At 67.3% G+C, this 57671-nt stretch carries 53 protein-coding genes; 18 read left to right on the top strand and 35 right to left on the bottom strand.

Going from position 1 to position 57671, the window contains the following annotated elements:
* The first annotated feature begins 43 nt into the window (after window positions 1-43).
* The 3 genes from KTR9_RS25835 (at window position 44) to KTR9_RS25825 (ending at window position 3624) form a co-directional block, all read left to right on the top strand.
* The gene (locus tag KTR9_RS25835; protein WP_014928909.1) at window positions 44-1813 is read left to right on the top strand and encodes a DNA cytosine methyltransferase; all 1770 of its coding nucleotides are present in this window, start codon (window positions 44-46) and stop codon (window positions 1811-1813) included.
* 114 nt (window positions 1814-1927) lie between these two features.
* Complete coding sequence (locus KTR9_RS25830; protein ID WP_044508726.1) at window positions 1928-2596, top strand: type IV toxin-antitoxin system AbiEi family antitoxin domain-containing protein; 669 nt, start codon at window positions 1928-1930, stop codon at window positions 2594-2596.
* Complete coding sequence (locus KTR9_RS25825; RefSeq protein ID WP_014928907.1) at window positions 2596-3624, top strand: nucleotidyl transferase AbiEii/AbiGii toxin family protein; 1029 nt, start codon at window positions 2596-2598, stop codon at window positions 3622-3624. The genes KTR9_RS25830 and KTR9_RS25825 overlap by 1 nt, the downstream gene beginning before the upstream one ends.
* A 106-nt stretch (window positions 3625-3730) precedes the next feature.
* Here KTR9_RS25825 and KTR9_RS27505 read toward each other — a convergent pair whose 3' ends face one another.
* Genes KTR9_RS27505 through KTR9_RS25810 form a run of 3 tightly spaced genes read right to left on the bottom strand, consistent with a single transcriptional unit; the run spans window position 3731 to window position 5519 of the window.
* Window positions 3731-4681 carry a nuclease-related domain-containing protein gene (locus KTR9_RS27505; RefSeq protein ID WP_148281341.1) on the bottom strand — a complete coding sequence of 317 codons (951 nt, stop codon included), beginning with the start codon at window positions 4679-4681 and terminating at the stop codon, window positions 3731-3733.
* 54 nt (window positions 4682-4735) lie between these two features.
* The gene (locus KTR9_RS25815; protein WP_014928905.1) at window positions 4736-5233 is read right to left on the bottom strand and encodes a hypothetical protein; all 498 of its coding nucleotides are present in this window, start codon (window positions 5231-5233) and stop codon (window positions 4736-4738) included.
* A 31-nt stretch (window positions 5234-5264) separates the two neighbouring features.
* Window positions 5265-5519: a hypothetical protein gene (locus KTR9_RS25810; protein ID WP_014928904.1), complete on the bottom strand. Its 255-nt coding sequence runs from the start codon at window positions 5517-5519 to the stop codon at window positions 5265-5267.
* A gap of 117 nt (window positions 5520-5636) precedes the next feature.
* Between KTR9_RS25810 and KTR9_RS25805 the strand changes: the two genes are divergently transcribed.
* From KTR9_RS25805 to KTR9_RS25770, 8 genes are all read left to right on the top strand, one after another.
* Complete coding sequence (locus KTR9_RS25805) at window positions 5637-6311, top strand: DUF6349 family protein (protein ID WP_148281340.1); 675 nt, start codon at window positions 5637-5639, stop codon at window positions 6309-6311.
* Entirely contained in the window at window positions 6308-6682 is a 375-nt protein-coding gene (locus tag KTR9_RS25800; protein ID WP_014928902.1) for a helix-turn-helix domain-containing protein, read from the top strand. The genes KTR9_RS25805 and KTR9_RS25800 overlap by 4 nt, the downstream gene beginning before the upstream one ends.
* A 300-nt stretch (window positions 6683-6982) precedes the next feature.
* On the top strand, window positions 6983-7219 hold the full coding sequence (gene nrdH / locus KTR9_RS25795) for a glutaredoxin-like protein NrdH (protein ID WP_014928901.1): 237 nt from the start codon (window positions 6983-6985) through the stop codon (window positions 7217-7219).
* Window positions 7220-7301: 82 nt separating this feature from the next.
* A complete protein-coding gene (locus tag KTR9_RS25790; protein ID WP_014928900.1) occupies window positions 7302-7715 on the top strand; it encodes a hypothetical protein in 414 nt (137 codons plus the stop codon).
* The gene (locus KTR9_RS25785) at window positions 7712-8134 is read left to right on the top strand and encodes a hypothetical protein (RefSeq protein ID WP_014928899.1); all 423 of its coding nucleotides are present in this window, start codon (window positions 7712-7714) and stop codon (window positions 8132-8134) included. The genes KTR9_RS25790 and KTR9_RS25785 overlap by 4 nt, the downstream gene beginning before the upstream one ends.
* A 3-nt stretch (window positions 8135-8137) precedes the next feature.
* Entirely contained in the window at window positions 8138-8704 is a 567-nt protein-coding gene (locus KTR9_RS25780) for a DnaB-like helicase N-terminal domain-containing protein (protein ID WP_014928898.1), read from the top strand.
* 21 nt (window positions 8705-8725) lie between these two features.
* A complete protein-coding gene (locus KTR9_RS25775) occupies window positions 8726-8935 on the top strand; it encodes a hypothetical protein (protein ID WP_014928897.1) in 210 nt (69 codons plus the stop codon).
* A 37-nt stretch (window positions 8936-8972) separates the two neighbouring features.
* Window positions 8973-9566: a thermonuclease family protein gene (locus KTR9_RS25770; RefSeq protein ID WP_144066083.1), complete on the top strand. Its 594-nt coding sequence runs from the start codon at window positions 8973-8975 to the stop codon at window positions 9564-9566.
* 7 nt (window positions 9567-9573) lie between these two features.
* On the opposite strand, the gene KTR9_RS25765 is transcribed toward KTR9_RS25770, so the two are convergent.
* The 3 genes from KTR9_RS25765 to KTR9_RS25755 all read right to left on the bottom strand — a co-directional run bounded on the left by KTR9_RS25765 (window position 9574) and on the right by KTR9_RS25755 (window position 11488).
* Complete coding sequence (locus tag KTR9_RS25765; protein WP_014928895.1) at window positions 9574-10458, bottom strand: hypothetical protein; 885 nt, start codon at window positions 10456-10458, stop codon at window positions 9574-9576.
* Window positions 10459-10556: 98 nt separating this feature from the next.
* Window positions 10557-11132, bottom strand: coding sequence for a hypothetical protein (locus tag KTR9_RS25760; protein ID WP_014928894.1), 576 nt, complete (start codon window positions 11130-11132; stop codon window positions 10557-10559).
* A gap of 17 nt (window positions 11133-11149) precedes the next feature.
* On the bottom strand, window positions 11150-11488 hold the full coding sequence (locus KTR9_RS25755; RefSeq protein ID WP_148281339.1) for a hypothetical protein: 339 nt from the start codon (window positions 11486-11488) through the stop codon (window positions 11150-11152).
* 397 nt (window positions 11489-11885) lie between these two features.
* Here KTR9_RS25755 and KTR9_RS25750 point away from each other — a divergent pair, with 397 nt between their 5' ends.
* From KTR9_RS25750 to KTR9_RS25725, 6 genes are all read left to right on the top strand, one after another.
* A complete protein-coding gene (locus KTR9_RS25750) occupies window positions 11886-12227 on the top strand; it encodes a hypothetical protein (RefSeq protein ID WP_044508718.1) in 342 nt (113 codons plus the stop codon).
* Between the two features lie 7 nt (window positions 12228-12234).
* On the top strand, window positions 12235-18435 hold the full coding sequence (gene mobF / locus KTR9_RS25745; protein ID WP_144066081.1) for a MobF family relaxase: 6201 nt from the start codon (window positions 12235-12237) through the stop codon (window positions 18433-18435).
* A 466-nt stretch (window positions 18436-18901) separates the two neighbouring features.
* Window positions 18902-19471, top strand: coding sequence for a hypothetical protein (locus KTR9_RS25740; RefSeq protein ID WP_148281338.1), 570 nt, complete (start codon window positions 18902-18904; stop codon window positions 19469-19471).
* Window positions 19472-19558: 87 nt separating this feature from the next.
* Window positions 19559-20194 carry a hypothetical protein gene (locus KTR9_RS25735; protein WP_044508715.1) on the top strand — a complete coding sequence of 212 codons (636 nt, stop codon included), beginning with the start codon at window positions 19559-19561 and terminating at the stop codon, window positions 20192-20194.
* Between the two features lie 56 nt (window positions 20195-20250).
* Window positions 20251-20457, top strand: coding sequence for a hypothetical protein (locus KTR9_RS25730; RefSeq protein ID WP_044508713.1), 207 nt, complete (start codon window positions 20251-20253; stop codon window positions 20455-20457).
* Window positions 20454-20738 carry a recombinase family protein gene (locus KTR9_RS25725; protein ID WP_044508711.1) on the top strand — a complete coding sequence of 95 codons (285 nt, stop codon included), beginning with the start codon at window positions 20454-20456 and terminating at the stop codon, window positions 20736-20738. Before KTR9_RS25730 ends, KTR9_RS25725 begins: the two co-directional genes overlap by 4 nt.
* Here KTR9_RS25725 and KTR9_RS25720 read toward each other — a convergent pair.
* Window positions 20685-21779, bottom strand: a complete 1095-nt coding sequence (locus KTR9_RS25720; RefSeq protein WP_014928889.1) for an Abi family protein — start codon at window positions 21777-21779, stop codon at window positions 20685-20687. The two genes, KTR9_RS25725 and KTR9_RS25720, sit on opposite strands and share 54 nt — an antisense overlap.
* A 197-nt stretch (window positions 21780-21976) precedes the next feature.
* On the opposite strand from KTR9_RS25720, the gene KTR9_RS25715 reads away from it, so the two are divergent.
* The gene (locus tag KTR9_RS25715) at window positions 21977-23233 is read left to right on the top strand and encodes a DDE-type integrase/transposase/recombinase (RefSeq protein WP_193363309.1); all 1257 of its coding nucleotides are present in this window, start codon (window positions 21977-21979) and stop codon (window positions 23231-23233) included.
* 118 nt (window positions 23234-23351) lie between these two features.
* On the opposite strand, the gene KTR9_RS28080 is transcribed toward KTR9_RS25715, so the two are convergent.
* From KTR9_RS28080 to KTR9_RS25570, 28 genes are all read right to left on the bottom strand, one after another.
* On the bottom strand, window positions 23352-23870 hold the full coding sequence (locus KTR9_RS28080) for a hypothetical protein (protein ID WP_014928887.1): 519 nt from the start codon (window positions 23868-23870) through the stop codon (window positions 23352-23354).
* 99 nt (window positions 23871-23969) lie between these two features.
* A complete protein-coding gene (locus KTR9_RS25705; RefSeq protein ID WP_044508709.1) occupies window positions 23970-25784 on the bottom strand; it encodes a DUF6924 domain-containing protein in 1815 nt (604 codons plus the stop codon).
* 48 nt (window positions 25785-25832) lie between these two features.
* Window positions 25833-26219: a PLD nuclease N-terminal domain-containing protein gene (locus KTR9_RS25700; RefSeq protein WP_044508815.1), complete on the bottom strand. Its 387-nt coding sequence runs from the start codon at window positions 26217-26219 to the stop codon at window positions 25833-25835.
* 25 nt (window positions 26220-26244) lie between these two features.
* The gene (locus KTR9_RS25695) at window positions 26245-26676 is read right to left on the bottom strand and encodes a hypothetical protein (RefSeq protein WP_144066079.1); all 432 of its coding nucleotides are present in this window, start codon (window positions 26674-26676) and stop codon (window positions 26245-26247) included.
* 194 nt (window positions 26677-26870) lie between these two features.
* Window positions 26871-27287 carry a hypothetical protein gene (locus KTR9_RS25690; RefSeq protein WP_044508706.1) on the bottom strand — a complete coding sequence of 139 codons (417 nt, stop codon included), beginning with the start codon at window positions 27285-27287 and terminating at the stop codon, window positions 26871-26873.
* A 332-nt stretch (window positions 27288-27619) separates the two neighbouring features.
* Window positions 27620-33292, bottom strand: a complete 5673-nt coding sequence (locus KTR9_RS25685; protein WP_014928882.1) for a helicase-related protein — start codon at window positions 33290-33292, stop codon at window positions 27620-27622.
* A gap of 110 nt (window positions 33293-33402) precedes the next feature.
* Window positions 33403-33984 (bottom strand): hypothetical protein, encoded by a 582-nt coding sequence (locus KTR9_RS25680; RefSeq protein WP_014928881.1) that lies wholly within the window; start codon window positions 33982-33984, stop codon window positions 33403-33405.
* 646 nt (window positions 33985-34630) lie between these two features.
* Window positions 34631-35038 (bottom strand): DUF4913 domain-containing protein, encoded by a 408-nt coding sequence (locus KTR9_RS26650; RefSeq protein ID WP_014928880.1) that lies wholly within the window; start codon window positions 35036-35038, stop codon window positions 34631-34633.
* Window positions 35035-36966, bottom strand: a complete 1932-nt coding sequence (locus KTR9_RS25670) for a type IV secretory system conjugative DNA transfer family protein (RefSeq protein ID WP_014928879.1) — start codon at window positions 36964-36966, stop codon at window positions 35035-35037. The genes KTR9_RS26650 and KTR9_RS25670 overlap by 4 nt, the downstream gene beginning before the upstream one ends.
* Entirely contained in the window at window positions 36963-37664 is a 702-nt protein-coding gene (locus KTR9_RS25665; RefSeq protein WP_014928878.1) for a hypothetical protein, read from the bottom strand. The genes KTR9_RS25670 and KTR9_RS25665 overlap by 4 nt, the downstream gene beginning before the upstream one ends.
* A 42-nt stretch (window positions 37665-37706) precedes the next feature.
* The gene (locus KTR9_RS26645; RefSeq protein WP_014928877.1) at window positions 37707-38255 is read right to left on the bottom strand and encodes a hypothetical protein; all 549 of its coding nucleotides are present in this window, start codon (window positions 38253-38255) and stop codon (window positions 37707-37709) included.
* On the bottom strand, window positions 38252-40276 hold the full coding sequence (locus KTR9_RS28195) for a transglycosylase family protein (RefSeq protein WP_014928876.1): 2025 nt from the start codon (window positions 40274-40276) through the stop codon (window positions 38252-38254). Before KTR9_RS28195 ends, KTR9_RS26645 begins: the two co-directional genes overlap by 4 nt.
* Window positions 40269-40667: a hypothetical protein gene (locus KTR9_RS25650; protein WP_014928875.1), complete on the bottom strand. Its 399-nt coding sequence runs from the start codon at window positions 40665-40667 to the stop codon at window positions 40269-40271. The genes KTR9_RS28195 and KTR9_RS25650 overlap by 8 nt, the downstream gene beginning before the upstream one ends.
* Window positions 40664-42625 carry a hypothetical protein gene (locus tag KTR9_RS25645; RefSeq protein ID WP_014928874.1) on the bottom strand — a complete coding sequence of 654 codons (1962 nt, stop codon included), beginning with the start codon at window positions 42623-42625 and terminating at the stop codon, window positions 40664-40666. Before KTR9_RS25645 ends, KTR9_RS25650 begins: the two co-directional genes overlap by 4 nt.
* Before the next feature lie 21 nt (window positions 42626-42646).
* Window positions 42647-43726: a hypothetical protein gene (locus KTR9_RS25640; RefSeq protein ID WP_014928873.1), complete on the bottom strand. Its 1080-nt coding sequence runs from the start codon at window positions 43724-43726 to the stop codon at window positions 42647-42649.
* Between the two features lie 25 nt (window positions 43727-43751).
* Window positions 43752-45248, bottom strand: a complete 1497-nt coding sequence (locus KTR9_RS25635; protein WP_014928872.1) for an SCO6880 family protein — start codon at window positions 45246-45248, stop codon at window positions 43752-43754.
* Window positions 45249-45287: 39 nt separating this feature from the next.
* Complete coding sequence (locus tag KTR9_RS25630; protein ID WP_014928871.1) at window positions 45288-46796, bottom strand: hypothetical protein; 1509 nt, start codon at window positions 46794-46796, stop codon at window positions 45288-45290.
* Window positions 46790-47686, bottom strand: coding sequence for a hypothetical protein (locus KTR9_RS25625; protein ID WP_014928870.1), 897 nt, complete (start codon window positions 47684-47686; stop codon window positions 46790-46792). The genes KTR9_RS25630 and KTR9_RS25625 overlap by 7 nt, the downstream gene beginning before the upstream one ends.
* Window positions 47687-47691: 5 nt before the next feature.
* Complete coding sequence (locus KTR9_RS25620; protein WP_144066078.1) at window positions 47692-48366, bottom strand: hypothetical protein; 675 nt, start codon at window positions 48364-48366, stop codon at window positions 47692-47694.
* On the bottom strand, window positions 48312-48581 hold the full coding sequence (locus KTR9_RS25615) for a hypothetical protein (RefSeq protein ID WP_044508700.1): 270 nt from the start codon (window positions 48579-48581) through the stop codon (window positions 48312-48314). The genes KTR9_RS25620 and KTR9_RS25615 overlap by 55 nt, the downstream gene beginning before the upstream one ends.
* Window positions 48582-48606: 25 nt before the next feature.
* Window positions 48607-48900 (bottom strand): hypothetical protein, encoded by a 294-nt coding sequence (locus KTR9_RS25610; protein WP_044508698.1) that lies wholly within the window; start codon window positions 48898-48900, stop codon window positions 48607-48609.
* A gap of 44 nt (window positions 48901-48944) precedes the next feature.
* Complete coding sequence (locus KTR9_RS25605; protein ID WP_049942638.1) at window positions 48945-49574, bottom strand: hypothetical protein; 630 nt, start codon at window positions 49572-49574, stop codon at window positions 48945-48947.
* A 5-nt stretch (window positions 49575-49579) separates the two neighbouring features.
* Window positions 49580-50950, bottom strand: a complete 1371-nt coding sequence (locus KTR9_RS25600; RefSeq protein WP_014928868.1) for a hypothetical protein — start codon at window positions 50948-50950, stop codon at window positions 49580-49582.
* 17 nt (window positions 50951-50967) lie between these two features.
* Window positions 50968-51816 (bottom strand): hypothetical protein, encoded by an 849-nt coding sequence (locus KTR9_RS25595; RefSeq protein ID WP_014928867.1) that lies wholly within the window; start codon window positions 51814-51816, stop codon window positions 50968-50970.
* Window positions 51813-52337 (bottom strand): hypothetical protein, encoded by a 525-nt coding sequence (locus KTR9_RS25590; protein ID WP_014928866.1) that lies wholly within the window; start codon window positions 52335-52337, stop codon window positions 51813-51815. Before KTR9_RS25590 ends, KTR9_RS25595 begins: the two co-directional genes overlap by 4 nt.
* Window positions 52338-52482: 145 nt before the next feature.
* Entirely contained in the window at window positions 52483-54129 is a 1647-nt protein-coding gene (locus KTR9_RS25585; RefSeq protein WP_044508694.1) for a cutinase family protein, read from the bottom strand.
* A gap of 1921 nt (window positions 54130-56050) precedes the next feature.
* Window positions 56051-56401, bottom strand: coding sequence for a hypothetical protein (locus KTR9_RS25575; RefSeq protein WP_144066077.1), 351 nt, complete (start codon window positions 56399-56401; stop codon window positions 56051-56053).
* Window positions 56402-56628: 227 nt separating this feature from the next.
* Window positions 56629-57600 carry a ParA family protein gene (locus KTR9_RS25570; protein ID WP_044508797.1) on the bottom strand — a complete coding sequence of 324 codons (972 nt, stop codon included), beginning with the start codon at window positions 57598-57600 and terminating at the stop codon, window positions 56629-56631.
* Between the last annotated feature and the right edge of the window lie 71 nt (window positions 57601-57671).

The following is a 57671-nucleotide window of genomic DNA, read 5'->3' as shown; positions in this document are numbered from 1 at the left end:
TATAGGCAACCACTTAGGGAGTGTTGAGGAAAGGGCCAGGACCATGGGTCACATCATCTCGAAGACAGCCGAACATCGACCGGCGCTGCGTCGCAGACGGTTTCGCCACGACAACCCGACTGCGCTGGACTTGTTCTCGGGATTCGGCGGATTCACCCAGGGCATCGAGGCCGCAGGCTTCGACACGATCGTCGGGGCCAACCACAACCGCTACAAGGTCGAGGTGCACGAGGCCAACCACCCGCACGTCGAGCACTGGATCGCTGATCTGATCAACACCGACTCCGACACCTACCACTCGGTGCGCGAACTCCCGGCGGCCGATCTGCTGGTCGCCGGGGTGACCTGCACCAACCATTCCCAGGCCAACACCCAACGCGCCTACGCGCAGGGCCTGACGTTGTTCGACCTCGACGACCCCGAGTTCGAGGAACGCGCCACACGTTCCGAGCGGGACCGCGCAACGGCCAACTGCGTGCTGCACTACGCCGACCAGCACCACCCCCTGCTCATCCTGGTCGAATGCACCACCGAGTTGCAGTCCTGGGGTCCAGCGGTCCCCGGCCGACGCAAGGTCGGCGACGGCTCGACGTATCGGTGGTGGCTGCGCGAGATCACCAAGCTCGGCTACGAGCACAAGGTGCTCTACCTCAACTCGATGTTCTTCGGCGTCCCCCAGAGCCGGGACCGGCTCTACATCGTGTTCTGGGACCGCACACTGCCCGCCCCCGACCTCGACCACCGCCCGCAGGCGTGGTGCGGCCCCTGCGATGAGGCCGTCGAGGCGATGTGGGCGTGGAAGACCGGCGTGCCCGCCAGCGGATCGGTGCGCTACGGCAAGCAGTACAACTACCGGTGCCCGCGCTGCTTCGGCGAGGTCTCCCCCACCACCACGCCATCGCTGACCGCCCTGGACCTGACCCACCTGGGAACTCGTATCGGCGATCGGGCCAAACCGCTGGCCCCGGCGACCATGGCCCGCGCCGAACGCTGCCGCCAGAAGTTCGCCGAGTTCCCCGCCGTGCTGATGCCGGCCAAGGCCCAACGCGGAGTGGAACGCCACCCGCTGCAACCGATGTCGACGCAAACCTCGCAACAAGAGACCGCGCTGCTCAGTACCGGCGCGATCATGGTCGCCGCCGGAAACACCTTCGAGCGTCCCGGGTCCTCGTGCCGGGCCAGGACCCTCGGTCAGCCGCTGTGGACCCAGCCCGCCACCAACACCACCGGCCTGATCACTCCCCCGATCGCGATGGCCATCAACAACTTCCAAGGCGCACCACGCGGCATCAACGAGGCCCTGCCCACCCAGGGCGGATCGGAAACCCTGAGCATCCTGTCCTCAGGTGTGGTGCCCTTCCGCAAACACACCACCCCGGCCAGCCACGCCCAGGCCATGCCGACCGTCACCGCCGAGCAGACCCCCGGCCTGCTCACCGCCGCCGGTGACCCCGCCCTACTCGCAGGCTGGTTCAAACAGAACGGCAGCACCGGAACCGAGACCGCCCCGCACCCGCTCACCGATCCCCTGGGCACCATGACCAGCCGCGACACCACCGCCCTACTCGCCGCCCACTGGCGCGACGCCCTCGCCGAGATCTCCCTCGAAGAGTGCTTCTTCCGCATGATGACCCCCCACGAGGTCGGCCGCGGATGCGGATTCGACCCCGACTTCGGCGACCACAAAGGCACCTTCACCGTCTGGGGAAAAGGCCGTGACCAGATCGACGGCTACGGCAACGCCGTCACCCCACCAGTCCCCCTGTGGATCGGCACCCGACTCCGCGAGGTCCTGCACCCCCGAGGCGCGTAACCATCACCGGCCCCGGCGACACCAGCCACGCCGGGCCGGACAGACCCACACCCCAGCAGAAGAGGAGCGGTTCTCGTGCCGGTCACCCACCACACCGATTGCTATTATTGCTGCATGATCGACGCTGGCCGGTGGGGCGCGATCCGCGACCTGGCGGATCGCCAGTTCGGCCTGTTCACCACCGCCCAAGCCCGCCACCTCGGCGTCGCCCCCTACGTACTCGCCCGGCTCGCCGAGCGCGAGGAAATCGTCCGGGTGCATCACGGCGTCTACGAACTCCCCGAATCCTCGGCCTGGACCACGGTCGGCGACTGGGCGGCACAGTGGCTGGCGCTGCACCCCGCCGCCGACGTCGAGGACCGCCGCGCCCACCCCGACAGCGTGGTGAGCCATGCCGCTGCCGCCCAAGTGCTTCGGCTGGGCACGGTCACCGCATCCGGGCTCGAGCTGAGCAGCCCGCACCGGATCAACGTTCGCGATCCCTCGGTGCGCACCTGGCGCCGGCCGATCGGTGACCGCGGCCGCGACTGGGACCTCGTCGACGGACTGCCGGTGACCACACCCGCCCGTACCGTGGCCGACCTGCTGGTCACCCACGGCGACGGCGGGCACATCGGGACCGCGCTGCACACCTGCCTGAGCGAGTCGCTGGTCGACGCCGACGAACTGATCGCAGTGTGTGACCGGGCCGCGCCGCGCTGGAACTACGCCTCGGGCGCCGAGCTGTTCGCCTCGCTGCTCGATCAGGCCCAGATGCCGGCCGAACCGGTGCTGGTCGGCTGATGCCGTATGCGTCCGAAGAGGCCTTCCGCGCCGGACTGAGAGCCCGCCTGTCCGCTGAGGCTCGCACGAACAGGTTCAGCCGCGACGAGCTCGCCCAAACCGTCACCCTCCAGTTGTTCCTTGCCCGGCTGTTCCGCTCCCCCGACGCCGACCAGTGGATTCTCACCGGCGGCACCGCCCTGCACTTCCGGGCACCGACCCAAGCCCGCCCGACCGCCGACGCCGACCTGGCCACCCGCCTCGACGCCGAACACATGCAGCGATCGCTGCGCCAGGCCGCCCAACCCGGCCCCGGCGATTTCGGCGAGTTCGACGTCAGGATCACCGCGACCCGTAGCCCAGGCTTGTTCGCCGGACGTATCCACTACAACATTGCCGGGCAACGGTTCTCCAACGCCAAACTCGACATCGCCACCCACCGGGAGATGCTGCTACCGCCCGAGATGTTGAGCCCTCACCCCGTGCTCGCGCTCGACGAACTCGACCCCATGCCCGTGATCCGGATGCAAGCCGCCGCCGAAGCGGTCGCCGACAAGGTCGCCGCCCTCTACGAGCTGCACGGCCCCCACGGCGACACCCCCTCCACGCGCGCCCACGATCTGGTCGACCTCGTCATCCTCGCCCGCACCCAGTCATTCGACGCTGAGCTCCACACCGCGATCCGCCACCAAGAACACCGCCGCGGTCTGACGATCCCGGTGCCGTTGGTCCTGCCCAACCCGACCTGGGAACGTGACTACCCCCAGCACGCCGTCCACAGCGGTTTGCCGGCGCACCTGCACCAGGCCGACGCCGCGCTCGCGGCCGCCAACAGCCTCATCGAACCGATCCTGACGGACGCGACTGGGAACGGTCAGTGGAACCCCGACGACGGTGCGTGGACCTCGCAGAGAACGCGCTCGATCGGAGAACTGCTCGGCGACACTCGCGCCCCACGCTCGGCGCCGAGCACACCCGCACCCGAGACATCCAGTGGGACGCCGGCACCGAGGGTGGAACGCTCCCGCGACTACGGGCCCGAGCTGTAGCCGTGAACGTCGAACGAGGGTGTCCAGTCGCATAACGCCGCTCGACGACGTGCGTATCAAACCTAGTGACGGATCGCAGGGCTTCGGGAAGTCCAGTGTGGTGGCCTTACCACCAGGACTTTCGTTTCCATCCGGGCCGCTCTTTGTTCAGCGCGTCGTGTTGCATGCGGAGTACCTGATCCTGGCGGCGTTGCCGGCGTTTCTGCTCGAACTGTTGCTGTTGTCGGGCGAGATCAGCTTTCTTCTTCTGCTTCTTGGACTTTCGGCTGTCCAGCCAGTCTTGGGCGACCTGCTGGCGTGCTTCGCGGCGTTGCTGCTGGGCCGCGCGCTGTTCATCGCGTGCTCGCAGGAGGGCCTGGTGTTGTTCGAGCCTGTGGGCTTGCGGTGTCCCCGGCTTCTGCTCGAGGACGCGCGTCATAGTGATCGTTTGCCACTGCCGGTACTGCTGGACGTGAACGGCGTTGCCGTTTCGTGGGATTCCCTCCGCCAGCCACGTGATCACGTCGTCGAGACCGTCTGCGGCGAGGCGCATAGGTGGGTGGTGACCAGCCAGCGTGTTGTCGACCGTGAGGCGCCCGGGTCGGCTGGAATGAACGAGGATTGCTGCGTTGACTTTCGCCGGCGCCACGATGGTCGCGAATTTGGCAACGGCATCGCCAAAACTGCTGCGGATCAGGCGCGGGTTGTTGGCAGGACCAGCGAGGATGGCGTCGCCGTACCAGCGGTAGTCATCGGGCATCCACAGTTTCGAGTCGATCAGAAACACCCGATCACCACAGACGAGGGCATGGTCGATATCGGCGTGCTCGGTGCCTGGATATCGGAGACCGTGAACGATCTGGACCCCATCTGTTGCATGGAAACGTGCCAACTCCGCGATGAACAGATCGTGCGACTTCTGCTCGCCGACCAAGCCTTTGAGTAACGCTTCCTCGTCCATCGAGGACCGCAGCGCTGAATTCGACACAAGCCCCTCGCCAGGGTTTCCGTAGACCCGTTGCGCAAGAATCTGCACGTCGATAGGCGCCTGACCAGGCTGTCCAGAAGGAGTCGACACGTTCGTACCGTAGCGGACGCGGTCCTCTGCATGCAGCGACCTGGTGGTGAGAAGTCAGGTGGACGGCTCCCGGTAGATCGGGCAGCCGCACGAGGTGTTGCAGGCGAAGCTCCAGGTGGGGTGGGCGGCGTGGGTGTGTACTCCCCAGGGGTGCCCGCATTCGCAGTCGGGGAAGAACTGGCGGTCCCAGCGGTCGCAGAGGTCCTCGACGGTCAGTGTTCCCGATGGGTAGCCCACGGCGCCTCGGAAGCCGACGCACTGGTATTTCGACCAGGTGGGGTCGACCTCGACCGGGCATCCGAGGTAGCCCAGGTCGTGGTTGATGACCAGCCCGTAGTCGAAGGTGTTCTGCCCGCAGCGGCCACACCAGTCCTCACCGGTCGGTACGGGTTGGCCGTCGGGGCGCCCGGCGCGACGCTGCTCCCACAGCTGGCGCAGGGTCGCGATTTCGGCCTCGAGTCGGCGTTGCTCTTCGATGCGCTCAGCGGTGCCGTCGAGCAGATCGAGCAGGTCGATGTCGTCGTGATCGGATGATGATGTGCGGCGCGTCATGGGGTGTCCTCTCAGATGGCGTCGTGGGGCGTCAGTTGGCGGCGTAGATCGGGGTGCGGGTCAGGAACAGGCATTCGCGGTTCTCGTCATCGGCCAGGACGATCCCGATACCGGTGGTGAGGATTTCGGCGAGACCGAGCGCCCACCTCGACCACGTCAGATCGACCATGGCGTGCACGTGCTCGATGGGTACGAGCTCAGAATGTCCGCTCTGGAGCACGTTGGTAGCGCGGATGATCTCGCGTGCGCTCGGGCTGGCCGCGATGTTGCTGTAGCTCCACGACATGCGAGGCTCCCTTTGTGTCGAATGTTGCTGTGGTGGTGCATCTTCTGACGTCTTACCCACCGAAGGGATGCACCTTATAGGGTTCACAATATGCACCCTATGGGGTACAGTCAAGTCATGACCACAACCACTTTCCCGACGAAGCCGACCGCGCCGTCCTCGCACGGCCTACAGCTCGACATGTTCGCCGAGGCGGCACGCGATGAGCGTGCGCACGCCGAACGCACAACCGGTGTCCCTCGCTTGTATACGTTGCGGTGCACCACGATTGCCGACTACGAGCACGCGATGGCGCAGTGGAGGAAGGCGTGGCCTGATCTCGCCTGCTTGCGCGACTCGCACGGCTGGCACGTCGCGATCGGTGAGTACGCGAGCAGCCGCGAACCGACCGACACGTGCATCCCGATCACCCTGCAAACCGACCTCCGATGCAACCGGACCTCGCACCGCGGCTGCCTGTGCGTAGGTGATCTGGTCTCGCGCAGCTTCTGCCGAGGATGCGGCTGGCACTCCGAGGTCGTCGACGACGACACCGACGCGGCGCTGTTGGGCCTGGATCACTGTTTCCCGGGATGGCGCGACGACCCGATCGTGCCCTCGGCGCCCTACGACGACGGCCCCAAGCGCCGCACCCGCCGCAACTGGGAAACCGCCGTCACCGAACTGCACGGCACCGACCGTCCCCAGGGCTATCCGATGATCACCCGCCGGGGACCGCACGGGTGGCGGGCGGTGCCGGGCCGGTCGTTGTGGGGAGGCTACGACGTCGCCGCCGAAACACTCGGCCGATGACCGACACCACCGATGGTGCCGTGCCCGGCCTGCCTGCCGGGCACGGCTCGCGTTCGCCCTCCCCCGGCTCTGGCAAGCTCGACACCACACGTTCACCGTCCGCCCCCGAGAGGCCCGAATCCATGTCGAGCGATCCGTCCGCCGTCAGCGTTGACGAGACCGCCGTTATGGCCGCCGTCGGTGCGGCGATCGTCGCCCGCCGCACCGAACTCAAGATCAGCCAGCAAGCCCTGGCCCGCACCGTCGGCACCAGCCGGACCTTCCTGCGCGGCATCGAGGCGGGCGAGCGTGCGCCGACCGTGGTCACACTCACCCGGATAGCTCGCGCCCTGCACACCACACCGAGCGCGCTCATCACCACCATCCGCTGACGCCGGCCCCGCCACTCTCAACGCCGCCAGTAGCCGTCCCGAGGGCCAGGGCCCTCTTGCCTACCGGCGCAGTCACGCAACCCCCTGCAATTCCGAAGGTATTCGGTGCGTGTTTCTCTGGAGATTTCCAAACGTATAAAAGAATCCTGGAATAGGTGAGGTGGAGGGCATTCAAAGGACCCTAACAGCATGTCTCGGTGCATTTCTTCGACCACTGAAAGACGTTGCAGCCCTTGCATATACAGCCCTTTAGATATAGAGTAGAAGAAAGCAAACAGCCACCAAAGAAGGGTTTCAGAAATGACCATCACCGTGTACACAAAGCCCGCTTGCGTTCAATGCCACGCCACCTACAAAGCCTTGGACAAGCAGGGCCTGGCCTATCAGGTGGTCGATATCAGCGCCGACGACGACGCCCGCGACTACGTGATGAGCCTGGGCTACCAGCAGGCCCCCGTCGTGGTCGTCGACGACGGCCAGCAGTCATGGAGCGGATTCCGCCCCGACCGAGTGAAGGCACTGGCCACCGCCGCCTGACCCGACCAGTCCCCGCAACGTGGGTGTCGCACTTGCCGTCGACGACACCCACCCCGAACTACACCGACCAAGGAGAACCAGGATGAGCCGTCCATCCACCACCAGCGCCACCAACGACCACACCCAGTGGACTTTCGGTGGCCTCACGATCGCCGCCGACAACGCCTCACTGTGGGCAACACAAGCCGCAGCGGATCCCGCCGACACCGCCGCACCCCAGGTGCAGGCCACGCTCGCCGACGTCGAGGGAGACCTTGTCGTCAGGATCGCCGTTCCCAACGGCCTGGCCTACGTGGCCAACTTCGACGACAACATCATCCAGATCACCCTGGCCAACATCCATTCCGACTGCTGCCAGAGGTGCGGGGAACACTTCAGCGATCCGCACGCACCCGAGTGCGAGATCGGAGCCGCCGAAGAGATCGCGCTCGCCGCCCAGGACGACACAGCGATGCTCGCCGCCCTCGAAGCCCGCGCGGAACGGCGTCTCCGATGAGCGACACCCTCGACGCCGCTCTCGCCGACATCACGGCCACCACCGGGCTGGTGTTCACCCGCACCACCTTCGGTGCGCAGCGCAGCGGGCACCTCGCCTACACCCGCACGCGCGACGCCGTGGTGATGATCGACAACGATTGGCAGGCACTCACCGACAACGGCGCCGGTGTCTTCGCGCCGAGCAACCCGCGATGGACGCCCGTTCACCCGATCGTCATCGCCGTCTACGAAGGCGGTGACCTCACCCGCCTCCCGCTCGCAGAGGTGTCCACTCGCCGCGCCGACATTGCTGTGCTTCCCCACCTGCTCGATCAGGCCCTCGAACTGGCCGACCGCGCCCGCCGTGAGTGCGGCCACTTCCTCGGCTATGACTACGACGGCCGCGGCGACACCACACGACGCCACCAGGTGATCTGAACCATGCCCGCCGCGACCCCACCCGACCCGTCGGTGAGCGCCGCCGCTCACGACGACGCGGCGCTCGCTGATGGCCACGGGTGGGCCAGCGACACCGGCCACGCCGAGGTCCTGTTGCTCTCGGCGCTGCTGTGGGCCACACCCGCCCACCACGACGACCTCGCTGACATCGTCGGCCTGGTCCGCGCCGAAGACTTCTACGTGCCCGCCCACGGCGAACTGTTCACGATCATCGCCGACCTCATCGCCGACGGGACCCGCCGCGCACACGACGCCACCACCGTCGCCCACGAACTACGTCGCCAAGGACGCGCGGCCACCCTCGGCGCCGAGCGCCTCACCCGGGCGCTCGTCGCGGCGACCTCCGCCGGCGCCGACGGCATCCAGGCACGCCACTACGCGGCGATGGTCGTCGCCGACGCCTACCGCCGCCGCTACCGCGCCGCCGGAGACGGCATCACCCACGCCGCCGACCACCTCCCCGAAGCCGAACTGTGGGACTACATGTGCGCCCACGGCATCGCACTACGCGAACACCGCACCCGACTGTCCAACCTGCGCCCGAACTAAGACATCGAAAGGAACACCGCCATGCCCACCACCGACATCCGATACCCGGCCGCCGACCTCGCCAAGCTCCACGCCGACGCCTACACCCTGCGCCACGTCGACAACCTCACCTGGGACCAAGTCGCTACCGCCCTCGATGAACCCGTCGCCGTGGTCAAGGACTGGGCCCAGACCTACATCGACCGCACCGACGCCGCCGCCGCCGAACAGCAGATGTCGCTGTTCGACTGACCCCTGCCCGCACCCGCCTCGTTCGGAGCCCTTGTCCATGCGCACCCTCACCCGTCTCGCCTCCCGCACCGTGCTGCGCCTCGCGCTGCTCGCCGCACTCGTCGTGGCAGCATTCGTGGCCCTCAGCGGCGTCGTCGACGCCCTGCCCGCACCCGGCGACCTGTGGCCGCGGACGACCTCTGTTGCTGCGCCGTCGCGGCCATCAGGCGGTACCACGCCCGCAGTGGTCACCAGAGTCATCGACGGCGACACGATCACCGTCTCCACCGACACCGATCCCGCGCTCACCGTGCGGCTACTCGGCATCGACACCCCCGAGGTCCGCAAGCCCAATACCCCGGTCCAGCCGTGCGGCCCGCAAGCCAGCGACCGCACCCGCGCACTCGCCGCCCCCGGCACCACCGTGCACCTCGAGTACGACCCCACCCAAGACCACACCGACCGCTACGGCCGCGCCCTGGCCTACGTCTGGATCGGCGACACGATGCTCAACCACACACTCGTCGCCGAAGGGTGGGCACGCACCTACGTCTACAACCACCAACCCGGCCGCCACGCCGACGCCCTCGCCGCCGCCCAACGCGACGCGCAAGCAGCCCGAGCCGGTGTCTGGGGCCAGTGCCCGCGATAGCCGAACCTCAGACGCGCACAGGGGCGGGCGCCCGCAGCGGCGGTGCCATGGTGATCCACCGTCCGGTGCGGACCCGATGCGTCAGCGCGAGCGCGACCACGCCCGCCGCAGCAACACTGACTAACCCCCAGAAGGCCAACGCGTAGCCCTCGCAGATGTTGTATGCCGCGTGCGCCAACGCGAACCCGATCACGAGCCGGTAGTCGCGCCATCGCCAGACCATGTACGCCGACACCACTGCCCACAGGGCCATGCTCACCCAGAGGCCGGCCCCGTAGTACACGTGATAGGCCAGCCGCATCGGAACGAGCACGCACAACGCCGCGATCAAGCCCACACGAGTCGACGGCAGCCACATCGCCAGCGCCGCGATCGGCACCGCGACAACGAACACCTCCTCACCGAACCCGGCCCTCAGTCCCGCGATGACCGCGGCCGCCAACGGACGCTGCGCTGTTGTGCTCGTGTCGTCGACGGCGAGCGCTGGCAGCGCGAGGTCGACGAGCCACCGAAGACCCAGGGTGGCATACACGCTCAGTACGTACACGCTCACGCACGCCACGTAGGTCGAGCGCGACAGCGGAGGGCGGCGAGTCCACTGCGGCCACGACCACCACCACGGCCTCGTGGTGAGTTCGCGAAGGATCAGCCAACTGAGGCCGACGAGCGCACCACTTGCGACGACAAGCCGTAACCACACCAGCACTTCCCCAGACCAGGAGAACGGCTGCGTGGACGCGCCTTGCCCGTAGCGGTCGATCGCTGTGGAGATACCTTCGCCGAACGCGGCCGCGTACGCCGCAGCCGCGATCACGAGCGCGCCGACGCGCGCAGCGTTGAACTGCCAACGCCCGCTCACGATCTGCGAGCCTGTGGGTTCGAGTTCGAGCATCGAAGTCCTCTTTCGGGCCTTGGGGCGGGACGACGCCGCAATGCGGTTTGTGCCCCTCGCGTGAGCGCCCGGGCACTAACACAAGGCGGGTGTCTGTTTCAGAACAGGCCGAGCTGGTCGGCGGCCGCGGACGGTACGGGCTGGAACAGCCGATGCGCGTGGTCGGGGTCGCCGCCGTCGCGTAGGTAGGTGCGCAGCATGATCGAGCGCGCGGCGCGGTCGATGGCGGTGGTTGGTCGTGATCCGCGGTGGCGGCCGAGGCCGACGGCGTAGGTGAGGTTGTTGGTCTGGGTGCCGATGCGCACGTGTGCGGAATCGACGCGCACGCACAGCGGTTCGTTGCAGTAGTGCTCGCCGATGTCGGCGGCGTCGGCGCCGAGGTCGGGGTGCACCAGCAGCAGCGCGAAACGGTGCGCACTGATCGCTCGTTGGCGGTTGTTCCGCCGGAAGGTGAATCGGCCGTACCCGTCGGGCGAGCTGATCGCCCCGATCCAGTACCAGCAGCCACGGGGTGTGAGTACGACGTGCTGCCAGAAGTGTTCTTCGGCGCGAGCATCGGGCATCAGCGTCGGGTCGGTGACCACACCCGGCGACGGAGTCGCGGTGCCGACCGCCAGGTGGGTGGCCGGCACCGCGAACAGGCCGAGTTGATCGTGGTCAGGGTCGACACTCATGGCCGAACCGTAGAGCCCTAGGCCGACATCACCGCCGGATCGGATGGCTCAGCGCGGGTCTCATCGGTGGCCGCGTCCGGCGCGACAGGATTCGGTGTTGGCTCCGCGCTGGGGGTGGCCTTCTTCGTCGCGACGGACAGGCCCGCCTCGCGCAGCAGCGTCTTGGCTTTCGCGGCACTGATCTCCACGAGATCGGCGGCGCCACTAACACTTCCTACCCGCTCGGCGATCGCGGCGAGCGCGGTGGCTTTCGCCTTCGCTGACCGTTCGGTAATCACTCGCAGTTCCGCTTCGGCAGCGGCGAGTTCGGAGTCGGCTTGCAGGAACTCGGCGATGTTGGCCTCGTTGGCTTCCATCACCCGCAACTCAGCTTCGAGTCTGCGTTCGAGTTTCGCGCGTTCCTCGGCTCGACGCGTCTCCAACGCCCCGAGGGTTCGTTTGCGCGCAGCAGCGCGCGCCTGACTGGCAGTGAGTTTTGAATTGTTCGACGGCATACCAGCCACGATAACGCCGGCCAACGCCCCCTCGCCACCGCCACACGCCCGTTCTCGGTGCACGTTTCACCCTCACTCCCCCTCAACCTCGCCACCGTTTCCGCGTTCCCAGTCCCACCCCTCAGCCTTCTCACCTGCACCAACACCCCTGCGCCACCACTTTCCACACCACCTCCCCCGATCTGCAAAATCAGATAACTCGCACACACCTCTTGCATTCCGGATTCGTCCGACGAAATTCATGTGCCAGAATGCAGCCATGGCCGGTGCCGGGGCGTGCGATCACTGCGGTGGCGTGCTGCCCGGAGACGGCGCACCGCGACGCGGTCGGCCGCGTCGCTGGTGCTCGGATGAGTGCCGCCGCGCAGCGTGGGTCCGCCGCCACGACCGGCCCGCCGCGGCCGGGGTCACCGCTCAGGATGCGGTGGCCCAGGTGCTGGCCTCCCCCACCGCCACCGCGGAACTTCTCGGGACGCTGGCCGAGCGGATCGAGGGCGGCGACGAGGTCGCCAGCGGAGTCATTGCCGAGCTGGTCCGGGCGCACCGCGCGAGCGTCCATGCGGTGATCCGGACCAACGAGTTGCGCCCGTTCCGACGGTGATTCGGCCGTGACCGCCACCATCCACAAGCTCACCGCCGGCGACGGCTATGAGTACCTGACGAAGTCCGTTGCGGCGATGGATGCCACCGACAAGGGCCGGGTGTCGCTGGCCGACTACTACAGCGCCAAAGGCGATTCCCCGGGCCAGTGGATCGGGTCTGGGCTGGCCGGATTGAGCGATGTCGGGGCCGGGCTGGAAGTGTCGGAGCAGCTGGTCGACAAGCGCACCGTCGAGGCCGGGTCGATGGTGTCGGCGGTGCAGATGAAAGCCTTGTTCGGCGAGGGTCGCCACCCCAACGCCACCGCGATCGAACAGCACGCTGTGGCGTCCTCGGACTGCCGAACGGCCGAGGCGTTGGCGGCGACGAAACTGGGCAACGCCTACGCCGCCTACAACGAATTCCCGGAGTTCCTACAGGAACTCGCGGTGGTGTTCCGCGACCACAATCTCGCCCGCGGCGAGCGGTGGGATGCGGTCATCGACGACGACACCCGGGCGGCGTTGCGCACCGAGTTGGGCCGCGAGCGATTCACGCAAACCTACCGTCGCCCGCCGCGGGATTCGCGCGAACTGTCGGGGTTCATCGCGCAGGAAAGCCGCCGCCGTCAGTCGGCGGTGGCCGGTTACGACATGACGTTCAGTCCGGTGAAATCGGTGTCGGCGTTGTGGGCTGTCGCGCCGCTGCCGATGGCCGAGAAGATCGAGGCCGCCCACCGTCAGGCGGTCGCCGATGCACTGGCGTTCATCGAGCGCGAAGCGTGCCTGTCGCGGTTGGGAACCGACGGCATCGCCCAGGTCGACACCGACGGTCTGATCGCCGCGGCGTTCACCCACCGCGACTCCCGCGCCGGGGACCCGGACCTACACACCCACGTCGCCATCTCCAACAAGGTGCGGGTGCGCGACGCCGCCGGGATCACCCGGTGGATGGCCCTGGACGGCACCCCGTTGTTCAAGGCCACCGTGTCCGCGTCGGAGGTGTACAACTCGCGCATCGAGCTCTACCTCCAGCGCGATCTCGGGGTGTCGTTCAGCGAACGACAACAGACCGATGCACGGAAACGACCGGTCCGCGAAATCGACGGAGTCGACACCGAACTGATGGCGCAGTGGTCGTCGCGGCGCGCGATGATCGAGCACCGTCTCGGTGAGTTGTCGCAGCAGTTTCACACCGATCACGGCCGCGAACCCACCACCGGTGAGGCATTCGATCTGGCCCAACAGGCCACCCTGGAAACCCGCGAAGCCAAACACGAACCCCGCTCCTATGCCGAGCAACGCCAGGCGTGGCGCGCCCAAGCGCGCCGCATCCTGGGCGGCGATCGCGCGATCAGCGACCTCGTGCACGAGGCCACCCATCCACGCCCCCGCACCCGTGAGCATCCGGAGTTCACCGACGAGTTGTGCACCGACCTCGCGGGTGCGTGCATCGAGACCATCTCGGCCACCCGCGCCCGCTGGCAGCGTCCGCATCTGCGCGCCGAAGCCGAACGCCAACTGCGTGCCCGCGACTTCGCCGGCATCACCGACACCGACGAACTCGCCGCCGCCATCGAGCGCATCGTCGACACCGCACTGGCCGCCGAGACCAGCGTCGCAGTGTCCTCTGACGCCCTCGACGGCGACCTCAACGAACCCGAGGTGTTGCGTCGCGCGAACGGCGAATCGGTGTTTGTGCGCCACGACGTCGCACTGCACACCAGCACCGACATCCTCGCCGCCGAACACCGGATCGTGGCCGCCGCCAAGCGCTCCGACGGCCGCCGCCTCGACGACACGACCGTCGACATCGCGTTGCTCGAGCAAGCCGCCAACGGCCGCGAACTCAACGCCGGCCAGGCCGCCATGGTCCGCGAGCTGGCCACCTCCGGGCGTCGCGTGCAACTGGTGCTGGCGCCCGCCGGTACCGGTAAAACCACCGCCCTGCGCACCCTCGCCCGGGCGTGGACTGACAGTGGCGGAACCCTCATCGGACTGGCCCCCACCGCCGCCGCCGCGGCGGTGTTGCGTGAGGAACTCGACACCACCACCGACACCGCCGCCAAGCTCGTCCAACTCGCCCACGCCAGCCGTGACCGCGCCCTGGCCGCGACGCCGCACTCACGCACAGAGGGCAACCCTGAACTCGCGGCGAAGGTAGCAGCGGCACAACAGAAACTGTCCGACCCCGGCTATCACGCACCCAAGGAGCCGGACTGGTTCACCAGTATCGGACCCGACACCCTCGTCGTCGTCGACGAGGCCGGAATGGCCTCGACCGCCGACCTCGATGAGGTGATCCGGTGCGTGGCCGCCCGCGGTGGCAGTGTGCGGCTGGTCGGCGACGACCAGCAGCTCGCCTCCATCTCGGCCGGCGGTGTGCTGCGCGACGTCGCCCACGAAACCGGTGCGCTCACCCTGAGCCAGGTGGTCCGTTTCTCCGACGCCGCCGAGGGTGCGGCGTCGCTGGCGCTGCGCGACGGCGACCCTGCCGCCCTCGGTTTCTACGCCGACCACGGGCGCATCCACGTCGAGTCTGACGCCGTGGCCGCCGATGACGCTTACCTGGCTTGGTTGGGCGATCGCGCCGCCGGACGTGACTCCGTCATGCTCGCCGCCACCCGCGACACCGTCAACGCCCTGAACGAACGGGCCCGCGCCGACCGTCTCGCCGGCATTGACCCCCGCCGCCGCGGCCCCGAGCTTCGCCTGTCTGATGGGTTGGCCGCCAGCGTCGGCGACATCATCAGTACCCGCAGCAACCGCCGGGATCTGCGCCTGTCGGCCACCGACTGGGTCCGCAACGGCGACCGGTGGCGGGTCACCCACATCGGCGCTGACGGCACCCTGACCGCCCAGCACCTCGACCTCAACCGGCACGTGCAGCTACCCGCTGACTACGTCGCCGAGAACACCACCCTCGGCTACGCCTCCACCATCCACGCCGCCCAGGGCATGACCGCCGACACCTGCCACGTCATCGGCTCCGACGCCCTGGACCGCCAGCTGCTCTACGTCGCGATGACCCGCGGCCGCCACGGCAACCACATCTATCTGCCCACCACCGAAACCGACCCGCACAACGCCACCACCCCCAAGGCCCGCCACCCCCAAACCGGGCTGGAAACCCTGGCCGCGATCCTCGGCCGCGACGGCACCCAACAGTCGGCGACCACTGCCCAACGCGACGCCGTCGACCCGTTCCTACGTCTGTCCCGGGCCGCGGCCGCCTACGACCACGCCCTCGGTTCGGCCGCCGAACACACCCTCGGCGCCAAGGCACTGCGCAACCTCGAACACGATGCCGACACCCTCTACAGCACCCACACCGGCACCCCCGCGGGCACGCTCACCGCGTGCGCAGCCTGGCCCACCCTGCGCACCCACCTCGCCACGCTGACGCTGGCCGGTGACGATCCGATCACGCGGCTGCAAGCAGCGATCATCCACCGCGAACTGGCCACCGCCGCCGACCCGGCCGCCGTGCTCGACTGGCGCCTGGACCCCACCCAGCAACACTCCGCAGGCGGCGGACCCCTGCCCTGGCTGCCGCAGGTCCCCGACGGGTTCGACGACCCCCAATGGGCGCCCTACCTCACCCGCCGCGGCGCCCTCGTCACCGACCTCGCCGCCGCCGTCACCGAACGCGCCTACGCCTGGGACGCCACCACCGCCCCCGTGTGGGCGCGTCCACTGCTCCTCGCTGACCCCGACCGCGGCGGCGAGCTCGTCGCCGAACTCGCCGTGTTCCGCGCCGCCCGCGGCGTCGACGACACCGACCGGCGTCCCGCAGGACCACGACCAAATTCCATCGCCTTGGCGCGGCGTCACGCCGCGCTGACCGAGCGCGCCGACGCCCTGGTCACCACCACCGCCGAGGCCGCCCGCTACGCCGACCTCGCCCGCGACCTCGACCCCCACCTGCTCGCCGACCCGTACTGGCCCGAACTCGCCGACCACCTGTCGCTGGCCGCCCGCGCCGGCCTCGACGTCGATGCTCTGGCCCGCGACGCCCTCGCCGACAACCCGCTGCCCACCGAAATGCCCGCCGCCGCACTGTGGTGGCGCCTGTCCCGTGAGTTGGCTCCCGCCGCGGCCGAAGCCACCAACACCGGCCTGCGCCCCGACTGGGCCGACGCTCTCGTCGGGATCGTCGGGGACCGGGCCGCCGAAGCGATCCTCACCGACCGCGCCTGGCCCGCACTCGTGGCCGCGGTCAGCGCCGCCGACCCCACCCAGTGGAACCCCCACGAGCTGCTCGACCTCGCCGACACCCTGCTCCACAGCGGCACCGACGACGACCACACCGTCCACCTCAACGAATACGCCCGCCTGCTCACCTGGCGAGTCGAACTGCTCGTCACCCACAGCAGCCACGCCACCGACACCACCCCACTACCGCCGGCACCGCCCACCCCGGAAGACGAAGCCGCCGCCGAAGCAGCCGCCGAAGCCGCCGGACTGGCCGACCCCTGGGCCGACACCCTCACCGGCCAACCCGGCAACGACCTCGACGAGAACGTCGGCGTTCACGAGGACTACCTCGCCGCGCTCACCGCCACCGAACCGCCGCCGGAAACTGGCGTCGACGTCCTCGATCCGGACGACCTCGACCGCTACGAGGACCTGGACTTCGACGAGTTCGCCACCGACGTTGTTGCTGCTGCACCCGATCGCTTCGCCGCGCCGACCGACCTCGCCGAATGCATCGCGCTGCGCTACGAACTCACCGCCCAACTCGCCGAACTCGGCACCGACATGGCACAGCTGCGCGAGGCGATCAACGCCGGCACCAGCGCCCACCAGCAGGCCATGGCCCCGCATGTCCTGGCGTTGCGCGCCGCTGCCGACCACCAGTTCGCCGCGGCCGCCGACACCGCAGGGCACCACCACGACCTGATGATGGCCGAACAACTCATCGAAGACCTCACCAACCAGGCAACCGCCCTGCGCCGCACCGCCGCCCAGCTCCGCGCCGCCGACACCACCGACCTCGACCCCCTCAGCGACGACGAAGCACCCGACCTCGCCGCGCTACGCGCCGAGGCCGACGCCACCGCCCTGGACTGGCGCGTCACCGCCGCGACCGCCGACCGCGACGCCCTCGCCGCCGTCTACAACGACGCGAACGCCCGCCTCGAGTCCGCGATCGCCGAATCCGGCGGCGTCCGCGTCACCGACACCGACGTCGAACTCATGCGCCTGCAAGCCAGCGAACTCGACGAACTCAACCTCGCCGACCTGCGCGCCCGCCGCGCCGACCTCACCACCCGCATCTACCGAATCGACAACCGTCTCAACCACGTCCACGCCCTCACCCACACCGCTCACCACCACCGCGACACCTACCTCATGCCCACCACGGCCACCGCGCCCGTCACCACTACCGACGCTGTTACGCCGTCGGCGACCCAGCCCGCCGCCGAAGCCACCGCCACCGCGGTCGCCGAACCGGCGGCCGACACCGAGCTGCGTGACTGGCTCCACCAGGACCCGCTCCGCGCAATGAGCGACGACCAGCTCACCGCGCACCTACGCACCCTCACCCGCCGCCACACCCTCGCCGTCGACGACCTGAAAACCAGCAGACCAGCGCCCGAACAGACCCCTCGGGTGCGTGCCGACCACGCCGAACTCGCCGACACCGTCGACCGCATCGCCACAGCCCGCACCGCCGGACGCGCTCTCGCTGACGCCGCCGCCCGCGTCACAGAGGCACGCGCCGCCCTGGCGGGACTGCCGCCTGCCGGCCGCGGCCGCAAAGCACGCGCCGAGCACGACCAACACCACCAGCACCTCGCCGAGGCGGTCGCCGCAGCCGAGCGTCAGCACCAGTACTTCGCCGCCGCCCACGAACAGACCCGTCGGGACGTCGGCGCCCCCGAATACCAATGGGACGACCTGACCGCCCGCGCCGCCGACACCGGCACACTCGCAAGCGAACTCGCGGCCGCCGAACACGCCGACAACCGCGCCCGCGAACTCCGACAGAAAGCCCTCGACGACCGCGACACCACCGCGGTAGCGATCGAACACGGCCGAGCCGAACGCGACCGCCGCCAGGCGCTACCCGCCGCCCGACGCGACGCCGAAGACGCCATCCGGGTTGCCCTCAACCCGCCAGACCCCGAAGCAACCCCCACAGCAGCACCCCACTCGCCCGTGCCCCACGCTCCCGACCTACCCCCAGCCAGGGATAGGGGCCACGACTCTGGTGTGGGCGACTAACCCTCGCTCAACCCCAAGAAATTGTGCACGGCAGGCGGCGCCCGCCGACTGACCGATCGTGGAGCGTCGAGAACGTGCGAATTTGCTAGCGTAACGGCACGGTTGATAAGGGGGATCACTGTCTATGGGCCTGAGACGAATCAGAGCCGGGCGGAGCTTCTTCGCCGCCTTGGGTGTCAGCGCGGCCTTGGCCGTCACGCTCGCGGGATGCGGCGACGGCGACGGCGACCAATCAGCGGAGGTGGCGACCTCCACCCAATCCACAGCAACGCAATCGACTTCGTCGCCTGAGGCGTCCTCGCCGACATCGGTGACCGACGGGTCGGTGGCGTCCTCGCAGGCTGTCGACGCCACTGTTCGAGGTCCCGGGACCGTGTGCGAATCGACCCAGGCTCGGCGCATCGTGATCAACCGCGGCCACGCCGACTGCGCACAAGCGGTCCGCATCATCAGCGCGATCCCGGGAGTGGGAGAAGCCGCGCCGCCGGACATCGAAGGCTGGTCCTGCGGACGCGACGGTGGTTACGGACACCTGGCCATGTCCGGCTACATGTACCGCTGTGACCGCGGCGGTGATCAGGTCCTGTCGCAGGACGATTCGGTGCCGGTGGCGGCCAACTGGGTCGACAACAACGACTACTACCGGACCAGTGACCAAGTCGACGGACAGAGTGGCTATTACTTCCAGAGCCCTACTGGCTACTTCGCCTGCGCGATCATCGGCACGCCTGGTGCGGCCTCGGCCGGATGCCACGGCCAGCTCCCCTCTGCGGCCCCGACCATCAACCAACATCCAGACTTTCAGACAGCCAACACCATCGACTCTCTCAACGGCGAGCACGGGCAGCTTCGGCAACGCGGTGACCCGCAGTACCAGTTCATCAGCGACGTAAAGTCTCGCGTTCTCCCCTACAACCAGCCGATCTTCGTCTCCGGCTACACCTGCACCGTCGACAGAGACGCCGGCACCACCTGCCGCAACTTCGACACCGGCCACGGCTTCACAGTGAACCGATCGACGTACAAGCTGTTCTAAACGTTCCCACCGAGCGAAGGAATGCCGCCGCGCACCGCGACGGAAAGAAATACCGAACACCTGAGCGACCGCATTAGACTGTGAGGCATGACGTCCACGGTCCGCATCAGCACCCCCATGACGGGGGTCGTTGCGCGGAACGCTGAGGTCGTCCGCCGGATGATGCCGCGACTACCCGACTTCGGCATCGCCAGACCGCGGCCGTTCGCGTCTCTCATTCGTACTGCTCCAACCGTGTCACTGGTCGATTTCCCGGACCTCTCGCCCGTCATGAGATCGGTGGCGCCGTCGATTCCCACACCGCACCAGATGATCGCTGCGTCGATGGGCCGCGGGTTTGGCCCTGTACGGAACCCGCAGACATCGACTGATCCTCGAAAGCGCTTCTGGACCTCGGTCATCGACCAACGCCGCGCCGCCGGCGACGCGCTGAGCGCATTCCTCTCCTTCGACCTGCTGGCCTTCTTCAATCTGCACGTCGTCCCGGACGCTGTGTCCGCTGGGATCGCCGCCGTCCAGGCGACGATCCTGCACTACGCCCAACTCCTAACTGTCGAAATCGCGCTGGCGATCAAGGCTCTGCTGCAGCAACGGTCAGCACGCCAACGACCACCAGGCCATCAGGTACCCACCCAGCCACGAGTGGTCCGCGGACCCACCTCCCGCAAGGTTCTCCACATCCCTCACCTTGCGGGACCTCGCATCGCGCACACGGCCGCCTAACCCCGGTTTCTCGTCAACAGCGTTGCGCTGTCCCCTTACCCAAGGAGACAGACCTCGTGTCATCCCTGAACTTTTCGACCCTGCCCCCCGCCCTGCTCGCCGCCGCCATCGGGATCGCTGGTGCGGTACTGCTGTCGACCACCTGCACCGCACTGTGGAGCCCTGACCCTGTCCAGCGCGAGCACGCCCGACTCGTGCTGGCCGATCTGCTCCACACCGTTCGAGTCGTCCTCGGCCGAGGCGACAGGGAGTCGCGGTCATGACCAGAACCATCACCCGCCGCCCGGTCGGGCGGCCACCGCTGTGCTCGGCCGCGATCGCCCGCACCATCGCCGACTGGCACACCGCCGGGGACAGTGACCGCGTTATCGCCGACCGACTCAACCAGGCCGGGGTCCCCACACCGGCCGGCGGGACGCATTGGACCCGCGTACACGTCTGGCGGCTGCGCCACACCGCCCACCTGCGCGCTGAATGGTCACAGGTGGCCTCAGTTGCGGCGGCGCCGCACCCGGCGCGGCAGCCAACGTCTCCGCGCCGGTAGCGCCACCGCGGTCTGGGCGGGCCCGGTCTGGGCAGGCATCGACCAGATGGTCTCGGTGTCCCAGTGCGCGGGGAAACCCAGTTCGTCCGCCCGCCGCCCTGGTGGCAGTTCGCTGAGCACCAGATGCCGAAGTCGTTGCGGCCAATCGTCGTTCGGGTTGATCCGCCGGACCAGGACCGCGATCACCGCCAGCGATGCATAAGGCCGCGACACCGATCGACCAGCAGTGATGTGGGCGAGTTCAGGAACCGACGGCAGCAGCCTCGGGCTCACCTGCTGCGTGACGTTGGCATTCCAGAACCGGGCATGGTGGGCACACACGTTGCGGACGTAGTTGAGGTTTCTCAGCCAGTCCTTCAGTGCGCCACTGTTACCCGCTCCGGCGCTGTCGAACAGACCCAGCTCGGCGGCGATCGCGTCTCTGTCCTTCTGCAGCATCCCGCCGTAGAGCATCGACAGACCCCCGAAGTCGAGTAACTCGGTAATCACCCACACCGGTAGCGGCAGGCCGTACTTCTTCTTGAAGTGGGTCACGAAGTCGGCCTTGGAACGGGAGGTTTCGCGGGTCCGGTTCTCCAGCCATTTGCGATGCTCACTGTCGAGCCAGGTGCCCACACCAGGTGGCGGAACCACGGCGCCGCCGGCGAACTCGGTATCGAGGACAGACGGATCGGCGTGAGCAAATGCGCCGTGCCGACCGAGCGTGTGGCCGACATGAAAGCGAATGCTGACCTCGATCGTCTCGATGGCATCGAGGGTGAGCAAGCGGAGCTTCCGGTCGAACTGGTAAATCTCGATGACATTGGCCAGCGTTGCTCCGGCGACAAACTGATCGGTCACGACCGGAGCCTGGCCCGGAGTCTTCACGCTCTCGCGTAACGGATACCAGTAGCCACTGAGCCGGTAGTAGCCGACCCGGCGTAGGTGTTCGCGAGCTTCTGTCCGATCTCCGAGTGTCAGTCCGCGGCTAGCGAGCAGGTCGAGTTGCTCGTCGACGGACTTGAACGGCTTCGCGTAGGGCGTGGAGGGCGTGACTGCCATGCATATAGAGAACCAGCCTCCCCCCTCGCGAAGCGAGACGGAAGGCTGGCCGTGATGTCCAACAGTCTACGGCTCCACCCGGACAAGGTGCAATATGCCGGCTTGACTCACGTAATCTGCCCGCGAAACGCCCTCGGTGCCTCACATAGGTTTGCCCGCGAAATGGTGATCGTCGGGGGATGGGAAGTGGGTTGTCGATGCGGTCTCGGGCCGAGGTGACCAGCAGGTTCGCGCGGGAGTATGTGAAGGCGTCGAAGAAGGACCGGGGCCGGATCCTCGATCAGGTGGTGGAGGTGACCGGTTGGTCGCGCGACAACGCGCGGCGGCGGTTGACTGCTGCCGCGCGGCTGTCGCCGGGCACGGGGCACGCGGTGGCGGTGCGTGAGCGCACCCCGCGCTCGCCGAAGTACTCCTACGACGCGTTGAAGGTGTTGCAGAAGGTGTGGGCGGCCTCGGGTGGGCAGTGCGGCAAGTACCTCGTGGTATCGATGCGCGTGCAGCTCGATGCGCTGGAGCGGCACGGCGAACTTGTTGCCGGAGTGGACCGTTACAGCGCGAGTGTGCGTGCGGAGTTGTTGTCGATGTCGGCGGCGACCATCGACCGCTACCTGCGAACCGCCAAGGCCAAAGACCAGATATCGGGTGTGTCCACGACCAAACCGTCTGTGTTGCTGCGCAATTCGATCACCGTCCGCAAGGCTGGTGATGAGGTGGAGGCCGAGGCCGGGTTCTTCGAGGGCGACACGGTCGCCCATTGCGGCCCGACCCTCAAAGGCGAGTTCGTGCGGACGTTGAACCTGACCGATGTGCACACCGGGTGGGTGTTCACCCGCAGCATCCGCAACAACGCGCACACCCATATCCTCACCGGACTCAAGACTGCTGTTGAGGAAATCCCTTTTGGGGTAACAGGTTTGGACTTCGACAACGGTAGCGAGTTCCTCAACCATCCGGTGATCGAGTGGGCCGGCGGCCAAGGCATCTACTTCACCCGGTCACGGCCGTACAAGAAGAACGATCAGGCCACCATTGAATCCAAGAACAACCACCTCGTGCGCAAGTACGCGTTCTACTGGCGCTATGACACCGACACTGAACGGGCCGCGCTCAACCGGCTGTGGCGGCTGGTCAACGACCGGCTCAACTACCTGACCCCGACCATCAAACCCGTCGGATTCGCCTCCACCGCCAACGGCCGCCGCCGCCGGGTCTATGACGCCCCGGCTACCCCGTTCGACCGCCTCCTGGCTGCTGACGTGCTCAGCGCGGCCCAGCGCGCCGAGCTGTGCGCCTACCGCGACTCGCTCAACCCCGCCCAGATCGGTCGCGACATCGCCGCACTTCAAGACCAACTTCTCCTGCTGGCCAAAGACAAAACCGAGCAGCTCCACCTCGCGCAGTTCCCCTCCGCACTACCCGATGTTCGCAAGGGTGTTCGAGTACCAGCCGGCTGACAGCTTTCGCGGGCATTCCTATCTGAGGCATGAGTCGGATTTCGCGGGCAGTTTGACGTGAGGCACTACGTATGCCTGTTGAGTCGTCGCCGCGCTGCGATACGGGAGGCCCAGGACGTTATTCGCCGATCTTCACCGCGGCACCGCCGCCGGGCGCTGTGCAGGTGCTGTAGGAGTCTGCGTGCGAACGCCCGGCAACGTACGGCCACTGACACTCCCAGCCGTCGACGGCGAGAAACAGGGCCTGGCCCTGGGCCTGGCCGATCGAGGCGAAGTACTTCTGGCTCACTGTCATTGCTGTGGCGCAGTCGAGCGGTCCGTTGAGCACGATGACGGGTTGCTCCCCGGTCTCTGCGGGCACATACCCGCAGATGGTGCCCGCCGGTGCCGCAGTGGGTGCGGTGGGTGGTCGTGTTGTTCCGGTGATCGGCGGACTCGACACGACAGGGGGTTGTGTCGTCGCTGGTATCTGCGTCGTCCACTCCACCGAATCTGATCGTTCGTAGTCCACGAACGGATCGGCGGTGTCGGCCCCGTTCTCGGTGCTTTGCCCGCAGGAGGTGAGCCCGAGCGTCATCACCCCCGCCGCAAGCAGGGTGACTGCGACCCTCGCCGCCCGCTGTCGTGAAGTCGCCATGCGCGCGAGTGTCTCGCCGCGTGTGGCCGCGGACTGACGGCTTCTCCACGAGCGGTTCAGGTCGGGTCGCGATCTGGCTGCTGGCACTGTGCGGGTTTCTCAGGACGGTGTAGGTGGTTGGTATTGCCGGAGCATCGCGGCTTCGAGCGTCCCTGTGTCGGGGTCGATCACAAGACTCCAGTGCCCGCCACGGATCTGCACATGGCCGTGCTGACACAGGCCGTCACGGGCGGTCGCAGCCAGGTAGTCGTCGACTCCGACACGGAGCTCGGTGGAGGGCGGCTCGCCCAGCGCCGCCGCAGAGTCGTGAACCTTCGTCCGGGCGGTCTCGTAGACGACCATGGACGGATAGTCGACGAGGGGCAGCTCCTCGGCGAAGCGGGCCAGCGCCGGGGTCGACCGATTGGTAGCACTGAGCGCGATGAGTTCGTCGCGCTGCAGAATCGCCACATGCGGCCGCGGCGGCGGGAATCCGCGAAAGACCCCGTCGTCGTCGACGGCGTCGGCGAAGTCACGAAAGCCCATGTTCGAGATTGACAGGTTGTTTTCGACCGACTGCACCTGGTCGGGGATGACGCGGAAGGTCCGGCCAGGTTCGTCGCCGAAATCAGGACGGCCGCAATCGACCACCAGGATCGGCATCTCCGGATGGGTCATTGAGATCGAGTCAGCGATGAACGCGTAGTAGGGCGGATCGTCACCGATCCGCTCGACAAGGGCCTCGACGGTCAGACCGTCGTTGTCTCGGTGGTCGATACACGTCAGCCTCGCCTCGAAGGTGGAATCGTCATCCATGCCGCTGTCCACAGGGGCCATCGCCGCCAGCGCGAGCTCGCGCCAGCGGTCGTCGTCGCTGAAATCGGTGCGCACCAGCAGCGACACACCGTTAAGGCTGTGCAGGTAGTCGTCGAGGTTGCGGCCGATCCCTAACGCGGAGATGATCGCAGCCTCGTCGTCGGCTTCCTGGCGGGCCGTGGCGGCGTCCCGGATGTCATCGACGTTGCCGGGCGGGTCAGGTAACACCACCTCGGCAAGGACTCGGTCGGCGTCCTCTATGGAAATTGCGTTATAGGTGCGTAATTCGACTGTCCACGGTCCAATCGTGGTGCGTGCTCGGGGCGAGAATAGTTCCATCGAGAATCCCACTTCGGGCTCACCGAGTTCGGTCAGCCAACGACGGATACCGAATTGGGGTGTATCCGCCGTCACGGTGACATCTAGTGCACCAGACAGGGGGTCACCTTCTGTTGGTGACGCGGTGACCTGCATCGGCACCCACCCGATGCGGGTCGGCGGCATATCCATCAGTTCTTGCATCTTCTGCTGGTGTTCGAGCTGTTCTCGTGACTCGAGGTACTCCTCGAACTCGACTGTTGGTCCGTCCCAGGTGAACAGGGCGGGGTCGAAGTCCTCGTCGAGCACCGGCGATTCCATCTGCATCCACTGCTCGCCTTGCCTCCATGAGAGCGCGATCCCCAACTCGGCGTCGATCACCACCGTGATCGTGGGACCGCCGTAGGAATCGTCGAACTCCACCTGCCAACCCCGCCGGCCCCGAACCTCGGCCTCGATCAACTGCTTCGGCTCACCGAACCGCGGTGGCCGTCCCGTCAACTCCATTGGGGTCCAACTGCGGTACGCGGTGAACAACACCGTTGCAGACACGCCCGTCACTGCGACAAGGCGGTTCGGGTGCTTCGCGGTATGCACGGCGACGCCGTCCTCACCGAACACGTACTCATCGGTGGCGCTCTCGATATAGGAGGGTGACCCGTCAGCGTTCTCCATCCGCCACGACGTGGGCGGAGCGAACCACACCGAACTTGCTGTCCCGTCACTGGAATACACGGTGCCACGGGCCGTTCGACCCATCGTGCCGAAGGATAAACCCCGAATCTGCGACCACGACGTCATACCCACCAACCTAACCGGCGTACCTCACCCTGCTCGCGACTTCAGGCTCTATGAAGTGGCCGGTGGCTGATCGCCGTCGTCAGTGCGGTCGGCGGCGCGTTGTTGTTCGCGGGCGGTCTGACGTTGTTTCTCGGCGCGATCTCGCAACTGCTGCAAAAACTCCCGGTCTGCCTCAGGGTCTTGCGGGACGTAGCGGCCCGGATGGTCGTATTCCGGGAACTCGCTGGCCGCACCCGAATCCTGCCGGTGTGGTCGCTCATCAGCGGCCGGGCGTCCGACCGCAAGCCACACCAGCGCACCGACCAATGGCAGCATCACCACCAGGATTACCCAGGCGAACTTGGGCAGCCCGCGCACGGCGGCGTCGTCGGTTTTGATGATGTCGATCAGCGCGATCACCAGGATCACCAGGTAGATCAACCCGAGATACGGCACGTCCACTCCCTCTTCGTCACGCCGCTCACCAGACCTGCTGTATCCACAGCGGATGTCCGTTCAGGCTCCTGGTTCGATCAACGTAGACCGCGACCACGACCCGCCCGCCCGGGTGGGCGGCGGCCTCGGAGATGACCTGGTGGCCGGTCACGTCATTCCAGCTGGCGGCCTTGTCCGGACGGTAGTACGCCCCTGCCCGATAGCGGGAGTCGTTGTCGAGGATGACACCCCAGTAGTCGTTGCCCAGAACGGCGTTGATGACCCGTCCGGCGCCGAGGTGGGCGGCGGCCACGGTGTCGGCGTGGCTGAGTTCGATCACCACCACCCCCGGTTGCGAGGTCTCGACGATCCGCGCGGCCTGTGCCGGCGGACCCGTCAGTATCGCCCCACCGGTAGCTACCGCGAGACTGAGCGCCGCACCCGCCACCCCCGCGCGTATCCCCGACCTCGTCAGCACCGTGTATTCCCTTTCATAACCCCAACCTTTGTCATCGCGAATGGTAGTGACAGGACGTCCGCCCCGTCGACGCCTCAGTCGGAACGCGGTGAACGTCACTGTTGGCCAGCACCGCCCGCCCAACAACGCCGGTCCGCCCGATCGCACCGAACGGCAGGGGTCGCACAGGCACTTCCTGCGCGACCCTTGTGTGGTCAGCGGACTTTACGTAGGTAGACGTCGCCGGTGGGGACACCGCCGGCGAACAGAACACCTTTGTAGCCGTGTGGTGTCTTGCGTAGTTCGATGCGGGAGTACCAGTGCGCGACTGGGTCACCGGCGATCGAGACGATGCCGCCGTTGCGGGTCTGGGTGATGTGGCTGTTGGTGGCATTCCACGGCCCGACGCCGTAGACGTCTTGGAACAGACGGTTGCCGATCACTCGCGCGTTCGATTCCGGGTAGGGAATGACGCCGTACATGACCAGCTGGAACTTGTATCGGCCGTCGTCGATCTTCGCGTGTGCTTGACCACTACCGAGGCCGAGACCAGTGGCGAGGCCGGCGGTGATGAGAAGTCCGGCGACGATGGTCTTGACGGCGGTGGAGAGTCGAGCCGTTGGCAAAGGCATGAAGTCACGTCCTGTTCGGTATCGGTTGCTAGTGATGGGTGCGCGGGTGTGGCGGTTCGCTTCTATCACGAACCCGGGACAGGCGGGGCTGGTAGCGCGTGGCGAGCCACTCCTGTCCGGTCGGTCACCGCCGCGGGGCGGGCTTGTGCTCCTGGGGGCCAAATGATCTCGACGTGGCAGGTTGTTGAGAGCGGTTGCCCCTTGTCGAGTCAGGTCCGAGGCGGCCTGCTCGATCTGCTTGCCCGCAGGGCCGAGAGCCGCATCGGGGGTGCGGCAGCGAACTCGCACCCGCCAACGCCTGACTCGGAACGCGGCGAACGTCACTGTCGTACTCACAGGCCCAGGTCCGGGTCGCGCTGGGGCTGTGTGCCGTCACCGAGCGGATCGTGGGGCGGTTGCTGGGAGTCCGTGCCCTGCGTGCGCTCGGCGTCCGGTGCTGGTCGGGTGTCGGCGAGCAGCGTTCCGATCCCCGGTTCTGCTGTCGCGGTGCCTTTTTCGGCTTGGTACAGCTTTGCTTGGTGTTGGTGACTGCGTTTTATCGCGGCGACGTAGTCATCGGCATGGTCGAGTCCGGCTTCTTCGACCATGACCGGTGTCGGGTTGAGTTCCAGACTCCAGCCGGGTTCGCGACCGGCGCTGCGCATCCGTTCTTCGGCGGCTTGGCGGGCGGCGACCGCTTCCTCGGACTGTTGGGCCTGTTCGACCTCCATGCGCAGTTGTCGTAGCCGCACTTGTTTGGTCTGCAACTCCTCAGCCCGGGTGAACGGTGCGTCAATGCGTGGGGCGTTGACCTCGACTTCCCGTCGGTAGCTGGCGATGTCAGCCTCCATCTGGGCGCGGGTGTCGTCGAGCCCGGCGTACAGGTTCTCCAGGCGCGTAGCGAACCCAGACGCGGTCGCGGTGCGCCGCTCGGCGGTGGTGAACACCTGGGAGGCGTCGAGAGTGAACCCCGGCCGCCCAGGGCAATCGAGCCACACATGAATCTTGTCCTGGGCGAACTCGCGCGAGGCGTGCGCCTGGAGCCCCGACGGTATCGACGCGATCGGCATCGACTGCTTCATGCCGGCACCTTTGAGCTCGTGATAGACCGCGGTGACCCGCGACAACAGCGCCTCAGATCGCTCCGGACGCTGAGCCCGGGACCTGTCTCCGGTGACCACGAACTGCTTACCGGCATCGATCCACTCCTGATGCCCGACCAGCAGAGCGTCGAGTTTGTCGATGCTGCCTTCCAAGCGTGGGATGGCGTGGTCGGCCGCGGCCACGACCCGGCGGGCGTGGGAGCGGGAGTCGGCGTGCGCGCTGGCCAGTGCGGACAGGCTTTTCACCTCGTCTTCCAGGGTGGCCATTTCGAGGAACCGTTCATCACCGGTCGCGGCGGCTTTGGTCGCCGCAGCAGCCTCAGATAGTGAGTCGTCGGCGATGTCGTCGACTTCGGCGACGTCGTCGAGCTGCCCGCGTTTGGCTTGTTCGATGAACGCGGCCTTGGATTCGACTTTCGACCACATGACGGTGTCGGTGGTGCCGGCGGTGACGTAGTTCAGAATCTCGATTCGCGGATTTTGGTTGCCTTGGCGGATGATCCGCCCTTCGCGTTGCTCGAGATCGGCGGGCCGCCACGGCACGTCCATGTGGTGCAGACCGATGAGGCGGCCTTGGACGTTCATGCCGGTACCCATCTTCGAGGTCGACCCGACCAGCACCGCGATCCGCCCGGCTCGGCAGTCGGCCTGCAGCGCCAGTTTCTGCGACGGCGATTTCGCGTCGTGGATGAACGCGATCTTCTCCGCGGGCAAGTTGTGCTGCTCCACGAGAAGGTCTTTGAGGTTGGAGTACACCGACGGACCGTCGGGTCGCGGGGTGCCGCGGTCGCAGAACACCAGTTGCAGCGCCCCGCGGATCGGGGACCGCTCCCCTTCCTCGGTGAGGTACTCGTTGTCGGCGGTGGCGTGGTAGATGCGGGCGACCTGTTCGGCGACCGCGTCGGCGCGGGTATTTCCCGGATCCGGTTCGAGGTTGGCCAGTACCGGGTCGAGGGCGACGTTGCGGCCGTCGTTGAGGATCTTGAGCACGTTGTCGATGTCGGCGCGGCGTGGGTCGAGATGGTCGGCCCGATGGTCCAGGTCGGCGATGAAGTCCTGTCGCTCTTGACCGGGTGTGCTGGTGATGATCTGCCGCCCGTCATGGACGGGCAGGTTTGCCGGGACCTGTTCACGGACAACGACATCGGTGTACTGGGCGGCCATGGCGAACATTTCCTTGGGGTTGGCGAACGCCGACACCTTCGACACGACACGCAGTTTGGTGCCGGTGGCGTTGGGGATCGTCTCCGAGCGGGTCGCGGTGAACGACGCCGCCCAGTCGGTGATCGAGCGGACCCCAGCCACCTCCAGCACATCGGGGCGCAGGTACTGCTGCATCACCCACGACTCGGCCAGTGAGTTGGCGATCGGGGTGCCGGTGGCGAACGTCGCGACCCGCTCAGCGCCCGGGGCGATGACCCGCCCGGCCGCGGCCGCCTGGTGTTGGCGACGTTCACGCAGGTAGTCCAGTTTCATCGACAGGTCCTCGGCCTTGTTCGACCCGGTGAGCGACAGCGAGTCGATGGCGCACTGGCGGCCCTTGTTCTTGTACTCGTGGGCCTCGTCGACGAACAGATAGTCCCCGCCGGTGTCTTCGAACAACACCCCGTGGTCCTTCTTGGCCTGATCGGTCGCGGCGTCGAGACGCTTCTGCAGTTGCTTCTTCGCCCGTTCGATCTTCTTGACCGTCGCATGCGTCATCTCGCCTACGCCCGCGGACAATTCGGCGTCGAGGTCAGCCAACTGGTTCGCGATGTAGTCGACACGGCGTTGCGGGTGGACCCGGATCGCCTCGAACACCGACGCCGGGATGATGACCATGTCCCAGTCGCTGGTCGCTGTCTGCGCGGCGAACACGCGGCGGTCCTCGGCCGACATGCCTTTGCGTCCCACGAGCACGTTCGCCGCGGGGTACCACATCTTCACTTCGCGGCCGAACTGCTCGATCAGGTGGGTGGGCACCACGATCCACGGTTGAGTGACCAGGCCGCGGCGTTTGAGTTCCATTGCCGACATGAACATCGTGCCGGTCTTGCCGGCGCCGACCACGTGATCGAGCAGCACGGTCGGCTCGGCGAGAATGCGTGCCACCGCATCGCGTTGGTAGGGGTGCGGCTCGAACACCGGAGACAACCCGGGCAGCACCAGCCTGGACCCGTCGTGTTCGGGCCGAACCCAGGTGTTGAAGCGGCGGTTCCACTCGGCGACGAGGCGGTCGCGGCGCTCATCGTCCGACCACAGCCACGACCGGAACTCGGTGGTGATCTTCTCCGCTTGGACTTGGGCGAGGATGGTGGCTTGGGCATCGACCTCCGGTGCACCCTCTTCCTGCGCCCGCCCCGAATTCTTGACTACGATCGAGCGCTGGTTGAGCAGCATCTCGGTGAGGTCGACCGCGTCGAGCGCCTTGTCGAGGTCGGCATTGTCGGCGCCGTAGTCGGTGCGCATCACGGTGCTGTTGCGTTCGAAGGGTGGCACTTCGACTCCCCAGCTACCCGCAGCGCGTGACACCCGGACGTTGGCGGCACCAAAGGTCTCGCGCACGAACGCCTCGTAGTCACGCGGCTCGATCCAGGTCGGTCCGAGTTTGACCGACCCGATCTGGGAGGGCTGCTTGTCGGTTGGAATCACCTGCGCCAGTGCTTGTGTTAGTTCTGCCCAATCGCGGTTGCCGGGGTCGGTGCGGGCAGCTTCGGCGGCGCGGGCGTGTTTGGCGCGCACGTTGCCCGACAACGCTGTGGGTGCGGGCACCAGGTCCTCGGGCATGTCCGGGTCGGCGTAGACCAGGCCGCGGATCGACTCGCGTGCCTGCTGGGTGGGTTGGTCGAGGAGTTCGGCGACGCGGTCGAGATCGACTCGGCCGCGTTCACCGAGACTGATCGCGACCGCTTCGGCGGGGGTGTCGGCGCGCGATACCGGGACCGGAGCGACGACGACGTCGCGGGAGAACACCGCGGTCTTGCTGACGGTGCCGGTTTCGTCGTCGTAGCGTTCCAGCGCCAGCACGCCGGCCATTCCGGGATCCGCGCGGACGGCCTCGAGATGGGTTTGACGTCGCGAGGGTGCGCTGACCTGCCACGCTTTCTCCTCGAGGTCGGCCGCCACATCCTCAGGCAGCGGCCCGGGATAGTCGGCGCCGTCGGCGTCGCGGTGCGCGGCGCGCCACTTGGCTTCGAGTTCGGCGAACTTCTTGGCGGCCTGCTCGGCGGTGCGTTCCTTGCCGCCCACCAGCTTGGCTCGGTTCACCGGGCCGTAGGTGTTCAGGTAGGCGTCGTAGACCTCGTTGAGGTCCGCGCGCAGCGTATCTCGCTCGGCGCGGCTGCTCTGGGTGCGCTGAGCGGCGATCGTGGCCGCGAACAGGTCCCGCAGCCGTAGCAGATGCCGGGTCTCGGTGGCGCGGGTGGCTGGCACCCTCATCGGCTCGTCGCCGCCGATCCCGCGCCGCGAGAACACCCCGGTGGTCTCGTCGTAGCTGACGTGCCCGATCGGAATGTCCTCGCTATAGAGGGCGTCGGTGTCGAGGGCGCCGGCGGTGAACTCTATTCCGGCCGTGGCGGTGTCGTCGGCGAGGAACAGCCCGTCGCCGCGTTGTAGGGCGGCGTCGACGATGCCGGTCAGCCGGTCGTCGAGGTCGGCGGCGACATCGCCGCCGGGTTCGGCGGCCACGACGAGCATCCCGTCGCGGTAGAGGCCGCGATCGACACGCATCGTGCCCAGCACGTGTTCCGGGTGGGTGGTGAAGTAGCGGTTCATGCCGATCTCGGTGGTCTCGCCGGTCCGGTCAGCGAGAGCAACGAGGTCGGAATGCAGCCAGTCGGCGTCCGCAGGCGTGGCGGCGTCGGGTTCGCGGCGGCGGAACACCAGGACGTCGGTGACGACTTGGGTGCCGGCGACCCGTTCGAACGCCGTCGACGGCAACCGCACTGCGCCGACGAGGTCGGCGACGGCGTGCATGTCTCGGCGGGCTTTGTCCGAGGCCGCATCCAGCGTGCCGGCGGTGGTGATCGCCATGACGTATCCGCCGGGGGCGGTGAGGTTGAGCGACTTGAGGAGGAAGTGGTTGTGGATGCGGTGGCGGGCCGGATTGTGGATCGGGTCGTGCACCGTGAACCCACCGAAGGGCACATTGCCGATCACCGCGGCGAACGATCCGTCCGGGACGCGGGTGGTCTCGAAGCCCTCCAACCGCACCTGCGCGTCGGGGTAGAGCAGATGGGCGATCTGGGCGGTCGTCGGATCGAGCTCCACACCCACCATCTGCGCACCGGGAGGTGCCAGCCCGATGAATGTGCCGCTGCCGCAGCCCGGTTCGAGTACCAGCCCCTCGTCGAACCCGGCGCGCGCCATCGCCGACCACATCGCTTGGGCGATCGCGGGATCGGTGTAGTGGGCGTTGAGCGTGGAGGCCTTCGCTTGGCGCCACTGCTCGGAATCCAGCAGCGCGCGCAGCTGCTCGCGCTCGGGTGCCCACTCCGACTTGGACTCATCGAAGATGTCGGCCGCGGCACCCCAGCCCGACCACTGCGCCAGAACCTCGTGCTCGGCCGTGGTCGCCGGGCGTCCGGTGCGGGCGGTCTCGGAGAGGACCTCGAGTGCGGCGATGTTGGCGCGGGCGCGGGCTTTGGCGCCCGACGGCACCAACACCGTCCCTGGATGGGTGAACCGGGTCGCAGAACCCACCTCGGCTGGTGAGAGGGTGGTGGCCTCGTCGACGGCCGCGATGCTCGACGGCTCCGGCTCCGGCTCGGGAGCGAGAGCGGGCGCCTCTGAATCGGGTGTGGGGTCTGGTTCGAGACCGGCCACCACATGGTCGGCCTTGATGTAGACCACCGAGCCGTCCGGGCGTCGTGCCGGGGCGACACGGGTGCTGGCCCACGCCGTCAGTGGCAGCCCGGTCTCGGACTGCGGGACCTGCGGCAGCACGTCGTCGGCCTTCGGTGGCAGCGGTGTCCCGCCTGGGTCGACGACGGCCGGGTCAGTCGGGATCCGCAGATCGTCCAGGGACTCAAACAGCAGTCCCTGGCCGTCGTCGACTACCTCTGCGCGCGCTCGGCGTCGGCGCGAGCCTGATCGGCTAGCGCCGCGGCCACCATCGCGGTCAGTTCCGGAACCAGCGGATGTTCCGGCCCGTCGGGCACCGCCAGCCCGTCGGTCAGACGGGCTTGCAGCAGTTGCTCGGCCCACACCTGAAACCGCGGTGTCTGATCCGGCCACACCCGCTCGGTCAGCTGTTCGGTCTCGCGAGTCGCCTCGATCGCCCACGGCGTCAGCCACCGCTGCATCCCGGTCACCGTGTCCGGGTTCGGTTCGATCGGCTGGTCCTCGTCCTCGGGACTGCGATGACCCTCCCACAGCGTCGCCAGCACCGTCTCCTCCGCGGAGTGCCGGGCCTGTTGGTACAGCCGCTGCGTCGTCAACACGTCCGGGTCGTTGCCCTCGTGGTCGGCTTTCCACGCCGCGATCATCGCGAGCTCGGTCTGTGACTGCGTCTGAGCGATCTCGGCTTCCAGCCGGTTCGCCTCGGCGGTCAGGAAGTCCTCGAACTCCGTGCGGTCCATCTGCGTCAGTTCCTGGGCGTACCGCTCGGTCAGTGCCGTGCGCAGATCGTGAAACATCGGTGTCCTCCTCAGTGTGGGTATCCATAATGCTCTGCGGTGCCGACATCGGCTGCCTCGATGGGTCGGTGTCGGCGAGCAGATCGAACAGATTGGGGGTGTTGTCGTCAGGGGTGGCGTTACGCGCCATGCGTCGAGCTCCTACCAAAGTGAGGTCCGCCCGGCCCGGCCAACGCCGGCCCTCGCGGGGGTGGTTATCGTTTCTCACTGGTCAGAGGCTCGATCTCTGGCCGATCAGTGCCCTGGCAGGTGTGTCCAGCACCTGTCAGGGCCTGAGTCTTCTCACGGCGGGTCCTCGCCGTCGCCTGGTTCAGGCATCAGGTCACTCGACCGGCGGTGCGGGATACGTGGTGATTCGTACGTGGGTGGCGTGGTTGGCGACCGGGTTGCCTCGGCGGAAACGACGCGAGAGGAATGGCGATCACGACTGGCCTCCTTCGGGGGCGTTGTTGTGTGGGTGTCGGTTAGTCGTCATGGTGTTCCGTCGTGGTCAGACTCGTGGTGGTGTGAGGGGGGTGTGCGGCGTTGGCGCAGTGTGGCTTTGGTGACGACGATGGCCCCGGTGATGGTCAGGACCACCAGCAGCACGAAGCACCCGACGAGCGCTATATGGATCAGTGGCGGCATGACATGGCTCTCTCAGGCGTTATGCGGCGGTGGTGTGGTCGACGGGTGGGTCGAACCATCCCGGCGGTGGTGGGGTGCAGGTGTCGGTGAGTGTCTCGGTGTTGGTGTGCTTGTCGGGTGTGCACAGATAGAGCGGCCCGTTGCCCGCGGTGAGTGCTCGCCAGTGGGCGTCGAGGTGGGCGGTCCACCACGACGACAGGGCGGCGGGGTCTTCGCTCAGGCGGGCAGTCTCCCAGGCCTTCCACAGCTCCTCGAGGCGGATGACGACTTCGTCGTGGCGCCACCACTGCGCACACCAGCGGGTGTCGCGGTCGAAACGTCCAGCCTTGATGTGGCTGAGCCAGTTGGTGAACCAGTCGGCGCCGGAAGTGAACCGCCAGTGCGCGCGCGGGTCGTCGTCTGGGGTGTCGGTGGCGGGGGTGGTCATCGGGAAGTCCTTTCGCGGAGGGCGGCGGGTTGGGGTGAGGCAGACAGTGCGGCCTGCTGGGCTGCGCGTTCTGCCCCGCAGGCCTTCTTGGAGGCGTCGATCAGTTCGGCGTAGGGGCCGAGCCAGTAGGAGTTCTTGGTGGTGACGACGGTGCGGTTGCCGGAGGTCGCCAGCACTGCGCGTTCGGCGGGTAGTGCTTTGAGGTCGTCGATCCCGAGAATGGGTTCGCTGGACCAGGATTCGCTGGTGCTGGTCGATCCCAAACCTGAGCTGGAATGCGAGCGGCTGCGGCGGCGGACGTCGCGTTGGCCGATCATGCGGCTCAGCCCGGACAGGTAGGACTCGTTGTTCGATGAGCCGGCGTAGATGTAGACGTTCGAGGAGTCGACGAGCATGTCGAGTTTGTCTTTGGACCACACTTTCGCGGCCTGGGCCAGCGATTGGAGCATCGTGACGATGACGATGCCCTGGCTGCCGAAGTGGGAGTACCAGTCGGGCAGTTCGGGCAGTTTGCACACGTTGGCGGCCTCGTCGAGCACCGCCACGACCGGCACCGGCAGCCGTCCGCCGTTGCGTCGGGCTTGGGCGACGGCGGCTTTGAAGATGGTGTCGGCCAGGGCGGTGGTCAGGGCGGTGGCCGCGCCGGCGCCTTCCATCGACAGGGCGTACATGGTGTCGGTGGAGGTGACGAACGCTTGCGGATCGAACTTGGGCAGGTCGTGGCGGATGTCGTTGCTGCCGACGGTGTTATCGCCGTCGAACCGGACCCGTTGGGGTGGGAGGACTGATCGGGCGTAGGCGGGCACGGTCATGACGTTGATGAACCGGCGCGCCATGTCGTAGAGGCCGTCTTGCTGGCGGGGGTTGAGGTTGGCGGCGGTGTCGATCTTGGCTGCGGCGTCGTGGTGGCCGTGGCGGGTCAAGACTTGGCGGGCGACTTTGAGTGTGGGGTCGGTGAGCCAGCCGTCGACGTGTTTGAGGTCTCCCCCACCGACCGATGCTGCCAGGATGTGCAGGGCCAGTAGTTCTTTGGCGCCGCCGTCGAAGTAGGCGTCGAGGCGTGATCCTTCGGCGGTTTCGGCTCCGGCGAAGATCGCGGCGAGCTCGCGGGCGTCGGAGAGTTCGTGCACGCACCAGAACGGGTCCCACCACCACTGCTGGCCCTGGGTGCCGGCGATGTGTTGGAGGTCGGAGAGCCAGATGGTGCCGCGGGTGCGTGGGGGTTCGCGCCGCTGGGTGCGGTAGGCCCATAGTGCGCGCAGCCCTTGTCGGGTGGTGTCGGCCTTGGCGGCGTGGGTGGTGAGGTCGTTGCGGTCGCGTACCCAGCGGGTGGCGTCGTAGATGTCGGGTTTGTTGGAGGTGGCGAACACGGCTCCGGGTGCCTGGCAGATCATGGGTATGGCGTAGCCGGTGGTCTTGCCTGATCGGGGTCCGCCGATGATGAGTCCGACCCATTCCCAGCTCATGTAGAGCGCGGACTTTCCTGATCCGATCAGCGATCCCAGCGCGAGCCCGTAGTCGAGGTGCCCGGTGATGGCGTCGCGGCCACGCAGGCGCTGCGCGGAGTGCTTGGCGTCGCGGGCGGTGATGGCGTGCAGTTCCCGGGGACGGGGAAGGAACTGTGCCACCTGGTCGAACTCGCGCAGCACGGCGGTGGCGGCGCGATGACGCGCCACGATGACGGTCACCACGGCGGCGGCGATGACCGCGACCACGAGGAGCACGGTGGAGGCCACCGGCCACTGGAATGTGCCGTCGACGGCGGCGGTGGCCGGGTTGATTAGCACTGGGCCGGGCTGACCGGTGAGCCAGCAACCCGCCCGCCAGCACACGTAGACGATCGCCAGCAGCGCGAACACGACTGCGGCGAGGTAGTAGCCGACCATGGACTCGTGTTGGCCGCGGTCGCGGCGATGGGTGGTGCTCACAGCTGGGCTCCGGTGTCGAGGGAGACGCTGGCGCCGACGTCAGGTGCCGGGGTGATCTGCCAGCCGCTGTCGCCGGCGGCGATCAACGCGGCTTCGGGCGCGGGTTCGGTGTCGGCGATGAGCTCGCTGGTCGAGCGGTGCCCGCCCGCTGACGCAGCGTCGTCGACGTCGATGGCATAGTTCGCGGCCGCGGTCGACACCTGGTCGAGCAGATCGGTGTCGGCGACCTCGCCGAGGTCGTTGTCGCGGTCGCGACCAGAGATGGTGTCGGGGTCGACGCCGGCCTCACGTAGCCGCTCATCCCAGGCGTGCGCCCATTGCTCGGCGCGCTGCACGGTGGCCTGGGTCTGGGCTTCCCGGGCGGTGTCACCGCCGCGGGCGGCCTCGGCGGCGGCCTCGCGGGCCAGGTCGGCGGCGGCGTGCGCTCCGGCCCAGCGCGCCATCAGATCCGGTGTCAGCGGGTGGCGTTCGGCACTGGTGTCGGTGTAGCGGGGCGGACGGGCGCCGGTGGCGCGCGCGGAGTTCAGCCGTTGCTGGGCGCGGGTCTGCCGGGCACGTCGCTTGTGCTGCTGGTTGCGGACCTCACGCAGCGCGTCGTCGGCGCGACGGCGGGAGTGACGCATGATCGTGCGAATTTCGTCGAAGATGTCGTCGACTTCGCGGCTGTTGTCCTGGGTGACGTTGTGTGGGTCGAGCATGGTGTGCCTTCCTTCGAGGGGCGGTGTTGGGCGGTCGGCGGGTCAGGTGTCGGCGCGGGGGTAGGTGGCGACCTTCCAGTGGCCGTCGATGCGGACGAGTTCGGCTGTGACGGCGAACTTTCGGTAGGAGGTCACCGTGGCGTCGATGCCGAGCACGGTTTGGGTGACAGTGCCGTGCGCACTGGCCTTCTGCGGTGAGATCAGCACTGCCGAGGCGCCCTCGACGCGGGCGGTGATGACGTCGAGGGAGTGCTTCCAGGCGCCCCACTGGGCGCTGGGCCGCACTGTGGCGGGGCTGTCCGCCGAGGCCAGTGCCTGGCCGGTGAGGGTGGCGCGGGTGCGGCGCAGCGCGTCGGTGGGTGAGGTGTCGGTGGCGGGTTGCCAACTGAACATGGTGGTCACGGTGGTGGTGAACACCCCGATCGGTTCGTCGCGATCGGGCAGGCCCGGTGGGCTGCTGTAGTGCTCGCCGTGGTCATCGTGGCCGTGTGCGGGTTCAGCGGTGTCGTCGCTGCCGGAGCATCCGGCCAGTGCGGCGATCAGCACGATCGCGAGGACGACCAGGAGGTGGCGATGGGGGTGGTGGTTCATCGGTTCTTCTCCGGAAGTCCTTGATCGGCGAACTGTTTGGCGTAGGCGATGACTTTCTGGCCGTACGGGCGGGTCTGGGTGTCGTAGTCGCCGCCGGTGGGTGTTCCGCCGGCGTTGAGGACCGCGCCGACTCCGGCGTTGTAGGCGTAGGCGTAGAGAATTTCGCGGCCCTCGGCGGGTTCCTTCACCCGTCCGGAGGCGATCGCGGCGTCGATCTGTTTGGCGTTTGCGCACGAGAACCGGCCGGCGGCCATGACGGCGTCACCGATGTCGGTGGCCGAGGCGCGGCCGTTGCCGTCGTCGTCTTTGGCCCAGGACGGGTAGGTGTAGTCCATGAACTGCATCGGTCCTTTCGCGCCTGCGGGGGACACCAGGGAGGCGTTGAATCCGGTCTCTTGCTTGCCGATTCCGGCGAGGAATGCCGAGCTGATCTGCGGGCAGAGCACCCCGGCTTTGCGGAACCACGGCTCGTAGGCCGGTGGGACGCGTCCGGCGGCGAGGTTGTCGACTCCCCCGCCGTGCTGGTTCTCGACCGGGCCGCAGTCGGCGCTCTCGTCGGCGCTGATCCCGCCGGTGATATCGGGGGCGGTGTAGACCTCATTGCCGCGGGGCATGCCGTGGCCTTCGACGGTGGCGTGGACGTGGTCGAAGTGGTTCTGGGTGGGGTCGCCGCGGTCGTTCATGATGTTGGACTTGCCGACGGCCGGGTAGTAGGTCTGACGCCAGATCGTGTACTCGAGCTTGAAGTGCTTCTTGTTGTCGAGGATGTATTTGTTGACGGCGTTGCCGAGCGCGATCCCTTGTGCGGAGGTGTAGTTGGGGATCATGACGTCGACGGCGCGGCCGGACGGGTGGTCGTTGTAGCCGCCGCCGTCGGCGCGCCAGCCGCCGATGGTCTGGATCTGGGGGAACTTGGCGGCGATCGCGCGGGCGAGGCGGATGGTGTCGACCTGGAAGTGCGCTTCGGAGCCCTTGGACTTCGGCAGCGGCGGCAGCGGGCCCGACGGCGCCGACGGTGCGGGCGGGCCGCTGGGGGCGCCTGCCGGTGGCGGCACCGCGGCGGCGTTGAGGAACGTGCCTGCGGGAGCGGGTTTCTTGCCGGTGACCCCGGCCTTCTTCGAGGTGGTCGGCCAGGCGCCCCAGCCCTGGGAACCCAGGACGCGGTTGGCGACCTCCATTTGCTGTTCGCGGGTGGCTTTGTCGGCGGTCGGCGCGTACTGTCCGCCGCCAGCGCCGGTCCAGGTCGACGCCGCGAACTGCAATCCGCCGTAGTAGCCGTTGCCGGTGTTGATCTTCCAGTTGCCGCCGGATTCGTGCTTGGCCACGGCATCCCAGTCGGCGGCAGTGACCACGTCGGCGGCGGGCAGTACCCGGGGTGCGGTGAGCACCCGCGGCCCGCCCGGTTGGGCCGGAGCTCGTCCGGCCGGGGCGGCGCCGGGTTCGGGGCTGGTCGACACCCACCCGGCTGGATCGACCGAGCGGCCGCCGGTGAAGTCGCGGTGCCCGCCATCCCACACCTCGAAATGCAGGTGCGGGCCGGTGGATTGGCCGTCGTTGCCGAGCTTGGCGATGTGTTGTCCGGCGGTGACTTTCTGGCCGGCTTTGACCAGCACGCCGTCGGCGAACATGTGCCCGTAGACCGTGGACCACACGTGCCCGTTGATGTTGTGGGTGAGCACGATCCAGTGCCCGAACCCCGAGGCGGTCCCGGCGGCGGTGACGGTGCCGTCGGCGGCGGCATAGATCGGTGCGCCGAGTGCCCCGGCCAGGTCGATACCTTCGTGCATCGCCCCGTCGCGTGGGCCGTAGCCGGAGGTGATCTGAAAGTCCTTGACTTTCATCGGCTTGACCTTGGCGCCGGGTGAGAGGGAGGCGTCGGCGGGTTGGTCGATGCCGCTGGTCAGCGGCAGACACGCGTCGTCGTCGCCGGCCACGGAGATGATGACCGTGCACGAGGCGAAGAACCCCATCACCAGTGCCAGCAGCGGCACCAGCAGTTTGGAGGCGTTGCCCTCACCCACGAGGCAGACCCCGATAGTCGGCGGTGGTGGTGTCGAGGTCGCGGACGTGCTCGGTGAGGGCCTTGTTCATCGAGCGCATGACGTCGAGGCGGGTGGCCCATTCGCGGTCGCGGGCGGTGACGTCGCGGCCGACCCCGGCTGCCCGGCACCACCGCATGACGCTGTTGGTGCCGGCGCCGATGTTGGCGGCGACGTCGGCGGCCGCGGCGGTCAGCGACAGCGATGTGCGAGCGAGTAGCTCGGCGACGGCGCGCACGGCCAGTCGCCGGACTTCCTCGGAGTGGGCGGTGCGGCGAGGGTTGGGTTCGACCACCCAGTCCTGCACCTGTTCCCAGGCGCTGGGTTGCGGGTCGATCGGGGTGGCCACCCCCGGGTCGCTGTCGGTGCTCATGCCGCGGATCCGGATTTGGCGCCGCGGCCGCGGTTGAAGCGCTTGTTGGTGTTGTGCATCTCGGTGGCGCGCTCGGTGGCGGTCAACCGCATCTGCACCGGGATACCGGGCTGCTCACCCTCTTTGATCAGGAACTTGCCCATACCTGGCGGTACGGTGTTGGTTTCGGTGCCGGTCGCGCGGACCCCGTCGGCCCAGTCGGTTTCGCTGATCTCGGAGACGACCGGGTCGTCGATGCCGCGGGTGGTGGTGGCCCACTCGGCGAGGGTGGCGGCTTCTTTCTCGTTGAGGTTGACCTTGCCCTCCATCAGCGAGGCTTCGTCCTCGGGCAGCGGGAAGCACACCTTGACCCGGGCGCGGTCGAGAAAGCCCATGGCGCGCTGGCGATCTTCCATCGAGTCGAACGCTTGGAGGTCCTTGACGGTGTGGGTGGTGAACAGGCTGCCGGTGCCCTGTTCGCGCTGGACGCGGGTCACTTCGTCGACGCGCCACACGATGCCGTTGCCGACACCGAGCACCAGCGAGAACTCGTCGCACACCAGGTCGTAGTTGCGGGGCTCTTGCAGGCCGTGATCGGAGAGCAGATGCGAGGCTTCGACGGCGGAGAATCCGTCCGACCAGCACGCCAGGAGTACTGCGGCGCGCAGCTTGCGGGCGTTGGCCGGCAGCCGGGACATGTCCACGCACACCCCGAGGGCGTCGATGTCGATGGGCTCTTTGGTGGGGGCGTTGAAGATCTCGCCGAACTGCCCCGACACCAGCTGGTCGAGTGACTGGCGCAGGTTTTCGGTCAGCAGCAGGTAGCGGTCGACGGCGATCGCGTCGTGGGGTCGACGCCCCAGGGCGCCGGAGGCATCGAGGAGGTCTTGGTGGGCGCGGCGCAGTTCGGGATTGGTGTCGGCGTCGCGGGCGGTGGCGTCGATGAGAGTCTGCGGGACCTGGCGCAGCAGGTTGAGCACATCGCCCGGCAGGGGCGCATTGGTCAGGGTGAACTCGTTGGCCGTGCCGTAGAGCACCCGCAGGGCGGTGGTGAGCAGCGTCTCCTCGTGCGGAGCGATGGGACGTCCGGAGCTGATCTCGAGCAGGCCGGTGGCGGCGGTGACCTGGCGTGCCCGCATTTCGCGTTCGGCGAGCTGGCGGGCCGCGGCGGGCAGTCGGGCGATGAGGTTGCCGAAGGTGCCCACGGCCAGCGGGTTCATCGGCGAGTCGAATCCGACGCTGGTGACCTGCGGGGTGACCGGGGTGATGCCGTCCTCGCGGTACTGCACCCGGCCGTTGTCGTCGTGCAGGACCATCTGGCGCATCATGTTGACGAAGTCGGGTCGGTGATCGCCCATGATGAGCGGGCGGACCCCGGTCGCGAGGTCGTGGCAGACGATGCGCCGGTTGAGGGTGCTTTTGCCGAATCCGTTGAGGCCGAACACCATCGCTGAGGGTGCGGTGATCTGTCCGGCTTCGAACCAGCCGATCTGGTCGAACCCGACGGGTTGTCCGGTGTCGAGGTGCGAGCCGACGGGCGCGCCGTCCAGGGGGGCTGAGGCGCCGATGGGGAACGGGTAGAACCCCGGCACGTGCGCGGTGGTGCCGCGCAGTTCGTTGGGTCGGCGCACGTGGGCGACGCGGCCGCCGCCACGCCCGTCGAAGCCCCGGTTGGTGCGGATCAGGGCGGGCACGTCGAACTGGATCGGCCGGGCAATGGCGGCTTCGTGGCTTTCCCGCCGGCGGGCGTCGTTGCCGAGTTTCTGTCGGGCGAGGTAGCCGTTGACTCCACCGCTGCGGGCGGTGTCGAGCAGGTCCTCACGGGTGTCGTCGTCGTAGAACGTGGTCGGTTTGGCCGAGCGTTCTTTGGTGCTCGGCCGGGTGGCCGAGGCGGCACCGGCATCCAGGCGCAACGTCGAGGGCGCGGTGTCGCCGTCAGTGGCGGCGGTGGTGGGTGTGCGGAGGTCAGTGACAGTCATGGTGGGGCGTCTCGCAATCGGTTAGCGGTGGCGGTGGCGCAGGGCTTCGTCGGTGATGTCGCCGTGTTCGGGCAGCAACACCCCGAGTCCGATGCCGGCGGCGAACAGTTCGGCGTGGCGGTCGTAGCCGTTGCGCACGCCGAGGCGGGCGAACAGCGGCAACCGGGCACGCAGGGCGTCCACTGACGGCGCACGAGGGATCGACGACGGTGTACGAGGGCGCGGCTCGGTGATCGTCAGCGTCGCGCCGAAACGCTGCAGGGTGGGCTGAAAGGTCGCCCGGATCGGGTCGTCGGGGGCGATGGTCTCGGCGATCCGGGTCGCCCGCCAGGTGATCGCCAACCGGGTGCGCGGGGTGGTCGGGTCACGCTCGAGCAGCTGGCCCAGTACCGGACCCATCGCGTGGGGCGGTTCCAGCACGTGCGGAGCGATCACCCATGTCGCCGAGACCAGGTCGTTGTGGCAGAACACATCCCGCACCCGGTGTGGTGTCGAGTCCGGCGCGATGTCGGCGAACGCGGGCGCTGCGTCATCGACCAGACCGCCGCGGTAGGCCCGCACCCCGACCGCGGCGACCTGCGCTGCGGTCAGCGGTGTGGTGGGCAGCCCGGCGGCGTGCAGGGACCCGATCAGGGTGTGCAAACGCCGGCCCACTTCCACGGCCATTTCGTCGGGTGTGGACTTCATTGCTGAGGTGGCCGCCACGAACGTCACCGCCAGATAGGTGTCGGTGGCGAGGTCGGCGACGTCGAGGCGGTAGTGGTGATCTGTGTCCATCCACTGCCGGTGGGCGGTGTCGGTGCGCGGGAAGGTATCGGCGACGGCGGTGACCGCGACGACATCCCAGGCGTCGGCACCGAAGTCGATGCGGGTGAAGTCGCACAGCTGTTGCCAGTCGCGCAGCGTCGCGCCGGTCGCGGCGAGGATCACCGTGTAGTGGCCGGTGGCGTGTGCCCGGATCAGGCCGTAGTCGTGACCGCCGGCCGAGCGGTGCTCGGTGATCGACAGGACGGTGCTGATCTGGGGCAGCGTCGTCGCCGAGGTGGACAGGCGGGCGCGTGAGCGCTGGAGCAGCGAGGTCAGGGCCGGGAGCGTCGGCATCGCAGGGTGGTCCTTTCTGTCCTGGTTAGGCGGCGAGCTTGTCGGAGACGGTGCTCTCTTCGGAGAGCACGACACCGAAACCCAGTCCGGCGCAGAAGGTGACGAGTTGTTCGTCGCGGGCCGGTTCGAGTGGGGTGGCCGCCGAGAGGCCCAGATCGGTGACGAGGGTGTCGATCTTCTGGGTATCGGCGCCGATCGGGCAGGTGGCGGTCACGACCATCGACACCCGGGTCACGCCCGCACCGCGGGCCTGTTCCTGGCGGGCGCCTTCGGCGCTGTCCAGGCGCACCAATGCGCGTTCGGGCAGTTTGCCGACGTGGGTGCGCACAGCCTGGCGGGCATCGTTGTGGTCTTTGTTGACGATCGTGGTGGCTTGGGCCGGGGTGTAGGGCTGGTAGACGAAGGTGACCCGCTTGCGAGGCACGTCGCTGTGCGGGGACAGCAGATCAGCAAGCACGTTGGAATCGAACGGCGCCTCGGGTTCGTTGCGCATCGTCCACGACATCGACTGCGCCGCATCGTGAAGCAGGCGGCCGTGCTGGTCTGAGGCCGAGGTCGGTCCGCAGTCTTCCCACCGCAGGCGCATCGGTTCACCGCTCATCAGACCGATCTCGAGGTCGAGCTCGTCGGCCGGGGAGAAACTGCGGCGGGCGATCGCGCAGATTTCGCGTTCGAGCATCGGCCGCACCCGCAGACCGGCGGCGTGGCAGTAGTCCCGAATCCGTCCGAGACGACGCGCCAACTCGTTGCCCATGTCGGTGGCATCGCGTTTGCGGTGCATGGTGTCCGCGCGCCAGGTCAATCCGATCCGGGCTTCCAGGCGCACTTCGGCGGTCGGTACCGCTTCGGTGGCTTCGATGATGATCTTGCGGGCCAGCGCCGGTGCTGTGTCCTTGAGCCGGGACCGCACGATTGTCGAGGCCCGCATCCCCGACTCGGGCAGAGTCTCCATGGTGATCGTCGCGGCCACGAAGTCCGGCGATTGCCCGAGGAAGGTGAGCATGTCGCCGAGGCGGGCGACCCAGCGATCGCGCACAGGCTGGTCATTCCACTCCCCGCCCTGGGGCCAGGTCCGCAGCACCAGGGTGTAGAAGTTCTTCGACGACAACCTGATCAGACCGAACGGTGCCGACCCGTCGCCGGGTGAGAAGTCGAACGTCTCGGCCGTCGCCAGCGGCCCCGGTAGTGGGGTGCCGTCGGGGATCATCGTGAACGGCCCGGACCGCAGCAGAGTTTCACCGGCACAGCGGGCCTTCGACACCGAGCGTGCACCCATGCCCAACTCCCAGGCTGAGCGGCCCCGCAGCGACACCACCAGCGGCACAAACAGCACTGCCAGCGTGAACGGCAGCCCGAAGAACTTGATCACACCGGGCAGCGGCAGCATCAGGCCCACAACGGCGACGAACATGAACACCAGCAGCACCATCGTCGAGAACATGGTGAACCCGAACGCGCCGGAGGACCGGAACGCCGCGGCCGGGCGGTACAGCAATCGGCGGGTGCTCGCTTTGTCTGTCATGACAACCTCTTTCGACAGTCAGAGAGATGGGGTGGGCGGCTAGTGCGCCATGGCGTGTTCGTTCCAACCCGAGCGCATCGGCGGCGGACTACTCAGTGACGGGTCGGAGCTGGTGGATTCGACTTCGGATTCGACGCTGTCGGCGACGGTTTGCATGGCTGCCCCGGCGAGTCCGCCGGCCGATCCCATCGCGTCGCCCAGCCCGGAGGTGGGACCGCCGCCGCCACCGCCGCCGGAGCTGGCCTGTCCGCCCTGGCCGCCGGAGAGGGCGGGTTGCGCGCCGGGTCCGCCACCGCCCGATGGCGGTGGTGGTGAGGGTGCCGATGCCGTGGAGATACCGCCCGAGGGTCCACCGCCGCCGCGACCGGCGATCGAGGACATGCCGCCCGCGCTCGCACCGCCGCTGGCCCCGGCGGTCGCCCCGCCCGAGGCAGCCATGGCCGCGACCTTGCCCGCCGCGACGCCGGCACCGATGGCCGTGCCGGCTGCCGCGGCACCCGAGCCGCCGCCACCCATGCTCGCCACAGCAGGGGCAATCAGGCGCATCAGTGCGGGTAACACGAACGCGCACAACATCATCAGCACCATGCCGAGCACGACCTGTTGGGCGTTGTCTTTGGAGGCTCCGGCACGGAAAGCCACGAAGTAGGTCAGCGCGCCGACGGGTTTGAACAGCAGGAACGCCACCGACCAGGCGACGAGCCGCTGGTAGCTCTGTGACCCGGGGCCGGTGCCGGAGAATGCCGCGGCCACCGGGAGCGCGGCGACGACCAGCAGCAACATCGCCTCGCGCACCACCAGCAACGCCAACTGCAAAAAGGCGCCGAGGAATCCGACGAGGGCGAAGATGCCGATGGCGGTGGTGCCCAGCGCGGAGTTGGTCAGCAGGTTGAGTTTGAGGAAGTTCTTGATGGTGTCGCCGTTGCCGCCGCCTGCGGTCACCGATTCGCTGACCAGCCAGTTGGAGATGCCGTCGGCGATCTGCCCGCCGACGGTCAGTGCCAGCGGGATCGCGGCGGTGGCCATCGCCGAGCGGAAGATCAGTTTGAAGCCCTCCTCAGCGTCATCGGCCATGGAGCGCTTGCGGTCGATCATCATCCGCAGGCCGAAGAACATCAGCGAGAACGTCAGGCCCACGATCTGGATTTGCAGAGTGTGGTCGTGCACTTCCTGCATGAGGGAAGACTTGTTGTCTAACTGCGGGTTCGGCAGCTTGATCCACCACGCCAACGCCCACGTCAGGATCGTCTGGTAGCCCTCGAGCAACGAGTTGACGATCTTCTCGAACGACCCGCCGACCACACTGCCGGCCACATTGCTGGCCGCGTTGCCCGCGGCGCCGCACACCGCGCGGCTCAACGGGCCCGCGACGTCGCACAGCGGGTTCGCGGCGGCCCTGCCGGCACCGACCCACGACGACACCGTCGCGACAATCAGCGCCACCACGACCGCTACATGGGTCCGGCGGCCGGTCAGAAAAGTGCGCAGACGCCCCCGTCGGCCGGAACGCGTTTCCCAGAGGTGAGAGTCGTTGTGGTGGTTCACCATGGGGTCCACCCATCGCCAGTGGTCGAAATCAGCAGGCGGCTGGGATCGTTGCCGGGTTCGGGGACCACCCATTTCCACTGACCGTCGCGCCAGACCATGTCGACACCGACCGAGATGGCGGTGAAGCCGTCGTCACGATTGAGAGGTTGGGCGAACTCGACGTGGGCGAAGTCCTTCGAGTAGGTGGTGATACGGACCGCGACCGGCACATCCCGCATCTGCGCGGGCAACTCAGGGTTACCGGCATAGACTTGCGCGCCATTGGTGCGCAGAGTGTCGGCCTCGGGACGAGCGGCCTCAGAGACCACGGCTGCGCGATCAAGGAGCGCGACGTTCTGATCATCAGGTGCCCAGGTGGCGCGCTGGCCGATCTGCCAGGCCGCCAGCGCCGCGCCCTGCGGGGTGTGGGCAAACCCGGTGGGTACCCCGTCTGTGCTGATCGCGGTCGGACCGTCCGAAGTGGAGAACGGGATCGTCGCGCCGTACACGCGCTGCCACATCAATCCCTCCGGTGGTGGGAGCACAGCCTCAGGCTCATCGGTGTCCGAGGGATCGGTGGTCTGCGGGAGGACCTGGCCGAGCGGGTTGGTCGGGGTTTCCACCCGGCGGCCGCGGGTGTCGGTGGTGGGCACCCCGAACGCGTCGTCGGGCAGTCGGGTGACCGGGGTTTGCGGCGTACCCGACGTCGGTGTGTCCGTGGCGGTGACCTGTGGCGGAGCCGACGTATCGTCATCGTCGCCGCGGACGGCGACCAGCACGGCCATGCCGATGACGATGGTCAACACCAGCAGCGACAGCACCAGGGTGGTGCCTTTGTAGCCGCCGGACTGGCGCAGTGAGTGCAGCGCCGCAAGGCGGCCGAGGTCCTCGCGAGGATCAGGGGTGCTCATGATGGTTAGGCTCCTGTCAGTGCGACCATGTCGGTCGGCGTGGCCGTGATCGCGTCCACCGGTGAGGCGCCCGCCGCGGCGTCGGGCAGCAGCAGCCGCCAATCACCGAACGCGGGCGCCCACACGACCGTGGTGTGGTTGACCGTCATCGAGCCGTCCGGCAGCCGGGTGTAGATGTCGGCCGATGCCTTGTCGGGGGTGAACGCGGTCAGTTTCCAGCCCTGCACCTGCGGGGCCTGACCAGCGGGCACACCCGATGTGGTCGACAACTGAATGCGGTTGGTGATGAAGTCATCTCGTGCTTGTCCAGGTGCGATGAGTTCACGGACCACCTGCGGCCACTGGTCATCGAGCGCAACCGAGAGACGCACGATGGCATTGACCGCGGCCAGCCCAGCTCCCGGCGGTGTGCGGTCGAACCCTTCCGGAGCGACGGCATCTGTCACCTCGGTGGGGCCTTCGGCGGCTTGGGGAATGCGCATGCCGTTGAACTCCACCCATCGCAGCTCGGTGGGTGGCGTCGTCAACGGAATCTGTTGCGGCGTCGACGGTGTGGCGGTGTCGGGGTCTGATCCGCATCCGGTCAGCAACCCGGCCAGCGCGTAGGCGGCAACGAGAGCGGCGATCAGCCGAAGACCAGCACCGCCGCGGCGAGGTTGCCGGCGATCGCGACCACCCACACCCCGAAGATGATCTTGGTGAACCACTCCCCCGCGGTGATCTGTGCGAGTGGATGCTCGCGCACCTTGTCGAACGCGATCGAGGCGCCCAGAAAGACCAGATGCACGAGTGCGAGCATGTTGGCTACGAACACGAACCAGCCGCCGATCAGGGTGATGTTGTTCATCACCTCGGTAGGCAGTTTCGCGTACGCCACTGTCATGGTGGTGTTCATCGCTGTAGCTTTCGGTCCGCACGGCTCACCCCTGCCCGCCCGCAGCCTGGATGATCGTGGCGCTGGCCGCGATCACCATCGTCCCGACGATCGCGCCGATCGCGATCTTCACGCCCTTGTTGTCACCGCGGTCGGTGATCTTGTCGAAGGCGATGAAGCCGCCGCCGACGACGATCGCCACGGCGGTGGCGAAGTAGGCCAGGAAGGTGACCCACCCGCCGAATGTGTTGAGCCGGTCCGACAAACCGGGAATCGGGATGGGGTTGAACGCCACGTAGGTGGTGGTGGCTTTGGCCGAGGCCAGCGTGGACTGGAGCATGATCTCTTCCTTCTCGTGAGGGTGGAGGTTGTGGAGTTGTGCCGTTATGGGGTTGTGCCGGCGTCGCCTGACATCACCGCGACTGCGGCGTCACGAAGGCCCTGGCCGACGGCGGCGATGTCCGGGGCGACGACGGTGCGCGGATCGGTGCGCCGCGCCGCTGGGGCCGGGTCGGGACCGGTCGAGGGCAACTCGTTGAGCGGGGTGTCGACGAGGAAGTCGTGCCAGGCAACGTGCCACACGTGCGCGAAAAGCCCGGACCCGACAAGCAATTCCCGATCGCGGCGGAGCCGGGCGGTCGGCTTTCCCTTCCGCCCGGCTACCAGCACCAACCCCAGCAGCTGCACATGTGCTGGCGCATTGTTCGTCGCGTACTGGCGCGCGGCCAGCGACGCCGCGGCCAGGCCGCGCGCCGATTCCCGCGCAACGAGTACCGCAAACGGCGGCTCATCGGCCCGCCCTGGCCACAACTGGCCGGAATCGCCGACATGCTCGAGCTGGGCCGCGAGCGTGGACACTCCGGCACCGCCATGACAGCCCACGGCCGCCACCAGATGCGCCGGTAACCGTGTCGTGCGCCGCCCCAGCATCTCCGACGCGCTCGGCGGCAAAATCGACGCACCCCGAATCGCTCCGGCGTTGTGCGCCGACACCGTCTCCACACTCGCGGCCATCGTTGTTATGCCCCCTTCGGCGTGAGCTGCGGGAAGGTGACCTTGAGACCCGGGACTGCCTTCTCCGCCTGTCGGGAGAGGTCGACGGCAGCGTCGGTGACGGTCTTGCGCACCTGATCGGCGGCACCACCGAGTGCCTTGTAGGGGGCGTCGGCCTGCTCCGCGGTCCAGTTGGCGGTGTAGGTCTGGTCGCCGATGGTGGTCTCGGCGTTGACATCGCCACCGACGTTGACCTGGTAGTGCACTGCGGGCAGACCAGCTTTGGCGGCTTGGCCGGCGGGCAGATGCACCTCGAACTGGTTGGCGCCGGGATTGGGCAGCGGAGCCGATTGCGGACGCGGCGGTTGCGGGACGCGGCGGTTCGGGTCGGGCTGGCCGGGCAGCCCGGGCTGACGCGGGTTCGCACCCGGATCTCCGGCACCCAGGGCGTGCGCGAGGAGTCCACCGGCCGTTCCACCGGCTACACCGCCGACGATCGCCGCGGGGATACCCAGGGCCGCGGCACCGATCGCCGCACCGGCGGCCGCACCGATCGCCGCGCCCGTTCCGGTGTGCGCGCCGGGGAAGGGCACCACCATGGTCGACCCGATGACGGCTCCCACGCCGGTACCGATCAACGCGCCACCGACACCGCCGGTCACTGCGGCGGGCACGCCGAGGGCGACCGCACCTGCGGTGCCGCCGAGCGCCACACCGATGATGGTGGCGGCAGCCTGGCGGGACGCTTCGTCCTCGGGAACCCCGACCGAGATGAGGCCCTGGGCGATCTTCGCTTCGCCATAGGCCGACCACTCGTTGATCGAGACCCGCTGACGGTCGGTCAGCCAGGGAGCATCGCGTTTGAGCTGGTCTTCCTCGACGAGGAAGTTGCCCACGCGCAACGTCTTCGGGGGCGGGGCAATCGGGCGGACCGGCGCGACCGGGCGGGGCAGGGTGTAGGCCTGCGGCGGCGCCGGGTTGTAGACGGTGTCGTAGTTGGGCTGGTTGTACGCCTGCGGATCGGCGTAGGGCCGGTATGGCGCTTCCCGGGGCGGTGCCGGGATAGCGCCCGGACCGGGGTTGTAGTTGTAGCTCGGCGCAGTCTGCTGCGGAGGTGCGACCGGTGGGGTTGCGTCGTCGCCGCCACCACCGCCGACCCCACCCTGCTCGAATCCATCGTCGGTCTCGCCCTGGTCGATACCGCCCTGTTCGTAGGCTGCGGCCGGGCTGTCGACCAGGAGGGTGGCGCCGAAGGAACCGGAAACCATCAGCGCGGCAAGCACTGTCCCGACGAATGGGGTGGCTGGTGGGGCGGTGCGGTGCCGGCGTTGTGCCCGCGACCGCCGGGGCGGGGTGTCGAACCGCGGAGACGTGACCGCTGGTGAGGTGATGTACATGGGAGGGGGTGACCTTTCTATTTCTTGTTTCGTGTGACAGACGCGATGTAGGTGCGTTCGCCGATCTGGGTGGTGGTGATGTTCTGGACATCGGGGTCGGGGTCGCGGGTCCCGTCGGGCAGGATCAACGTGACCGCCACGCGATAGGTGTTGGAACCGGTCTCCTCAATCGACAGGCAGTACCGCGCTTGGGGATTGAGCGTGTCGATGCTCGACTGCAAATCGACCGCGCTGCCGATGCCCTCGACATTGGACGAGGCCATCGCCCGCGCGGCCGGTCCCGAACGCCAGTGGAAGTAGGCGTAGTTGAACGCTTTGATCACGTTCGGCCCCGACGTCAGGTCGCCCGGGTCGCGGCCGGTAGTGGTGGCTCCATCACTGGTCGAGGGGCATTCCACCGCATCGGAGAACGGGTCCGGGGTATCCATCGCAGCAACCGGATCGGTGATGCCGTCCTCGCCGCCGCCGCTGACCAGGCCCCGGATCATGACTGCGATCGCCACTAGCCCCATGACCGCCACCACAACGGCAGCCGCCACGATCAGCAGCCACCGGCGGTCCCGACGTCGAACCGGGGTCGGAGCGGGCGCACTTCGTGTGAATGGCGCTGCGGCATAGACGTTATCGGTGTACGGGGGCTCCTCGACTGCGGGCTCGGCGACCTCCCCGAAATCGGCGTCATCAGATTCAGCGTCATCGAGTTGGGCGTAGCTGTAAGTGTCGTCGACCTGGTCAACGCCCCCTGCTGTGATGTCCTGCTTGGGGCGCGTCGGGTCGTCAACCCACTCCGTGAGCTGGTCGGAGTGAGGCTCGCTGGTGTGCAGCCAGGACTGCACGCTCGGGTCGTTCTGCCAATCAGTGCTCATCCGAACGTCACCTCGTTCCCGTGGCGGTATGCGCGGGTCCAGCGATCGCACGCGGCGAGGTGCCAGTGCAGGGGATGTTCATCGCCGAACACACCGCGCCGGACCGCGGTCAGCGAGAACGGATCGATAGTGTGCAGCGTGTCGTCGAACACGTCGCGGTAGGTGGCGCCGACCAGCAGCTCGTCCGGCAACGAGCCGTTCGAGCCGACCACCAGCACAACGCTGTTCGCGTCGAGGCGGTAGCCGCGGTCACCGGGCAGTACGCACCGCGCCCGTTCGTCGTAAGCCTCTTTGAGCCGCGTGATGCTGAGGCCGTTGCCCATCCCCCATCGAGTCGACGCGCAGCCGTTCTCATCGGTCAGGACCACCGACGTGGCCGGGTCGGTGACTGCGGTGATCAGATCGATGGGACTCAACCACGCCGGCTCACCACCCTGCGGGTTGATGGGACGGTTCGGATGGCCGGGGTTGTGAGAGGCATGTCCCCCGAACGGGGGCCGGATTGCACTGTCACTGAACATGTACTCGCTCCTTCCGGAGTGATTCGTTGAGTGCGCTAGTGGAGAGGAAGGGTCTAGCTGGAGGTGGTGGTTCGACCACCACCACAAGCGCGGCACAACCCGCGCCCGCACACGCGGGAAGGGCTGGCCGAGAGGACGGTCAGACTCATTGCGAGGCCCCGCTGAGGAACGGCGGAAGGCCGGACGCGCCGCCAGGAGGTGTGGATTGCGGGACCGGTGAGGACTCCGAGGGAACGGTCTCGGCCGGAGCCGATGGTGACGAAGTGTCGAGCTCCCACGGATACGCCGGTTCCGACGTCGCAGCGCTCGGCGGCAACGACGTCGTGGTCAACGATGGAAGAGTCGACGAACCGGACCCCTCGCCGAACAGCCACGAAAAGTCATCGCTGCCGCTGCCGCTACCGGACGAGTTCGACGAACCGCCGTCCTTGCCGGCGATGTCGCGCGCGGCCGCCACGATCCAATCCCCGATCAGCTTCGTCGGGGGCTGGCCCGTCGGTGTGGCCGATACCTGCGAGTACGACGTGTGCTGCTTGGCGGCATCCCAGTACTTCAACAGCGAGGACACCTTGAACAGGTCGGAGTTCGCCTGAAACTCGGACTTGAACGCGGTAAACGCCTCAGAGACAAGGCGTTTCTGCGTTGCCGGTGGAACCAGCGTAACCGCTGCCTGGCCCAGCTTTGCGCCCAGAATGCCGACGATGGCCAGTGGATTCGCAGCACCCGCAGTAGCGATCGCGGCGATGGTGCTCGGGGTGGCGACTGTCTGCACAACGGTCTTCACCGCGTTGAACCCGATCGTGCCCACCTTGATGACCGCCGACAACGCGTCCTGGACACTCGGCAACGGCGTACGAGGGTCTGAGGCCACGGCCAACCGCTCGGACAGGGTCTGTCGCGGTTGATAACTCACGGATTCGAGATTGTTCTCCGGCGCCTGGACATCCTCATTGACCACCGGCACCGCGGTCTTCACTGCGGTCAATGCCAGCGCTTCGGCGATCGTCGACAACGACCCGATCGGATCGTCCGGGTTGAGTTCCGATTGACCCGCGATGTTGGTGACCAACCGCGCCAGCGGTGCGTTCGCCGGGGCATCGCAGGCGAGGTCGCCGGGCGTGCACGCGGACAGATAGCGTCCCGCGATGGCCTGGTACGACGTGTCCTCGACATCGCCGGCCGGAGCGATGCCGCCACCCGGGGCGTTGGTCGTCGACGCCGCCACGACCTTGGATACGTTCGTGCCGCTTGTTCCCGGCACCGGGTCGGGAGAGGTCTGCCCCGGCTTGCCGGGAAACAACGAAGCCCCTTCGGGACGGCCGGGATCGCCGAGGTTGGCCAGCAGGGCCAGTTTGTCGGCGCCGATCGCTGCTTTGCCACCAACGATGTCGTTCAACACGATCCGTGTGACGTGAGCGCCCTGGGAGTAGCCGACCAGACCGAACTTCGTGGCCGGGCACGCGGCGGCCTTCTCTTTGATCCAGGACAGTGTCTTGGCGACCGCGCCCTGAACCGACTGCTCGTACGGGACCTTGCCGCCCGCTACGGCACCACCGAAGCCGGCGTCGTAGGGCACGTACGCGCGGTCCATATCACCGCGGGCGGCCGTGATCGCCGGGTGCAGTATCTGAGACAGGAAGCCCGCATCCTTCGACGGATCGGCGTCTGGCGACGACTGGCCGGTGCCCTGCACCGCATACACCATCAGACCAGGGCAGCCCCCCGGCTGCGCCGGCGCGGCAGACACGTTCCCGACCCCGACATTGGCCAGGGCGATGACGGCCGTCGCCATGACTGCCAAGGTCGCCGCCCAGCTCGAATGTCGCGACTCCTGTCCACCCCTCTGGACAGGACGATGCATCTCTACACTGGTCACCGGGACAGCCCCCCATCGACAGACAGGGAGCTGTCTCCTCGGGTGACCACGCGTGAGCCGTTCGACGGCAAATCAATCGCGCTCGCGCGTAGTCGCCAACCACCACTCCGGAGAGGGACTGTTCGACGGCAATCTGACCGTCCCTCTCCGGAGCCTGGGACCTGTGCCATCGATCGAAAGTCGACAGCGACACGCCCAGACCAATCTGGCCCACGAGGATCGGGCTCAAGAAGGTTCGTCATGCGAGTTCCTTCACTCCAAGGGTTTCCTCGAAGCTGTAGGAGCAGCCCACCCAGACGACCGTTGCCCGCGCATACCCGCAGGTACACTGAGCAACGCCCGCCTCGATGCCCGCACTTACCGCATCGAGCTGGTAATCACCCGGTCCGGACGCCGTTCGAGTCGCCAAACTTGGCAGCGTCCGGCCGGGGTCAAACTTCGAGACAGAGACCCTGTGCCTACATGGTGTACATGGGTCTCGCCAGGTGCCAAAAGCCGCTCAATCGGCAACTTGACCCGTGCAGTAACCGATCAATATCGACCGTCGATACGTACTATAACCCGACAGTAGACCGATTGAAAACCGAAGTTAGGCAATCATTGGTGGCATACCGTAGGGGGCACGCCCCGGACCGGTCTATAGCGCCTAGAGTGCGGGTGTGGCCGATGCTTTGCGCTTTGGGCGCCTCGTGCAACGGCGCCGGCAGGAACTGGGAATGTCGCAAGCCGATGTAAGTCTCGCCGGCGGGCCGAGTGACCCGACTATGCGACGCCTCGAGCAAGGTTTAATGGCTAAACCGCGGTTCGTCACGTTGACCAAGCTGGACGCTCCGCTGCGGTGGTCCCCCGGAAGCGCCGCGCGCGCATTCGAGGGAGGTGACCCGGTACCTCTGCAGGACGAACCCACGACCGATCTGGCCCCGGGCACGAATGATCCGGTCTCTTCTCGCCCCACACGTCCTCTGACGCCCTCTGCTTACGGCGTGTTCATTCGAACCGACGCGCTGGCCGAACTCGCTCGGAAGGTACGCGCAGTCGATGACCTGTCGCCTTCGCTCGACGAGGACCAGCGCGTTGTGGTTGCGAATCTTCGTCATGCGACCGACAGGTTGACCCGAGCGTGGATAATCAGGCAAGCAGAAATAGCGCGTCGTGATGACACTCTCGCTGATCTAATCCTTGTTCTTGACGATCATCTACGAATGCCACCACCGGAAGGCGAGTCCACCTCTGACAGCGATGACCTCAACTACTTGAGGTGGCTAGCCGGCTACCCGATGCCAATGCCTCAGGTTCGGCGATACGAAGCGCGGTTCGCTGAGTTCGTAGCGAGTCAGTCAGAGCAAGCGGACTGACACAAACTTGGAGTTTCCTCAGGTGCTGCTAGGTGCGGTGGCCCAGCGGGCCGGGTTGGTCTACTGCAACCTCCAACCCGACCCGCGAGCACGATCCGGCAAGACCAGTCTTTAGGCTGCGCAGTCATTGGACATCGCGCCGCGCCACAAGACGCCATTGGTGGTGGCAAACCGAAGTTACACCGATATTAGACCAAAATAAAGGGCGTGCTCTCTGCGCGTCCGTCGAAGCGGGTGAGTCCCAGGCTCGCCCGCAACGGTATGGATTGGCAATTCCCTGCGGGCCCGTTGCTTCGTTCTGATACGAACCCAGATATCAGACGCCCTTCGGCGACCCTCACCTATCGAACTGCGTTTAGTTGCGCGGACCCATCACCCCTCCCCCGCGTGACTGCAGGGACGCCGCGGGTTTGGGTGTGCAGCTCGTGCCTGCGGACCGCCAGCCGGCAGGGATGAACCGTCCGAGGATTGGGTGTACCGGCTTACTCCGAATCCACCGACTGAGACTGGAGGTGGGCTTCTAGAGCCGCCCTGCACAGCTGCGAGCGATTCTCGGCACCAACTTCGACAACTAAGCGATCGATGACAGTCAGGTTGCGACCAAGCATCCGGAACGTCAGCGAAGATCGCTCTTCTTCTGGTCTGGCTTCGATTCGTACGAACAGCCCATCGTCGTGGTGCTGGCGTTTGAGCTTCTCTACTAACGCCGGCAAGCGGTCGTGATTGGCGACAATCGCGTCCATCAATGTCCCGGCAATGGTTGTTTCGTTCTGCTTGTTGTGTGCCTTGGTGGCTGTGCAGAGTGGCGTGGGAAGCGACAGGGTGACTGACACCAGCATCTCGTCTGGGCGGGTTTCGACGCGTTTCGGGCGTCGGGCACCTCGCGAGACAGGCCGAGTAGACGCTGCCGGTTGCGGTCGATTGTGCGGTAGCGCTGGGCCGTCGGGTACTGGTGGGGTCGCCGCCGGTGCCGCTGTAGGAGTGGTTGGTCTACGGGGCGGCGGCCCCGGGACGCTACCGGTCCTCGCGAGACCGGTGACAGGCTTGCGATCGGTGGCCATCAGGCAGGTGCTCCTTCGTGTGCCGGCTCCGCGGAGGAATCTTGTTCGGTCTCGCGTCGGTCGATCTCCTGGAGGATCTCCTGGGCGAGGAGGACGTAGTCTTCTGCGAGAGACGGCGCGGTGCCTGGCACACGGTCGGGCCGCCTGCCTTCCTTGAGGGCCTTCCAGTACGGCTCGGCGTTGTCGACTTGCTCGGCCAGCTCGTGGGCAAGCAAGCCCTTCTCCCGTACCTGAACCGAGGTCATGGTGCTATGACGCACAACGGAATTGAACAGCGGGGCCACTCCTCCGAGCGCTGCGTCTAGCTTGGCCCGCGCCTCTCTACGAATGGCTTTCGCAGCGGCCTCGATACCGAAAAGCACGGCGCCCAGGACCTCGATGTCGGGGTTTGTTGATCTGGCACTAACCAGTTCGTCAGCGAGTTTTTGCAGGCCGTCGATGCTCGAGTCGTCCGGTTTCGTCGGGATGACGATCCAACGTGTTGCAGCCAGCGCTAACCGTAGAAGATGGGGTCGTGTAGGTGGGGTATCGATGATGATGAGGTCGTAATCATCTGCGATGGGGCTTAATGCATCTGCGAGTTGCCTGTGTGAACCTGGCGAACGCTGAGAACGACCGATCAGTATCGCTTCAAGATCGTCGAGTCCGCTCCCACCTGGAAGTACGTCCAAGTTGGGTCGGTAGTTGACAAGACTGGGTCGTAGTGGTTTCTCCTGCATGATCGCGTCGAAGATCTGTTGTCCGGAGTCGCCTGACCCATCCATCTCGTAGCCGAGGTCGCGTCCCGCGTTGCCCTGCGGATCGAGCTCAATGAACAGGACGTGCCAACCGGCGGCAGCGGCCAAACCAGCGACATTTGTCGCCGTTGACGTCTTACCGACGCCACCCTTGCCGTTTGCGATCGTGACAACCCGAGCTAGTGCGGGTTGAGATAGGTGTTGCACTGAGTCCTCCAATGGGGTGGTGCGCATGGACCGCAGGAAGGCAGTGCCTCCCGGGCGCATTGGGGTCCGCTATGCGCAGAGGATAACAGCGCACATCG

This window comes from Gordonia sp. KTR9 (assembly GCF_000143885.2).
Taxonomy (GTDB): Bacteria; Actinomycetota; Actinomycetes; order Mycobacteriales; family Mycobacteriaceae; genus Gordonia.
This window is presented reverse-complemented; position numbering and strand designations above follow the sequence as displayed.

What these genes read in the sequence shown, in the direction of transcription:
- KTR9_RS25835 (WP_014928909.1), top strand. Translation starts at nt 44, where the DNA reads ATGGGTCACATCATCTCGAAGACAGCCGAACATCGACCGGCGCTGCGT.
- KTR9_RS25830 (WP_044508726.1), top strand. Translation starts at nt 1,928, where the DNA reads ATGATCGACGCTGGCCGGTGGGGCGCGATCCGCGACCTGGCGGATCGC.
- KTR9_RS25825 (WP_014928907.1), top strand. Translation starts at nt 2,596, where the DNA reads ATGCCGTATGCGTCCGAAGAGGCCTTCCGCGCCGGACTGAGAGCCCGC.
- KTR9_RS25815 (WP_014928905.1), bottom strand. Translation starts at nt 5,233, where the DNA reads ATGACGCGCCGCACATCATCATCCGATCACGACGACATCGACCTGCTC.
- KTR9_RS25810 (WP_014928904.1), bottom strand. Translation starts at nt 5,519, where the DNA reads ATGTCGTGGAGCTACAGCAACATCGCGGCCAGCCCGAGCGCACGCGAG.
- KTR9_RS25805 (WP_148281340.1), top strand. Translation starts at nt 5,637, where the DNA reads ATGACCACAACCACTTTCCCGACGAAGCCGACCGCGCCGTCCTCGCAC.
- KTR9_RS25800 (WP_014928902.1), top strand. Translation starts at nt 6,308, where the DNA reads ATGACCGACACCACCGATGGTGCCGTGCCCGGCCTGCCTGCCGGGCAC.
- nrdH (WP_014928901.1), top strand. Translation starts at nt 6,983, where the DNA reads ATGACCATCACCGTGTACACAAAGCCCGCTTGCGTTCAATGCCACGCC.
- KTR9_RS25790 (WP_014928900.1), top strand. Translation starts at nt 7,302, where the DNA reads ATGAGCCGTCCATCCACCACCAGCGCCACCAACGACCACACCCAGTGG.
- KTR9_RS25785 (WP_014928899.1), top strand. Translation starts at nt 7,712, where the DNA reads ATGAGCGACACCCTCGACGCCGCTCTCGCCGACATCACGGCCACCACC.
- KTR9_RS25780 (WP_014928898.1), top strand. Translation starts at nt 8,138, where the DNA reads ATGCCCGCCGCGACCCCACCCGACCCGTCGGTGAGCGCCGCCGCTCAC.
- KTR9_RS25775 (WP_014928897.1), top strand. Translation starts at nt 8,726, where the DNA reads ATGCCCACCACCGACATCCGATACCCGGCCGCCGACCTCGCCAAGCTC.
- KTR9_RS25770 (WP_144066083.1), top strand. Translation starts at nt 8,973, where the DNA reads ATGCGCACCCTCACCCGTCTCGCCTCCCGCACCGTGCTGCGCCTCGCG.
- KTR9_RS25765 (WP_014928895.1), bottom strand. Translation starts at nt 10,458, where the DNA reads ATGCTCGAACTCGAACCCACAGGCTCGCAGATCGTGAGCGGGCGTTGG.
- KTR9_RS25760 (WP_014928894.1), bottom strand. Translation starts at nt 11,132, where the DNA reads ATGAGTGTCGACCCTGACCACGATCAACTCGGCCTGTTCGCGGTGCCG.
- KTR9_RS25755 (WP_148281339.1), bottom strand. Translation starts at nt 11,488, where the DNA reads ATGGAAGCCAACGAGGCCAACATCGCCGAGTTCCTGCAAGCCGACTCC.
- KTR9_RS25750 (WP_044508718.1), top strand. Translation starts at nt 11,886, where the DNA reads ATGGCCGGTGCCGGGGCGTGCGATCACTGCGGTGGCGTGCTGCCCGGA.
- KTR9_RS25735 (WP_044508715.1), top strand. Translation starts at nt 19,559, where the DNA reads ATGACGTCCACGGTCCGCATCAGCACCCCCATGACGGGGGTCGTTGCG.
- KTR9_RS25725 (WP_044508711.1), top strand. Translation starts at nt 20,454, where the DNA reads ATGACCAGAACCATCACCCGCCGCCCGGTCGGGCGGCCACCGCTGTGC.
- KTR9_RS25720 (WP_014928889.1), bottom strand. Translation starts at nt 21,779, where the DNA reads ATGGCAGTCACGCCCTCCACGCCCTACGCGAAGCCGTTCAAGTCCGTC.
- KTR9_RS25715 (WP_193363309.1), top strand. Translation starts at nt 21,977, where the DNA reads ATGCGGTCTCGGGCCGAGGTGACCAGCAGGTTCGCGCGGGAGTATGTG.
- KTR9_RS28080 (WP_014928887.1), bottom strand. Translation starts at nt 23,870, where the DNA reads ATGGCGACTTCACGACAGCGGGCGGCGAGGGTCGCAGTCACCCTGCTT.
- KTR9_RS25705 (WP_044508709.1), bottom strand. Translation starts at nt 25,784, where the DNA reads ATGACGTCGTGGTCGCAGATTCGGGGTTTATCCTTCGGCACGATGGGT.
- KTR9_RS25690 (WP_044508706.1), bottom strand. Translation starts at nt 27,287, where the DNA reads ATGCCTTTGCCAACGGCTCGACTCTCCACCGCCGTCAAGACCATCGTC.
- KTR9_RS25680 (WP_014928881.1), bottom strand. Translation starts at nt 33,984, where the DNA reads ATGTTTCACGATCTGCGCACGGCACTGACCGAGCGGTACGCCCAGGAA.
- KTR9_RS26650 (WP_014928880.1), bottom strand. Translation starts at nt 35,038, where the DNA reads ATGACCACCCCCGCCACCGACACCCCAGACGACGACCCGCGCGCGCAC.
- KTR9_RS25665 (WP_014928878.1), bottom strand. Translation starts at nt 37,664, where the DNA reads ATGCTCGACCCACACAACGTCACCCAGGACAACAGCCGCGAAGTCGAC.
- KTR9_RS26645 (WP_014928877.1), bottom strand. Translation starts at nt 38,255, where the DNA reads ATGAACCACCACCCCCATCGCCACCTCCTGGTCGTCCTCGCGATCGTG.
- KTR9_RS25650 (WP_014928875.1), bottom strand. Translation starts at nt 40,667, where the DNA reads ATGAGCACCGACAGCGACCCGGGGGTGGCCACCCCGATCGACCCGCAA.
- KTR9_RS25645 (WP_014928874.1), bottom strand. Translation starts at nt 42,625, where the DNA reads ATGACTGTCACTGACCTCCGCACACCCACCACCGCCGCCACTGACGGC.
- KTR9_RS25640 (WP_014928873.1), bottom strand. Translation starts at nt 43,726, where the DNA reads ATGCCGACGCTCCCGGCCCTGACCTCGCTGCTCCAGCGCTCACGCGCC.
- KTR9_RS25635 (WP_014928872.1), bottom strand. Translation starts at nt 45,248, where the DNA reads ATGACAGACAAAGCGAGCACCCGCCGATTGCTGTACCGCCCGGCCGCG.
- KTR9_RS25630 (WP_014928871.1), bottom strand. Translation starts at nt 46,796, where the DNA reads ATGGTGAACCACCACAACGACTCTCACCTCTGGGAAACGCGTTCCGGC.
- KTR9_RS25625 (WP_014928870.1), bottom strand. Translation starts at nt 47,686, where the DNA reads ATGAGCACCCCTGATCCTCGCGAGGACCTCGGCCGCCTTGCGGCGCTG.
- KTR9_RS25615 (WP_044508700.1), bottom strand. Translation starts at nt 48,581, where the DNA reads ATGAACACCACCATGACAGTGGCGTACGCGAAACTGCCTACCGAGGTG.
- KTR9_RS25610 (WP_044508698.1), bottom strand. Translation starts at nt 48,900, where the DNA reads ATGCTCCAGTCCACGCTGGCCTCGGCCAAAGCCACCACCACCTACGTG.
- KTR9_RS25605 (WP_049942638.1), bottom strand. Translation starts at nt 49,574, where the DNA reads ATGGCCGCGAGTGTGGAGACGGTGTCGGCGCACAACGCCGGAGCGATT.
- KTR9_RS25600 (WP_014928868.1), bottom strand. Translation starts at nt 50,950, where the DNA reads ATGTACATCACCTCACCAGCGGTCACGTCTCCGCGGTTCGACACCCCG.
- KTR9_RS25595 (WP_014928867.1), bottom strand. Translation starts at nt 51,816, where the DNA reads ATGAGCACTGATTGGCAGAACGACCCGAGCGTGCAGTCCTGGCTGCAC.
- KTR9_RS25590 (WP_014928866.1), bottom strand. Translation starts at nt 52,337, where the DNA reads ATGTTCAGTGACAGTGCAATCCGGCCCCCGTTCGGGGGACATGCCTCT.
- KTR9_RS25585 (WP_044508694.1), bottom strand. Translation starts at nt 54,129, where the DNA reads ATGGCGACGGCCGTCATCGCCCTGGCCAATGTCGGGGTCGGGAACGTG.
- KTR9_RS25570 (WP_044508797.1), bottom strand. Translation starts at nt 57,600, where the DNA reads ATGCGCACCACCCCATTGGAGGACTCAGTGCAACACCTATCTCAACCC.